Genomic DNA, 57,110 nt, shown 5'->3' on the forward strand with positions numbered 1-57,110 from the left:
CGAAGCCAGGGCCGCCGCCACCGCGCGGGCCAGCTCCTGCGGCCAGGTCGCCCCCGGCAGCGCCGTCCACACCGCCCGCGGTGCGTCCCCCCGCGCCAACGCCTCCAGAAAGCCGGGCCCCGCGCCGTACCGCCCCCAACTCCCGACATCCGGCGGCTGGTTGGGTGGCAAGGGGGCCGGAGACGCCTTCGCCTCGGCGCGCGCCCGGCGCGGCGGCACCGCGAGCTGCACGACGTCGGCGAGCGTCCCGGCGTAGCGGTCGGCGACGGCCCGGCACAGGGCCAGCAGCTCGGGTGTCAGCACCCGCTCGGACGACAGCACCTGCGCGAGCGGCGCCAGCACCCCCCGGAAGTCGCTCTCCGCCGCGCGCTCCACGATGAACCCGCTGACCAGCCTGCCGCCCTCGCGCCTGCCCCCCTTCTCCCCCGCCCCGAACCGCACCCGCACCCGCACCCCGGGCTGCGCCTCGGCGTCCATGGCGGCGGGCACCGCGTAGTCGAAGTACCGGTCGAGGTGCACCAGCCCCTTGTCCACCAGGACCCGCGCCACCGGCAGCTCCGCGGCCAGCTCGGCCCCCCGCCACGTCCGCGGCTTCGCCCGCGACGTCTTGGTCTCCCGCACGCTCTCCCGGATGAGGGCCAACTGCTCACCCGCACCCGCCTCCGCCCCCGGACACCCGTTCTCCCTGCTCACAGCATCCAGTCTTAGCAGACACCACTGACAGCGGCTCATGACGGACGGCCCCGGACCATCAGGTCCGGGGCCGTCCGTCATGCGATGCCAAGCGGCAGCGGGATTACAGCCCCGTCGCCTTCCGCAGTGCGTCCACGCGGTCGGTGCGCTCCCAGGGGAAGTCGTCGAGTTCGCGGCCGAAGTGGCCGTAGGCCGCGGTCTGCGCGTAGATCGGGCGGAGCAGGTCGAGGTCGCGGATGATCGCGGCCGGGCGGAGGTCGAAGACCTGGCCGATGGCCTGCTCGATCCTGTCGGTGTCGACCGTGGCCGTACCGAACGTCTCCACGAACAGGCCGACCGGCTCGGCCTTGCCGATCGCGTAGGCGACCTGGACCTCGCAGCGGGCCGCGAGCCCGGCCGCCACCACGTTCTTCGCCACCCACCGCATCGCGTACGCCGCCGAGCGGTCGACCTTGGACGGGTCCTTGCCGGAGAACGCGCCACCGCCGTGCCGGGCCATGCCCCCGTACGTGTCGATGATGATCTTGCGGCCGGTCAGCCCGGCATCGCCCATCGGGCCGCCGATCTCGAACCGCCCGGTGGGATTGACCAGGAGACGGTAGCCGTCGGTGTCCAGCTTGATGCCGTCCTCGACCAGCTCCTTGAGGACGTGCTCGACCACGAACTCCCGGATGTCCGGCGCCAGCAGCGAATCCAGATCGATATCACTCGCGTGCTGCGAGGACACCACGACCGTGTCCAGACGGACGGCCTTGTGACCGTCGTACTCGATCGTCACCTGCGTCTTGCCATCAGGGCGCAGGTAGGGGATGGTCCCGTTCTTGCGGACCTCGGACAGACGCCGCGACAGACGGTGCGCGAGATTGATCGGCAGCGGCATCAGCTCCGGCGTCTCATCGCACGCATAGCCGAACATCAGGCCCTGATCGCCGGCCCCCTGCTTGTCCAGCTCGTCCTCATCGCCTTCGACCCGCTGCTCGTACGCGGTGTCGACGCCCTGCGCGATGTCCGGGGACTGCGCACCGATGGACACCGAAACGCCGCACGAAGCGCCGTCGAAGCCCTTCTTGGAGGAGTCGTAGCCGATGTCGAGGATCTTGTTGCGCACCAGGCTGGGGATGTCGGCGTACGCCTTCGTCGTCACCTCGCCGGCCACGTGCACCAGGCCGGTGGTGATCAACGTCTCGACGGCGACCCGGGACGACGGGTCCTCCTTCAGGAGCGCGTCGAGAATCGTGTCGCTGATCTGGTCAGCGATCTTGTCGGGGTGGCCCTCGGTTACGGACTCCGAGGTGAACAGGCGGCGGGACACATCGCTCCCTGGGGTTGCAGCGGCTGCTGGCTGATCATTGGCGGACGGGCTCGAGAGCTGCGCTCGGCCCGATCCACTGCCAGTTTATCGGTCGTATGCGTTGTTCGGACACGCAGTCTCGATTTATGGACCCTCCGTGACCTGGGACACCACGGCCCACGGAAGGACGATCATCCGTATGGACCCGCCGGGTCAAGAGGGCACACCGGTAAACGCCGGACTGGTGGGGCAATCGAACCGTCAGCCACGCGGCCCGGTGAGCCGCGCCGCGACGAGGTCCCACACCGTGTCGGCCAGGGCTTCCTTGGGGCCGTGAGGCACCGGCGTCTCGGTTCCGTCCGTGGCGAGGATCACCGCTTCGTTCTCGGCCGATCCGAAGGTCTTGTGCTCGCCGACCTCGTTGACAACCAGCAGGTCACAGCCCTTGCGCGCCAGCTTCGCGCGCCCGTTGGCGAGCACCTCGTCGGTCTCGGCAGCGAAGCCGACCACCAGCTGCCCGGGACGGGCCCGGTCGGCGGAGAGCTCGGCGAGGATGTCTGGATTCCGGACCAGCGTGACCGGTTCCGGCTCCTGCCCGTCCTTCTTCTTGATTTTGCCGGAGGCGTAGCGGGTCGGACGGAAATCGGCCACCGCCGCCGCCATGACCACCGCGTCGGCGTCGGCCGCCGCCTTGAGCACCGCCTCGCGCAGCTGGACCGCGGTGCCGATGTGCACCACGTCCACACCCGCGGGATCGGGCAGCCCGGTGTTGCCGGCGACGAGGGTGACCCTGGCGCCCCGCGCCGCGGCCGTACGGGCCAGGGCGTAGCCCTGCCTGCCCGACGAGCGGTTGCCCAGGTAGCGCACCGGATCCAGCGGCTCGCGGGTGCCGCCGGCGCTGACCACGACATGGCGGCCGGCCAGGTCGGCCTGGAGCGCCTGCGGGCCCCGGGCCAGCACCCGGCGGCAGAGCTCGAAGATCTCGCCGGGGTCGGGGAAGCGGCCCTTGCCGGTGTCAACGCCGGTGAGCCGGCCGACCGCGGGCTCGATCACGATCGCCCCGCGGCGGCGCAGGGTGGCGACGTTCTCCTGGGTGGCCGGGTTCTCCCACATCTCGGTGTGCATCGCGGGGGCGAAGACCACCGGACAGCGGGCGGTCAGGAGGGTGTTGGTCAGCAGGTCGTCGGCGAGGCCGTGGGCGGCCTTGGCCAGCAGGTCGGCGGTGGCGGGGGCGACCACGACGAGGTCGGCGGCCTGACCGATGCGGACGTGCGGGACTTCGTGGACGGATTCCCAGACCTCGGTGGAGGCGGGGTTGCCGGACAGGGCAGACCAGGTGGCCTCGCCGATGAAGTGCAGCGATGCGGCGGTCGGCACCACGCGGACGTCGTGACCCGACTCCGTCAGCCGCCGCAGCAGCTCACACGCCTTGTACGCGGCGATGCCACCGCTGACCCCCAGGACGACCTTGGGCGTGTCCCGCTCCCGCTTGTCCATCGCTTCGCTGCTCCCCGAGCCTCGGTCCGAACGTGTGCCCCTATGGAAACACTCCCGGACACACCGAGGGCCCGGCAGGTTCCCCGGATTCCGCCGGGAGACGCCCTGCCGGGCCCTCGGTGAAGGTGCTGTGCCGCTTACTGAGCCGGGCCCTCGATGGCCTCGGAGGTCAGCAGACCCGCGTTGATCTCGCGGAGCGCGATCGACAGGGGCTTCTCGTGGACGTGGGTGTCGACGAGCGGGCCGACGTACTCAAGCAGGCCCTCGCCGAGCTGCGAGTAGTACGCGTTGATCTGACGCGCACGCTTCGCTGCGTAGATCACGAGGCTGTACTTCGAGTCGGTGGCCTCGAGAAGCTCATCAATCGGCGGGTTGATGATGCCCTCGGGCGCGGTGATGGAAGAGGACACTCTCTGCCTTCCGAAGGGGTGTGAAGCCGGTGTGAAGCAAAAAATCTGGCGGAGTCCGGGAACTCGCGGTGTCAGCCGCTGATCTTTCCGTTCCCATTACGCCGCAGCATCAAGGCTAGCAGCTCACGGCTGACGTCCTCGACGGAGGTATTGACGAGCGTCACGTCGAATTCCGCCTCGGCGGCCAGCTCGGTCTTCGCGGCCTCCAGGCGCCGTTCGATGACCTCGGGGGCCTCCGTGCCGCGGCCGGTGAGCCTGCGGACCAGTTCGTCCCAGCTCGGCGGTGCCAGGAAGACCAGGTGCGCCTCCCTCATGGACTCGCGGACCTGACGGGCGCCCTGGAGGTCGATCTCCAGCAGAACGGGCTCCCCGGACTCCAGGCGGTCGAGGACCGCCTGGCGGGGGGTGCCGTAACGATTGCCGGCGAACTCCGCCCACTCCAGCAGTTCGCCGTTGGCGACGAGCTTGTCGAACTCCTCGTCCTCGACGAAGAAGTACTGGACACCGTGCTTCTCGCCGGGGCGCGGCTTGCGGGTGGTGGCCGAGACCGAGAGCCAGACCTCGGGGTGAACTTTGCGCATATGAGCGACGACCGTGCTCTTGCCGACCCCCGAGGGGCCGGAGAGCACGGTCAGTCGCGGACGAGCGTCCGGGGGCGCGGGGGTCGTCCCCCGGGATGTTGCAGCCATGCAGCGATTATTCCAGCTTCCCGGCTGTGCCGGAAAACTCAGGTCGTCGCGCCCCCGAACTCGCGCTCCAGGGAGGCGATCTGGTTGGAGCCGAGGCCCCGTACACGGCGGCTCTCGGAGATCCCGAGCCGCTCCATGATCTGCTTCGCGCGGACCTTGCCCACGCCGGGCAGGGACTCAAGGAGGGCGGAGACCTTCATCTTGCCGATGACGTCGTTCTCCTGGCCCTGCTTGATGACCTCATGGAGGGTGGCACCGGAGTGCTTGAGCCGATTCTTGACCTCGGCGCGCTCCCGGCGAGCCGCGGCGGCCTTCTCGAGCGCGGCTGCGCGCTGTTCAGGGGTAAGGGGCGGAAGAGCCACGCCTACGTCACCTCGGATGTCGAACTGTCGGATACGGACCGGTGTGGAACCTAGTCGCCCCGCAACTGCGGAGCAACGAGCAACGCTCTTACGTGCGGTGCTCTCGACGGAGACTAGCGGCCAAGGGCGCCGGAGTCAGCGAGAACAGACGAAAAGTCCTGGTCAGACTCTGCTGACCAGGACAATTCGGGACCAAAGTCCCGGCTATCCGACCACCTTTTGCACTTCGTCGGCACATCGGGCCGCGGCATCGCGCAGCGCGGCGGTGTCCGGACCGTGCCGCAGCACCCCCCGGCTGACGCTCGGCACGACGTTGCGGACCGCGTCCCCGAAGACCCGGGGGAGGTCGGCGGGGGTGGCGCCCTGGGCGCCGATGCCGGGGGCGAGCAGCGGGCCGTTGATCGCCAGGTCGAACGCGGAGAGATCGCCGAGCGTGGCACCGACGACCGCGCCGAAGGAACCGAGCGGGTCCGCGCCCGCGTTCTCCCGCGCGAGGTGGCCGAGCACGGTGGCCGCCACGCTGCGGCCGTCCGCGCGCACCGCCCGCTGGATCTCCTCGCCCTCCGGGTTGGAGGTGAGGGCGAGCGCGAAGACGCCGCAGCCGTTCCCCGCGGCCAGGTCCAGGGCCGGGCGCAGGGAGCCGTAGCCGAGGAACGGGCTGACCGTGACGGCGTCCGAGAACAGCGGGGAGGCCGGGTCGAGGTACGTCGCGGCGTAGGCGGACATGGTGGAACCGATGTCGCCGCGCTTGGCGTCCATCAGGACGAGGGCGCCGCGCTCGCGTGCCTCGACGACGGCGGTCTCCAGGACGGCGACACCGCGCGAGCCGAAGCGTTCGAAGAAGGCGGACTGCGGCTTCAGCACGGCGACGCGGTCGGCGAGCGCCTCCACGACGGTGCGGGTGAAGCGCGCCAGGCCGGCGACGTCGTCGTTCAGGCCCCAGTCGGCCAGCAGCGAGGCGTGCGGGTCGATGCCCACGCACAGCGGGCCGCGCTCGTCCATGGCGTGCCGCAGACGGGTGCCGAAGGGCGGAAGAGAGGGCAGCCGCCCGGCGGGCGTCGTTGCGGGGCGGTGGTCGGGCGAGGGGGCGGCCGTCATGCGGTCACCTTCTTGTGTTCGGCGCCGACCGCGTCGGCGAGCGTGGCGTACGGGCTGTTGCGCAGGCGGGCGGCGAGTCCCTTGTGGAGGGCGCGGCACCAGAACGGGCCTTCGTAGATGAAGGCGCTGTAGCCCTGGACGAGGGTGGCGCCGGCCAGGATGCGCTGCCAGGCGTCCTCGGCGGTGGTGATGCCGCCGACGCCGATGAGGGTGATCCGGCCGCCGACGCGGGCGTACAGGCGGCGCAGCACCTCCAGGGAGCGTTCCTTGACGGGTGCGCCGGACAGGCCGCCGGTCTCGGCGGTCAGGGCCGGGTCGGAGGTCAGGCCGAGACCTTCGCGGGCGATGGTGGTGTTGGTGGCGATGATGCCGTCCAGGCCGAGTTCGACGGCGAGGTCGGCGACCGCGTCGATGTCCGCGTCGGCGAGGTCCGGGGCGATCTTGACCAGGAGCGGCACCCGGCGGCCCGTGACCGTACGGTCGGCGGCCTCGCGGACGGCGGTCAGCAGCGGCCGGAGGTGCGCGGTGGCCTGGAGGTTGCGCAGTCCTGGGGTGTTCGGGGACGAGACGTTGACGACCAGGTAGTCGGCGTGCGCGGCCAGCCGCTCGGTGGAGGTGACGTAATCGCCGACCGCTTCCTCCTCCGGGACGGCCTTGGTCTTGCCGATGTTGACGCCGAGTGTGGTCGGGAAGACCGGGCGGCGGGCGGCCAGGCGGGCGGCCACGGCGGCGGAACCGTCGTTGTTGAACCCCATGCGGTTGATCAGCGCGCGGTCCGCCACGAGCCGGAAGAGGCGCTTCTTGGGGTTGCCGGGCTGCGGCTGGGCGGTGACGGTGCCGATCTCGACGTGGTCGAAGCCGAGCATCGTCATGCCGTCGATGGCGGTGGCGTTCTTGTCGAAGCCGGCGGCCAGGCCGAAGGGTCCGTGCATCCGGCGGCCGAGCGCCTCGGTGCGCAGCTCCTTGAAGCGGGGCGCGAGGGCGGCTGCGACGAAGGTGCGCAGCACCGGGATGCGGGCGGCACGGCGGATCCAGCCGAAGGCCAGGTGGTGGGCCTGCTCGGGATCCATCCGCTTGAAGATCAGGTGGAAGAAGAGGCGGTACATCGTCGGGGGCGGGCCTTTCGCGGAAGGAGGTCGGCGGCTCATGAAGAGGGGGACACCGCCCGGTGTCCCCCTCGGTGGCCCTACTCCTCGCGGGCTGCGGTGAGATGGCGCGCGTGTTCCTGGAGGGAACGTACGCCGACGTCTCCGCGGGACATCGCCTCGATGCCCTGCACCGCTGCGGCCAGCGCCTGGACCGTGGTCAGGCAGGGGATGCCGCGGGCGACGGATGCGGTGCGGATGTCGTAGCCGTCGAGGCGGCCGCCGGTGCCGTAGGGGGTGTTGACGATGAGGTCGACCTCGCCGGCGTGGATGAGCTGGACGATGGTCCGCTCGCCGTTGGGGCCCTCGCCTTCGGACTGCTTGCGGACGACGGTGGCCTTGATGCCGTTGCGGCGCAGTACCTCGGCGGTGCCGGAGGTGGCGAGCAACTCGAAGCCGTGCGCGACCAGTTCGCGGGCCGGGAAGATCATCGAGCGCTTGTCGCGGTTGGCCACCGAGACGAAGGCGCGGCCCTTGGTGGGCAGCGCTCCGTAGGCGCCGGACTGGGACTTGGCGTACGCGGTACCGAAGACCGAGTCGATGCCCATGACCTCGCCGGTGGAGCGCATCTCCGGGCCGAGGACGGTGTCCACGCCGCGGCCCGACGCGTCGCGGAACCGTGACCAGGGCATGACGGCTTCCTTGACGGAGATCGGCGCGTCCAGCGGCAGCGTGCCGCCGTCGCCGGTCTTCGGGAGCATGCCCTCGGCGCGCAGTTCGGCAACGGTGGCGCCGAGCGAGATGCGGGCGGCGGCCTTGGCGAGCGGCACCGCGGTGGCCTTCGAGGTGAAGGGGACGGTGCGGGAGGCGCGCGGGTTGGCCTCCAGGACGTAGAGGATGTCGCCGGCCATCGCGAACTGGATGTTGATCAGTCCGCGGACGCCGACTCCCTTGGCGATGGCCTCCGTTGAGGCCCGCAGCCGCTTGATGTCGAAGCCGCCGAGGGTGATCGGGGGCAGCGCGCAGGCGGAGTCGCCGGAGTGGATGCCGGCTTCCTCGATGTGCTCCATGACGCCGCCGAGGTACAGCTCGGTGCCGTCGTAGAGGGCGTCGACGTCGATCTCGATGGCGTCGTCGAGGAACCGGTCGATGAGGACCGGGTGCTGGTCGATGAGGCCGGCGTGGCGGGTGAGGTACTCGCCCAGCGACGGCTCGTCGTAGACGATCTCCATGCCGCGTCCGCCGAGCACGTACGACGGGCGGACCATGACCGGGTAGCCGATCTCGGTGGCGATGGCCTTGGCCTCGCCGAAGGAGAACGCGGTGCCGTACTTGGGGGCCGGCAGTCCGGCCTCGGTCAGCACCCGGCCGAAGGCGCCGCGCTCCTCGGCGAGGTCGATGGCCTCGGGCGAGGTGCCGACGATCGGCACGCCGTTGTCCTTGAGCGCCTGGGCGAGGCCCAGCGGGGTCTGGCCGCCGAGCTGGACGATGACGCCGGCGACCGGCCCCGCCTGGGTCTCGGCGTGCACGATCTCCAGGACGTCTTCGAGCGTCAGCGGCTCGAAGTACAGGCGGTCGGAGGTGTCGTAGTCCGTCGAGACGGTCTCCGGGTTGCAGTTGACCATGACGGTCTCGTAGCCGGCGTCGCTGAGCGCGAAGGAGGCGTGCACGCAGGAGTAGTCGAACTCGATGCCCTGGCCGATGCGGTTGGGGCCGGATCCGAGGATGATCACGGCGGGCTTTTCGCGCGGGGCGACCTCGGACTCCTCGTCGTAGGACGAGTAGAAGTACGGGGTGTTGGCGGCGAATTCGGCGGCGCAGGTGTCGACGGTCTTGTAGACGGGGCGGACGCCGACGGCGTGCCGGACCTCGCGGACGACGTCCTCACGCAGCCCGCGGATCGCGGCGATCTGCGCGTCCGAAAAACCATAGCGCTTTGCTTCCGCAAGAATTTCGGGCCCGAGCTGGCCGACGGCCGCGATCTCGTCGGCGGTCTCCTTGATCAGGAAGAGCTGGTCGACGAACCACGGGTCGATCTTCGTCGCGTCGAAGACCTCCTGCGGGGTGGCGCCCGCGCGGATCGCCTGCATCACCGTGTTGATCCGGCCGTCGGTCGGAACCTGGGCGGTGACCAGCAGTTCGGCCTTGTCGCCCGGCGCGCCGACGAAGTCGAACTGGCTGCCCTTCTTCTCCAGCGAACGCAGCGCCTTGTTGAGCGCCTCGGGGAAGTTACGGCCGATGGCCATGGCCTCGCCGACCGACTTCATGGTGGTGGTCAGCGTGGCGTCGGCGGCGGGGAACTTCTCGAATGCGAAGCGCGGGACCTTGACGACGACGTAGTCGAGGGTCGGCTCGAAGGAAGCCGGGGTCTTCTCGGTGATGTCGTTCGGGATCTCGTCGAGGGTGTAGCCCACCGCGAGCCGGGCGGCGATCTTGGCGATCGGGAAGCCGGTGGCCTTCGACGCGAGCGCGGAGGAGCGCGAGACGCGCGGGTTCATCTCGATGACGATGACCCGGCCGTCCTCGGGGTTGACCGCGAACTGGATGTTGCAGCCGCCGGTGTCGACGCCGACCTCGCGGATCACGGCGATGCCGACGTCGCGCAGGATCTGGTACTCGCGGTCGGTGAGCGTCATCGCCGGGGCGACGGTGATCGAGTCGCCGGTGTGCACGCCCATCGGGTCGAAGTTCTCGATGGAGCAGACGACCACGACATTGTCGTTCTTGTCGCGCATCAGCTCCAGCTCGTACTCCTTCCAGCCGAGGATGGACTCCTCCAGGAGCACCTCGGTGGTCGGCGAGAGCGTCAGGCCCTGGCCCGCGATGCGGCGCAGCTCCTCCTCGTTGTGCGCGAAGCCGGAGCCCGCGCCGCCCATGGTGAAGGAGGGGCGGACGACGACGGGGTAGCCGCCGAGCGCGTCGACGCCCTGGAGGACGTCGTCCATGGAGTGGCAGATGTACGAGCGCGCGGACTCGCCATGGCCGATCTTGCGGTTGACCGCCGCGACGACATCCTTGAACAGGTCGCGGTCCTCGCCCTTGTTGATCGCCTCGACGTTGGCGCCGATCAGCTCGACGTCGTACGCGTCGAGGGTGCCGGACTCGTGCAGCGAGATGGCGGTGTTCAGGGCCGTCTGGCCGCCGAGGGTCGGCAGCAGCGCGTCGGGCCGCTCCTTGGCGATGATCTTCTCGACGAACTCGGGGGTGATCGGCTCGACGTAGGTGGCGTCGGCGATCTCCGGGTCGGTCATGATCGTGGCCGGGTTGGAGTTGACCAGGATGACGCGCAGGCCCTCGGACTTGAGGACCCGGCATGCCTGGGTGCCGGAGTAGTCGAACTCGGCGGCCTGGCCGATCACGATCGGGCCGGAGCCGATGACCAGGACGGACTGGATATCGGTGCGCTTAGGCACGCTGGCCCTCCATGAGCTGGACGAAGCGGTCGAACAGGTACGCAGCGTCGTGCGGGCCCGCGGCGGCTTCGGGGTGGTACTGGACGCTGAAGGCCGGCTGGTCGAGGAGGTGCAGGCCCTCCACCACGTCGTCGTTCAGGCAGACGTGCGAGACCTCGGCGCGGCCGTACGGGGTGTCGGAAACCCTGTCGAGCGGGGCGTCGACGGCGAACCCGTGGTTGTGGGCGGTCACTTCGACCTTGCCGGTCGTACGGTCCTGCACCGGCTGATTGATGCCACGGTGGCCGTACTTGAGCTTGAAGGTGCCGAAGCCCAGCGCGCGGCCCAGGATCTGGTTGCCGAAGCAGATGCCGAACAGCGGCGTCTTCCGCTCCAGCACGCCCTGCATGACGGAGACCGGGTGGTCGGCGGTGGCCGGGTCGCCGGGCCCGTTGGAGAAGAACACGCCGTCGGGTGCGACCGCGTAGACGTCCTCGATGGTGGCGGTGGCGGGCAGGACGTGCACCTCGATGCCGCGCTCGGCCATCCGCTGCGGGGTCATGCCCTTGATGCCGAGGTCGATGGCGGCGACGGTGAACTTCTTCGTGCCGACGGCGGGGACGACGTACGCCTCCTTGGTCGCGACCTGCTCGCTGAGGTTCGCGCCCTGCATCTCGGGGGCCTGGCGCACCCTGGCGAGCATGGTGCCCTCGTCGGGCAGCGCGTCACCGGAGAAGATGCCGACCCGCATGGCACCGCGCTCGCGCAGGTGGCGGGTGAGCGCGCGGGTGTCGATGCCGCTGATGCCGACGACGCCCTGGGCGACGAGCTGCTCGTCCAGGGAGCGCACCGAGCGCCAGTTGGACGGTATGCGGGCGGGGTCGCGGACGACGTAGCCGGACACCCAGATCCGCTGCGATTCGTCGTCCTCGTCGTTCACCCCGGTGTTGCCGATGTGCGGGGCGGTCATGACGACGACCTGGCGGTGGTACGACGGGTCGGTCAGGGTCTCCTGGTAGCCGGTCATGCCGGTGGAGAACACCGCCTCGCCGAAGGTCTCCCCCACGGCCCCGTAGGCGCGGCCGCGGAAGCTGCGGCCGTCCTCCAGGACGAGTACGGCGGGGATTTTGGCGGTCCCCCTGGTGGAGGTCGTCATCGTGCGCCTTCCGTTTCGGTGTGCTCGGTGGTGCTGGTGGTGTGCCGGGGGCTGAGCGCGTTCACGGCTTCGACCCAGGCCGGGTGATCGGCCGCGCGGTCGGAGCGGAACCCGGAGTCGATCTCCGTGCCGCCGTGCTCCCAGGTGATGATCAGCAGGCCGCCCTCGGGGAGGACCTTGCCTGCGATGCCCTTGTCGAGGCGGGCGCCGCGCAGCGCTGCGGCCGGCACGAAGAAGTCCTGCGCGCCCGGCCGTACGACGAACAGGCCCTGGTCGGTCAGGGTCAGCTCGGCGCGGCTGCGGGTGCCCAGGCCCTGGGCGACGATCCGGTCGAGCCACTGCCCTGCGGTGGTGGAGGCGTGGTAGCGGCCGCTCATCGTCAGCGTGGGCTCGGCCGCCGGGGCCGGGGCGACGGGCAGCTCGGGCAGGCCGCCCTGGAGCGTGCGGCGCCATTTCCAGCCCTGGCGCATCAGCCAGTAGACGAAGACGATGAACAGCAGCAGGCCGACGACCCAGCCGATGCGGGCCGCCCAGTCGGTGACCTCGGCGGACTTCTGTGCTGCGGCCAGTGTGGTGAGGTGAGGAGTCACGCGAGCTTCCCGTCGACGACCGTTGCGCGGCCCCGGAGGAAGGTGTGGGTGACGCGTCCCGGCAGCTCACGGCCCTCGTAGGGGGTGTTGCGGCTGCGGGAGGCGAAGCCCGCGGGGTCCACCACTCCACGGTAAGCGGAATCGTGCAGCGTCAGGTTGGCGGGCTCGCCGGGCGAGATGGCGCGGCCGTGGCCGGTGAGGCGGCCGATGTGCGCCGGGCGGAAGGACATCCGGTCGGCGACGCCGGCCCAGTCCAGCAGCCCGCTGTCGACCATCGTGTGCTGGACGACGGAGAGCGCGGTCTCCAGGCCGACCATGCCCATGGCGGCCGCGCCCCACTCGCAGTCCTTGTCCTCGTGCGGGTGCGGGGCGTGGTCGGTGGCGACGCAGTCGATGGTGCCGTCGGCGAGCGCCTCGCGCAGCGCCATGACGTCGGCCTCGGTGCGCAGCGGCGGGTTGACCTTGTAGACCGGGTTGTAGGAGCGGACCAGCTCGTCGGTCAGCAGGAGGTGGTGCGGGGTGACCTCGGCGGTCACGTTCCAGCCCTTGGACTTGGCCCAGCGCACGATCTCCACGGAGCCGGCGGTCGACAGGTGGCAGATGTGCACGCGGGAGCCGACGTGCGCGGCGAGCAGCACATCGCGGGCGATGATCGACTCCTCGGCGACGGCCGGCCAGCCGCTGAGCCCCAGCTCGGCGGAGACGATGCCCTCGTTCATCTGGGCGCCTTCGGTCAGCCGGGGCTCCTGGGCGTGCTGGGCGACGACGCCGTCGAACGCCTTCACGTACTCCAGGGCGCGCCGCATGATGACGGCGTCGTCGACGCACTTGCCGTCGTCGGAGAAGACCCGCACGCCGGCCGCGGAGTCGTGCATCGCGCCCAGCTCGGCGAGCTGCCTGCCCTCCAGGCCGACGGTCACGGCGCCGATGGGCTGCACGTCGCAGTAGCCGGACTCCTTGCCCAGCCGCCAGACCTGCTCGACGACGCCTGCGGTGTCGGCGACGGGGAAGGTGTTGGCCATGGCGTGCACGGCGGTGAAGCCGCCGACGGCTGCTGCCTTGGTGCCGGTCAGGACGGTCTCGGAGTCCTCGCGGCCCGGTTCGCGCAGGTGGGTGTGGAGGTCGACGAGGCCGGGGAGCAGGATCTGCCCGGCCGCTTCGACGACCCGGGCGCCCTCGGCGCCGAGGTCCGTGCCGACCTCGGCGATGGTCTCGCCGTCGATCAGCACGTCCTGCGGCTCGCCACCGAGGATCTTCGCCCCGCGGATAAGGATCTTGCTCATGGTTACTTGCTCTCCTCGGTGCGGGTGCTGGTGCCGGTGGCGGTGAGGGCGGGCTCGTTGCCGCCCAGAAGCAGGTAGAGGACCGCCATCCGGATGCTGACACCGTTGGTGACCTGTTCGACGGCGGTGCAGCGCGGCGAGTCGGCGACCTCGGCGGTGATCTCCATGCCGCGATTCATCGGCCCTGGGTGCATCACGATGGCGTGCTCGGGCATCTTGGCCATCCGCTCGCCGTCCAGGCCGTAGCGGCGCGCGTACTCGCGCTCGGTGGGGAAGAACGCGGCGTTCATCCGCTCACGCTGGACGCGCAGCATCATCACGGCGTCCGACGTTCCGACGACCGAGTCCAGGTCGTAGGAGACCTCGCAGGGCCAGTTCTCGACGCCGATCGGCACCAGGGTGGGCGGCGCGACGAGGGTGACATCGGCGCCGAGCGTGGTGAGCAGATGGACGTTGGAGCGGGCGACGCGGCTGTGCAGGATGTCGCCGACGACGGTGATCCGGCGGCCGGCCAGATCCTGTCCCGTGCTTGCGTCCGCGCCGACCAGGCGGCGGCGCATCGTGAAGGCGTCGAGCAGGGCCTGGGTGGGGTGCTCGTGGGTGCCGTCGCCCGCGTTGACGACAGAGCCGCCGATCCAGCCGGAGGTGGCCAGGCGGTGCGGGGCGCCGGAGTCGCCGTGCCGGATGACGACGGCGTCCGCGCCCATCGCCTCCAGCGTCAGCGCGGTGTCCTTGAGCGACTCGCCCTTGGAGACCGACGAGCCCTTGGCGGAGAAGTTGATGACGTCCGCCGAGAGCCGCTTGGCGGCGGCCTCGAAGGAGATGCGGGTGCGGGTCGAGTCCTCGAAGAAGAGGTTGACGACGGTGCGGCCGCGCAGGGTGGGAAGTTTCTTGATCGGCCGGTCGGCGACCCGTGCCATCTCCTCGGCGGTGTCGAGGATCAGAACGGCGTCGTCGCGCGAAAGGTCGGCGGCCGAGATGAGGTGACGCTTCATCCGGTTTTCTCCGTGGGTGAAGGAGGCGTACGGGAATGTCCGTCGAGCAGGCAGGAGTACGGGCCCGGGGTCACCGGGTCCGTACGCGGCTGATTTCAGCGCTCGCCGGCCGGGGTGGTCGGCTCGGCCACCGGGGACTCGTCGGGCGCGCCGGGGCGGGACGCGGCGGAGCGCACGCCGAGCAGCACGGCGTCCCGGCCGTCCTCCTCGGTGAGGTGGACCTTGACCGTCTCGCGCAGCGACGTGGGGAGGTTCTTGCCCACGTAGTCGGCGCGGATCGGCAGCTCGCGGTGGCCGCGGTCGACGAGAACGGCGAGCTGGACGGCGCGCGGCCGGCCGATGTCGCCCAGCGCGTCCAGGGCGGCGCGGATCGTGCGCCCGGAAAAGAGGACGTCGTCGACCAGGAGGACGACGCGGCCTTCGATGCCGTCGGCGGGGATCTCCGTGCGGGCGAGCGTGCGGGCGGGGCCCAGCCGCAGGTCATCGCGGTACATCGTGATGTCGAGCGAGCCGACCGGGATGGCGCGGCCGGTGATCTCCTCCAGCTTGGCGGCGAGCCGCCGGGCGAGGAAGACACCGCGGGTCGGGATTCCCAGGAGGACCACGTCGTCGGCGCCCTTGGCGCGCTCGACGATTTCGTGGGCGATGCGGGTGAGCATCCGCGCGATGTCCGGGCCTTCGAGCACCGGGCGCGCGGGGCGCTGGGCACGTGCGTCGGATGCACGTACGTCGGAACTGTTTGCGTCCATACGAAACGGACCCCCTTCTCCGCCTCACGGGACGGACCTTAAAGGACGTCGGATTTACCTCTTCAAGGTACCAGGGGCCGTCCAGAGGCCCGGCGGCACCCCTGACGGGTGGGGTGCTGACCCATCCGGCTTGACGAAGTGAGATTACGCTGCGTAACCTCACAGTGAGTTACCAGCCGGGCGGCGGAGCCGCATATCGATCAGGTGTCTGGGGAGCTTTATGTCCAGCGAATACGCCAAACAGCTCGGGGCCAAGCTCCGCGCCATCCGCACCCAGCAGGGCCTCTCACTCCACGGTGTCGAGGAGAAGTCCCAGGGCCGCTGGAAGGCCGTGGTGGTGGGCTCGTACGAGCGCGGCGACCGTGCCGTGACCGTGCAGCGCCTCGCCGAACTGGCGGACTTCTACGGCGTGCCGGTGCAGGAGCTGCTGCCGGGCACGACACCGGGCGGAGCCGCCGAGCCGCCGCCGAAGCTCGTGCTGGACCTGGAGCGGCTCGCCCATGTCCCGCAGGAGAAGGCCGGCCCGCTGCAGCGCTACGCCGCCACGATCCAGAGCCAGCGCGGTGACTACAACGGCAAGGTGCTCTCGATCCGCCAGGACGATCTGCGCACCCTCGCGGTCATCTACGACCAGTCGCCTTCGGTGCTGACCGAACAGCTGATCAGCTGGGGCGTGCTGGACTCCGACGCTCGCCGCGCGGTCGCCCACGACGACCTCTGACCGGTCCTCACCTGCAAAAAACGTGCCGCTGCTCCGGACAAACGGAGCGGCGGCACGTTTTTGCGTTCGACCGCGGGCGCGAAAACGGGCGGCTGAGCGCGTACCAGGTCAACCACCCTGCACGGGCCCGTCTCCGCACCTCACGGCCGCTCAGCGGGCACTCAGCGGCCCGTACGCCCCCGTCTGCGTCCGCACCCGGCGGGGACGGCGACGGGCCCGGAGCATCCTGCGCGCTCCGGGCCCGTTCACGGGTACTGCTGGTGTGCCTCGTTACCGCGTCTCGCGCCGCAGGGTCGGCTTCAGGTCCTTCAGCCGGCCGAGCAGACCGTTGACGAAGGCCGGGGAGTCGTCCGTGGAGAACTCCTTGGCCAGCTGTACGGCCTCGTCGATCGCCACCGCGTCCGGGGTGGCGTCCACCCAGATCAGCTCGTACGCGCCGAGCCGCAGGATGTTGCGGTCGACGACCGGCATGCGGTCCAGCGGCCAGTCGACGGAGTAGGTGTCGAGCAGTTCGTCGATACGGTCGATGTGGTCCGCGTACCCCTCGACGAGCTCAAGGGTGTACTCGTTGACCGGCGGCTGCCGCGGGTCGGTCCGGGCGTGCCGCATCCAGTCCGCGAGCACGGACTGCACGTCGGCTCCGCGCTGGTCGGCCTCGAAGAGGATCTGGAAGGCGCGCTTACGGGCCTTGTTACGGGCGGCCACGGTTAGCTGTTCACCCGACCGAGGTACTCACCGGAGCGGGTGTCGACCTTGATCTTCTCGCCCTCGGTGATGAAGAGCGGGACCTGGATCTCGTAGTCGGTCTCCAGGGTGGCGGGCTTGGAGCCGCCGGTGGAGCGGTCGCCCTGGACGCCGGGCTCGGTGTGCTTGATGACGAGCTCGACGGCGGCCGGCAGCTCGACGTAGAGCACCTCGCCCTCGTGCTGCGCCACGACGGCCTCGAAGCCTTCCAGCAGGAAGTTCGCGGCGTCGCCGACAGCCTTGCGGTCGACCATGAGCTGGTCGTAGGTGTCCATGTCCATGAAGACGAAGTACTCGCCGTCCATGTACGAGAACTGCATCCCGCGCTTATCGACAGTGGCCGTCTCGACCTTCACGCCGGCGTTGAAGGTCTTGTCGACCACCTTGCCGGAAAGCACATTCTTCAGCTTGGTGCGGACGAAGGCCGGGCCCTTACCGGGCTTGACGTGCTGGAACTCGACGACGGACCAGAGCTGGCCCCCTTCGAGCTTGAGCACCAGGCCGTTCTTGAGGTCGTTCGTGGAAGCCACGGTTGCGGAATCTCCTGGACTGCAGGTGGTGGGTACCCCGAAGCCGCTCGCAGCAAGCCTTGCGGCTCACAGCGCGAGCAGCTCCTTGGTCGTGATCGTGAGTAGCTCTGGCCCGCCGTCCGCCTCGGGGCGGACGACGAGTGTGTCGTCGATCCGGACGCCCCCGCGGCCGGGGAGGTGAACCCCCGGTTCGACGGTGACCGGCACGCAAGCGTCCAGTTTACCCATGGCCGCAGGCGACAATTGAGGGTCCTCATCGATTTCGAGCCCCACGCCGTGTCCGGTCCACGGTCCCAGCCGCTCTCCGTGCCCCGCAGACTCCAGCACATGACGGGCCACGCGGTCCACCTCGCGGCACTCCACACCCGGCGCCAACGCCTCCCGACCGGCCCGCTGGGCTGCGAAAACGAGATCGTAGAGCTCGATCTGCCAGTCCGCGGGCGCCGTCCCGATGACGAAGGTGCGGCCGATCTCGCAGCGGTAGCCGCGGTAGTTCGCGCCCAGCCCGACGGTCAGGAAGTCGCCCTCCTCGACCCGGCGGTCGGTCGGCAGATGTCCCGGGCGCCCGGAATGCGGACCGGCCGCCACAGAGGTGGGGAAGGCAGGGCCCTCCGCGCCGTGGTCGACGAGCCTGCGCTCCAGTTCCAGGGCGAGGTGGCGTTCGGTGCGGCCGACGAGGATCGATTCGAGCAGTTCGCCGAGCGCCTGGTCGGTGATCTCCGCGGCGATCCGCAGGCAGGCGATCTCGTCGTCATCCTTCACCAGCCGCTGCGCCTCGACGGCACAGGCCAGGTCCGCGAGCAGCAGCCGGGGGGCGACCTGGGACAGCGCCCGGTGCCGGGAGACGGTCAGATGGTGTTCCTCGACCGCGAGGGTGACGGCCCCGGCCTTCTCCGCCAGGTCCGCGCCGGCCACCACCGGATCGCCGTCCCGCGTCGGCAGTACGGAGACCCGTACATCGTCGGAGGGCCGGCCCTCCGAGGGATCGCCGCTGAGCGGGCGGCCGCAGAGCAGGACGTCATCGGCAGGCCCCATCAGGAGCGCGGCGCCGGATGGCGCGCAGCCGGTGAGATAGCGGACGTTGGCGGGACGCGAGATCAGTGCCGCGGTGCTTCCGGTTGCCGCGCAGCGGTCCCGCAGCCGCGTGCGTCGGGCCGCATACAGCTCGGACATATCCCGAGCTTACGGGCGGACGGCGGGCCCGGCCCTTCGGGAGCGGCCGGGCGGGGGCGGACGGCCTCCGGGGCGGCGGGGCTACCAGTTGGGCGGGCTGGCGAGGCTGCGGGCGACGACGTCGTCGAGCACTCTGACGGTCGTGGCGACGTCGTGCTGGGAGTTGTCGATGATCGGCAGGCCCGAGCCGTACCAGCCGGCCATCCGGCCGTGGATCCGGGCCACTTCCTCGTCGGACAGGCGGCGGTTGCCGCTGCGCCGTGCGTTGCGCTCCAGGACTATCTCCAGGCCGGGCAGCAGCACGATCGGCAGCAGCCCCGGGCCCACGTGGCGCTTCCAGCCGCCGAGGCCGACGACCGGGCGGTCGGGGAAAACGGCGTCGTCGAGGATGCAGGAGATGCCGTTGGCGAGGAAGTTGCGGGCGGCGAAGCCGCAGGTGCGGCGGGCGAGGCGGTACTGCGCCTCGGAGTGGTCGTTCCAGCCCTGCTGCGGGTCGGCGAAGCCGGAGCGCACCCATTCACGGACGTCGTCGAGGCTGATGTGCGCGGTGGGGACGCGACGGCTGTCGGCCCAGTGGCGGGCCACGCTGGTCTTGCCCGCGCCTGCCGGGCCGATGAGCAGCACGGCGACCGCGGCGTGCGCGGCGTCCGGTGCCGCGGCGCCCGACTGCGGGCTGGGCAGCGCGACCGGGGCGCCGGGAGGCAGCTGGATGTGCCCGGTGCTGCCCGTGCCGCCGGCGGCGTCCGCCGCGGGCTGCGTCCGCTGGGGCACGGGGCCGCTCCAGCCCGGATTCGCGGTGCCCGGCGCCGGGGCGGGCTGCACGGGCGGCGGGGCCGACGGCGCGGGCGGCGGGCCGGGCGGGAGGGAATGACCGGGGTGGGGCGTCCAGTTCATGGTGGCCCCCTGTTCCTGCGCCTGGTGGCGGGGCGGTGGCAGCGGAGCCCCCACTGCGTGCGGCATCCGGTGGCTCTCCGTCTCGTGCGGTCGACTGGGTGCGGTGCGCGGGTGCCGGGCGGGCCGTCCGGCACGTCATGGCCCGGCGGGCGGGCCGGGCGGATGCGGGCCGTGCCGCCCGGCGTCGGGGGGCGTGCGCGGTACCGCGGACGAACGGTACCGCCCCCGGCGCTCGCTGCGTGAACGGCCGGGGGCGGAAGGGAGTGCCCAGGAGACCGCGTCAGCCGCCGAGTTCGTCGGCGAGTGCGCGCAGGGCGAGGCGGTAGGAGCCGATGCCGAATCCGGCGACCGTTCCGCTGGCGACGGCCGCAATGACCGAATTGTGGCGGAATTCCTCGCGGGCGTACGGGTTCGAGATGTGCACCTCGATGAGCGGGGCGGTGCGCTGGGCCGCCGCGTCCCGCATGCCGTACGAGTAATGCGTGAAGGCGCCGGGGTTGATGACGACCGGAATCGATCCGTCGGCGGCTTCGTGCAGCCAACGGATCATCTCGCCCTCGTCGTTGGTTTCCCGGACCTCGGCGTCGAAGCCCAGTTCCTTGCCGAGCCTGGCGCACTCCGCCACCAGGCCCGCGTAGGAGGTGGCGCCGTAGACGTCCGGTTCGCGGGAGCCGAGACGGCCGAGATTGGGGCCGTTCAGCACCAGGACCCGGCGGACCGTACGGGGTTCCTTCGGCTCCTCGCTCATGCCGCGATCTCCGCGTGCGCGGCGAGCAGCATGGCCGGGTCCGGGCCCTCCAGGACCGTGGGCTTGGCCAGCCCGTCCAGGACGATGAAGCGCAGCCGGTCGCCGCGGGACTTCTTGTCGACCTTCATGGTCTCCAGCAGCTTGGGCCACTGGTCGCCGCGGTAGGTCAGCGGCAGGCCGACCGACTCCAGGACGGTGCGGTGCCGGTCGGCGGTCGCATCGTCCAACCGGCCCGCGATCCGGCCCAGTTCGGCGGCGAAGACCATACCGACGGAAACGGCCGCGCCGTGCCGCCAGTTGTAGCGCTCGTTCTTCTCGATGGCGTGCGCCAGGGTGTGGCCGTAGTTGAGGATCTCGCGCAGCCCGGACTCCTTGAGGTCCGCGGAGACCACCTCGGCCTTGACCCGGATCGCCCGCTCGATCAGCTCCTGCGTGTGCGGCCCGTCGGGGCGCTTGGCCGCCTCCGGGTCGGACTCGATCAGGCCGAGGATCGCCGGGTCGGCGATGAAGCCGGCCTTGATGACCTCGGCGAGACCGGAGACGTAGTCGTGGACGGGGAGCGAGTCGAGCGCCGCGAGGTCGCAGAGCACACCGGCCGGGGGGTGGAAGGCGCCGACGAGGTTCTTGCCCTCGGCGGTGTTGATGCCGGTCTTGCCGCCGACCGCCGCGTCGACCATGCCCAGGACCGTCGTCGGCACCGCGATCCAGCGCACGCCGCGCAGCCAGGTGGCCGCGACGAAGCCCGCCAGGTCGGTGGTGGCGCCGCCGCCGACGCCGACGATCACGTCGCTGCGGGTGAACCCGGTCTGCCCGAGCGCCTTCCAGCAGTACGCCGCGACCTCGACGGTCTTGGACTCCTCGGCGTTCGGCAGCTGGATCGCAATCGCCTCGAAGCCCTGGGACGCCAGGTCCTCGCGCAGCGCCTCACCGGTGGCGGCGAGCGCCTCGGGATGCAGCACGGCGACCCGAGTGTCACGGCGGCGCGAAGCGCCTCCACTCGGGGCGGTGGCGGGCGACGGGTGGGCACCCCCGCCGATCAGACCGGGCAGCTCCCCGAGCAGCTGCCGCCCGACGAGCACCTCGTACGGATCGGTGCCCGCCGTACCGCCGACCTGGATACGGGTGGCCTGCTCCGTCATGCCTGTTCCTCCCTGTTGGCGGCCTGCGGGGCCCCGCCCGCCGCCGGTAGCTCCAAAGCGTCCAGGACCGCGTCGACGACGTCCTGGGGGGTGCGGCCGCCGGTGGTGATCACGGCGCGCGCGACCTCGGTGTACAACGGGCGGCGCACGTCCATCAGTTCGCGCCAGCGCTGCCGCGGGTTGACCGCGAGCAGCGGGCGCGGTGCATCCAGGCCGACCCGCTTGACCGCGTCGGCGAGGGCGACGTCGAGGAAGACGACCGGCAGTCCGGCCAGCAGCTTCCTGGTCCCGTCGTCCATGATCGCGCCGCCGCCCAGGGACAGCACACCGTCGTGGCCGGCCAGCGCGGCGCGCACCGCTTCCCTCTCCAACTGGCGGAAATGCGGCTCGCCTTCGTCGATGAAGATCTCCGAGATCGGCTTGCCCGCCGTGTCGACGATGTCCGCGTCGGTGTCGCGGTAGACCACGCCCAGCCGCTCCGCGAGCAGTGCGCCCACGGTCGACTTGCCCGCTCCGGGCGGGCCGACCAGCACGACGACCGGCGACGTCACTTGATCGCCAGATTGTCGAGGAAGGACCGGACGTTACGGCGGGTCTCCGGCACGCTGTCCCCGCCGAACTTCTCGACCACCGCGTCCGCGAGCACCAGCGCCACCATCGCCTCGGCGACGATGCCCGAGGCCGGCACGGCACAGACGTCCGACCGCTGGTGATGCGCCTTGGTGGCCTCGCCCGTGCTGACGTCGACCGTCGCCAGCGCCCGCGGCACCGTCGCGATCGGCTTCATCGCGGCCCGCACCCGCAGCAGCTCACCCGTGGTCAGGCCGCCCTCGGTGCCGCCGGAACGGCCCGAGCTGCGCCGGATGCCGTCGTCCGTCGCCACGATCTCGTCGTGCGCCTGCGAACCGGGCACCCGCGCCAGGTCGAAGCCGTCGCCGACCTCGACGCCCTTGATCGCCTGGATCCCCATCAGCGCGCCCGCCAGGCGGGCGTCGAGACGCCGGTCCCAGTGCACGTGCGAGCCCAGGCCCACCGGCACGCCGTACGCCAGCACCTCGACCACACCGCCGAGGGTGTCGCCGTCCTTGTGCGCCTGGTCGATCTCCGCGACCATCGCCGCGCTCGCCTCCGCGTCCAGGCAGCGCACCGGATCCGCGTCCAGCTTCTCGACGTCGGAGGGCTTCGGGAGGACGCCGTACGGAGCCTTCGCCGCGGCCAGCTCCACCACGTGCGAGACGATCTCGATGCCGGCGGTCTCCTTGAGGAAGGAGCGGGCCACCGCCCCCAGGGCGACCCGGGCCGCGGTCTCGCGCGCCGAGGCGCGCTCCAGGATCGGGCGGGCCTCGTCGAAGCCGTACTTCTGCATGCCGGCCAGGTCGGCGTGGCCGGGGCGGGGGCGGGTCAGCGGCGCGTTACGCGCCAGCTCCGCCAGCACCGTCTCGTCCACCGGGTCGGCGGCCATGACCTGTTCCCACTTGGGCCACTCGGTGTTGCCCACCATGACCGCGACCGGCGAGCCCAGCGACAGGCCGTGCCGCACCCCGCCCAGGAACGTGACCTCGTCCCGCTCGAACTTCATCCGGGCACCGCGGCCATAGCCGAGCCGCCGCCTGGCCAGTGCGTCCGCCACCAGTTCGGTGGTAATCGGGACGCCGGCCGGAAGGCCCTCCAGCGTCGCCACCAGTGCGGGGCCGTGCGACTCCCCCGCCGTCAGCCAGCGCAACCTGCTCAACGGTGCTCCTCTGTACTGCTACTCCGCGTACGGTCTTCCCCCGATCCTCCCACGCCGGGCCGGACGGCCGATGCCCTGTCCGGAGAACGGACCCGGCGGGCGGAGTCCGGGACGCGGAGAGCGGCCGCGGCTCAGCGGGCGGCGAGGGCGGCCTCGCCCGCCGCGCGCATCGCGGCCAGCGGGGCGGGCGAGCGGCCGGTCATCTGCTCGACCTGGAGCACCGCCTGGTGCACCAGCAGGTCGAGGCCGCCGACGACCGCGCCGCCGCGCCCGGACCAGGCGGCGGCGAGCGCCGTGGGCCAGGGCTCGTAGAGCACGTCGAAGAGGGTGCCCGGCGCATCGGGGACGGCGCCGGCCAGGGCGTCGGTGGTGCCGGCCGGGGTGGTCGCGACGACCAGCGGCGCCTCGAAGGCGCGGGCCGCCTCGTCCCAGGGCTCGGTGCGCACCGCGACGCCGAGGCGCTTGCCCCAGCCGCGCATCTCGTCGGCGCGGGCCGCGCTGCGGACGTACGCGGTGACCTCGCCGGTGCAGACGCGGGAGAGCGCGGCGAGCGCCGACGACGCGGTGGCGCCTGCGCCGAGGACGGCGGCCCGCTCGATCTGTGTCACTCCGCGCTCGCGCAGGGCGGCCTGCATACCGGGAATGTCGGTGTTGTCGCCCACCCGCCGCCCGTCGTCGGTGACGACGACGGTGTTGACCGCCTCGACGGAGGCCGCCGTGTCACTGATCGCGTCGAGCAGCGGGATGACCGCGCGCTTGAGCGGCATGGTCAGCGAGAGGCCGGCCCAGCTGCCGTCCAGCTTGTCCATGAAGGCGGGCAGCCGGGCCTCGTCGACGTCGAAGAGGCCGTACTCCCAGCCGTCCAGGCCGAGTTCGCGGTAGGCCGTGCGGTGCAGGACCGGCGAGAGGGAGTGCGCGATCGGTGATCCGAGTACCGCGGCTTGCTTGGTGTCCGACACTGCCCGCTTCAGCCTTCCTGTCTTTTCTGCTGCTGACGCTCATTGAATTTCTTCACGAGCTTGTTGTGGTCGGTGAGATTGGTGGTGAATTCGGTCTTCTTCCCGTCGACCGAGATGAAGAAGAGCCACTTCTGCGACGTGTCCGGCTTGACGGTCGCCTTCAGCGCGTCGGCCCCGGGGTTACCGATCGGCCCCGGCGGCAGCCCACGGTAGAAATACGTGTTGTACGGGTCGTCGTAATGCCGGATCTCGTCCGTACTGATGTTGATCTTGCTCTGCTTCTTCAGATAGTTGAACGACGAGTCGAATTCGATCTTCTGGTTCGTCGCCACGTTGGTCGGCGAGAGCCGGTTGTAGATGACCGCGGCCATCTTCCGGAAATCGTCGTGCGTGATGCCCTCGGCCTGGGTGAGACTGGCCACGGTGAGAACCTCAAGCGGCGACTTCAGGTGAAGCTTCTCGGCATTCGCCTCCAGGTCGTACTTCTGGTACACCTGCTTGGCACGCGCGATCATCATCTTGAGTACGTCCGCCGGTTTCGCATGCCCGCCCACGCTGTACGTCGACGGGTAGAGGAAGCCTTCCAGCGGGTCCTTGACCTGCGAGGATTGGCTCGCCCAGGACGGCAGCCCGAGGCTCTTGACGTCCTTCTTGGCCACTTCCTTGGTGCTGCCGGACTTGATGTCGAGTTTTTCGTCGATGAGCGAGTAGACCGCTTCGGCCCGCAGCCCCTCGCGGACCGTGAGGCCGTTACGGCTCTTGGGGTCCAGCATCAATGCGACAACGGCTGCCGCGGACATTTTCTTGTGCAGCGCGTAGGAGCCCGCCTGGAGACCGGAGCCGTCCTTGTTCTCGTTCGCCGCCCGCGTGAAGGCGTCGACGCTCTTGACGACACCTTCCCGCTTGAGTATCTGCCCCATCTGCTGGATGGGGGCACCGTCCGGGATTTCGACCTGGATGTCGCCCGCCCCTTCGCCCTCGAAATCCGGGGGGCTGGCGAAATGGCTCTGATAGAAGCCGTAGCCGAAATAGCCGACCGTTCCCACGACTCCGGCGAGCACCGCGCTGACCATCAGACAGGCACAGCCGCTGTGCCGCTTGTTCTTCTTTCCGCGGCGCTCGCGGGTGGCCCGCCGGCTCTCCCGCGGATCCTCCGCGATCTCGTCCTCGTCCTCGCCTGCCGGATCATCCGCGAAGAACGCGTGCTCCGGGTCCGGCTCCCGCTGCGGCTCGCCCCGCCAGTCCTCGCCCCCGCCGTCGATGTGCTGCGGCGGCTCGGGGTGCTGCGGCTCCTGGACGTGCTGCGGGTACGGATCCTGCGGGTACTGCTGCTCCTGCGGGTACTGCTGCTGTCCGTACGGATCGTGCGGATCGTGCTGCGGGTACTGGCCCTGCTGCGCGTACGGACCCTGCTGCTGGTACTGCCCGGGGTGCGGATACTGCTGCGGGTACTGCTGCGGATCCTGCGGGCGCAGATGCTGCGGCTGCGGCGGCGGGTAGGCATCCGGGGTGCCGTAAGGGTCCTGCCCGGATATGCCGTAAGGGTCGTGCTGCTGGGCGTACGGGTCATAAGGGTCGTACGGCACCTGTCCCACCTGGGCAGTGCCCCAGCCCCCGTGGTACTGCTGCTCGGGGTAGGGGACGGACTCCGGCCCGTCCCACTGGGGCTGCTGCCCCTGGCGTCCCTGAGAACCCTGATCTCCGTAGAGCGGGTCCTCGGGGTACCACGGTTCGGAGCCGTAGCCCCGGCCATACTCGGTCATCGATCCCCTAGGGCCGAGAGGCGGTGCGCTCCTGTCCGGCAGCGCTACCTGTACCGTCCCGCCTCTTCCTGCACACGCGGCTTCCGAACCGCGGGCCGCATCGCGCGGAACGTTACCGCACTGCGATCAGATGACCACTTCGACGCATTCCCCTGGAGGCCGCCCCGAGGCCCGTTCCGTCTCCAGCGCGCTCTGCAGGATGACCACCGCAGCAGCCTGGTCGATGACCGAACGACCCTTCTTGCTCCGCACTCCGGAGGCCCGCAGGCCCTGTGCGGCAGTGACCGTCGACATCCGCTCGTCGACGAGCCGGACCCCGACGGGTGTGATGTTCTTCGCCATCTCTTGGGCGAATGTACGAATCTTGGCCGCGGCCGGGCCCTCTCCCCCATTCAGGGAGCGGGGCAGGCCGACAACGACCTCCAGCGGCTCGTACTCGTCGACGATCGCCTTCAGGCGGCGGTGGGCCGCGGGGATGTCACGTCCCGGCACCGTCTCGACGGGGGTGGCGAGGACCCCGTCGGGGTCGCACGAGGCGACCCCGATACGGGCGTCCCCGACATCCACGGCGATGCGCCGGCCGCGTCGCATCTCACTCACGCGGTCAGGCCGCCTCGGCGACGAGCCGCTCGACGGCCTCGATGGCCTCGGGCACGGCCGCGGCGTTCTGGCCGCCGCCCTGGGCGACGTCCGGCTTGCCGCCGCCGCCTCCGCCGAGCGTCTTGGCGGCCGCACGGACCAGGTCGCCGGCCTTGATACCGCGCTCGCGGGCGGCCTCGTTGGTGGCGATGACCGTGACCGGGCGGCCGTTGGCCACCGTGAAAAGGGCCACGACGGCGGCACGGCCGCCCTGGATACGGCCGCGGACGTCAAGCACCAGCTTGCGCAGGTCGTCGGCGGAGGTGCCGTCCGGGACCTGCCCCGCAACCAGGGCCACACCGCGGACGTCCTTGGCGCCGTCGGCGAGACCGGCGGCCGCCTGGAGCACCTTCTCGGCGCGGTACTTCTCGATCTCCTTCTCGGCGTCCTTCAGCTTGGCCAGGACACCGGAGATCTTCTCGGGCAGCTCGTCCGGGCGGCCCTTGACCAGCTCGGTCAGCTGCGAGACGACGGTGTGCTCGCGGGCGAGGAACTTGTAGGCGTCCACACCGACCAGCGCCTCGACGCGGCGGACGCCGGAGCCGATGGACGATTCGCCGAGCAGCTTCACCAGGCCGAGCTGGGCGGTGTTGTGGACGTGGGTGCCGCCGCACAGCTCCTTGGAGAAGTCGCCGATGGTGACCACGCGCACCCGGTCGCCGTACTTCTCGCCGAACTCGGCGATGGCGCCCTGCTTCTTGGCGTCGTCCATGCTCATCACCTCGGCGTGCACGTCGAGTTCGCGGGAGAGCACTTCGTTGATCTTCTGCTCGACGTCGGTGAGGACGGCGCCCGGCACCGCGGCCGGCGAGCCGAAGTCGAAGCGGAAGCGGCCCGGGGAGTTCTCCGAACCGGCCTGCGCGGCGGTCGGTCCGAGGGCGTCACGCAGCGCCTGGTGGGTGAGGTGGGTGGCGCTGTGGGCACGGGCGATGGCGCGCCTGCGGGTCACGTCGATGGTGGCGTACGCGGCCGAGCCCAGCACCACCTCGCCGACCTGGACGACACCCTTGTGCACCGTGACGCCGGGAACCGGCTTCTGCACATCGCGGATCTGGACGACGGCGCCGGATTCGAGCTTGATCCGGCCGGTGTCGGCGAGCTGGCCGCCGCCCTCGGCGTAGAACGGGGTGCGGTCCAGCACGACCTCGACCTCGTCGCCCTCGTGGGCGGCGGGGGCCGGGGCACCGTTGACCAGCAGGCCGACGACGGTGGACTCGCCCTCGGTGTCGCGGTATCCGGTGAACTCCGTGGCACCGGACGCGTCGGCGACCTCGCGGTAGGCGGACAGGTCGGCGTGGCCGTGCTTCTTGGACTGGGCGTCGGCCTTGGCGCGCTCCCGCTGCTCCTTCATCAGCCGGCGGAAGCCGTTCTCATCCACCGAAAGGCCCTGTTCGGCGGCCATTTCGAGGGTGAGGTCGATGGGGAAGCCCCAGGTGTCGTGGAGCAGGAACGCCTTGTCGCCGGCCAGGACCTTGCCGCCGGCGGCCTTGGTCTCCGTGACGGCGGTGTCGAGGATGTTGGTGCCGGCCTTCAGCGTCTTGACGAAGGCGGCCTCCTCGGCGAGGGCGACCGTCTCGATGCGGCGGCGGTCCTCCAGCAGCTCCGGGTACTGCTGGCCCATCGTCTTGATGACGACGTCCAGCAGTTCGCCGACGACCAGGCCGTCGGCGCCGAGCAGCCGCATGTTGCGGATGGCGCGGCGCATGATGCGGCGCAGGACGTAACCGCGGCCTTCGTTGCCGGGGGTGACGCCGTCGCCGATGAGCATCGTGGAGGTGCGCATGTGGTCGGCGACCACGCGCAGCGAGACGTCGGATTCCTCCGATGCGCCGTAGCGCACGCCCGACAGTTCGGTGGCCTTGTCGATGACCACGCGCAGGGTGTCGGTCTCGTACATGTTGCGGACGTCCTGCAGGATCATCGCCAGGCGCTCGAGTCCGAGGCCGGTGTCGATGTTCTGGCTGGGCAGATCGCCGAGGATCTCGAAGTCCTCCTTGCCGATGCCCGCGCCCCGCTCGTACTGCATGAAGACGAGGTTCCAGATTTCCACGTACCGCTCGTCGTTGACGGCCGGGCCGCCCTCGACGCCGAATTCCGGGCCGCGGTCGTAGTTGATCTCGGAGCACGGTCCGCAGGGGCCGGGGACGCCCATGGACCAGTAGTTCTCCTTCTTGCCGAGGCGCTGGATGCGCTCGGCCGGCACGCCGACGACCTCGCGCCAGATGCGCTCGGCCTCGTCGTCGTCGAGGTAGACCGTGATCCAGAGCTTCTCCGGGTCCAGGCCGTAACCACCGTCGGCCTGCGAGCCGGTCAGCAGCTCCCAGGCGAACTTGATGGCGCCTTCCTTGAAGTAGTCGCCGAAGGAGAAGTTGCCGCACATCTGGAAGAAGGTGCCGTGCCGGGTGGTCTTGCCGACCTCTTCGATGTCCGGCGTCCGCACGCACTTCTGGACGCTGGTGGCCCGGTCGAAGGGCGGCTTGACCTCGCCGAGGAAGTACGGCTTGAACGGCACCATGCCCGCGGGGACCAGCAGCAGCGTCGGGTCGTCCGCGATCAGCGACGCCGACGGCACGACGGTGTGCCCGCGCTCCTCGAAGAAGCGCAGCCAGCGGCGGCGGATTTCAGCCGACTCCATCAGTGGTCCTCATTTCCAGTCGGTCCGGCAATCCCGGACGGTCCGGTTGCTCTCGTGGTTCGGTGGGGAGTTTCGAGCACCGCGCGGTAGTGCGATGCGGGGAGTTCACGTGGCTCGCCGGACCCGGTCAGACCCAGCGCCTCGTGCAACTGCTCTTCACGGTCCGCCATTCCCGCGCGTACGTCCACTGCAAATTGACGCAGCCGGTGGCCGGTTTCGACGGCCTTGTCCGCGGCCTGCGCCGCGAGGCTGTCGGGCTGGAGCCTGCGCAGCTTGCGGTGAACTTTGTTGGTGGCCCACACGCCGGCTGCGGCGCCGGTGGTGAACCAGAATGCGCGGCGGAACATCGCGGTGATCAGTCCTTGGAGCGACGGTTGCGGCGCCCGCCGCGGCGGGCGCCGGGCAGGGTACGGCCGACGACGACGGTGCGCTTCGGCTCCGGCTCGCCCTTCTTGCCGATCGCACGGCGCACGCCGTAGCCGAAGGCCGCGACCTTGACCAGCGGTCCGCCGAACGCGGATGAGACGGTCGAGGAGAGCGCGGAGGCGTTGGCCGTGACCTCTTGGACATCGGCGGCGATGGCGTCGACGCGGGCGAGTTGGGTGTGCGCCGAGCGGACCGTGGCCGACGCGTCGGCGAGGAGCGGGACGGCCTGGTCGGACACCTCGGCCACCATCTTGGTCGTCGCCTTGAGCGTCTGCGCGAGCCTCACCAGCACCAGGGCGAGGAACGACACGAGGATCGCCCAGAAGACGGCGACCAGGATCCCTGCCACCTCTCCACCGGACACGTTGGCACCACTCTCCGACTGGTCTGGTCTCGTCCTGCTCGAACGGCAGCCTCGACCTTATCGCGCCGTGACTGTGCGTCCGTACCCCGATTCCGGTGCGCCGAGCGGGCCGCCGGTACCCGACCGGGAGATCGCACGGTACGCATGCACCCGAGTACGCTCCGTTCCGTTCGGCACCTCCCGCGCCCTGACCCACAGTCAGGACCGCCTTCCGTGCCGCCTTCCGCACGCCGTACGGGCCAAGCCCCGGCACGCAGCAGCCCGCCGCCTCCCCCTCCGCGAACGGCGGGGAGACGGCGGGCCGAAGCTGCCGGGTGGCTACGCCTGCATCAGCGGGCGTAGTACTCGACGACGAGCTGCTCGTCGCAGATCACCGGGATCTCCTTGCGGTTGGGATCCCGGTCCAGGCGGAACGCCAGCGCCTGGAGGTTGACCTCCAGGTAGCGCGGGGTCTCGCCGTCGGGGGCGTAGCCGCCCTCGCGCGCAACCTGGAAGGGGTGCTTCTCGCGGCTGCGCTCGCGGACCATCACGACGTCGCCGGGACGGACGCGGAAGGACGGCTTGTCGACCTTGCGGTCATTGACCGAGATGTGGCCGTGCACGACCATCTGGCGGGCCTGGTAGATGGTGCGGGCGATGCCCGACCGCAGGACGAGCGCGTCCAGACGGCGCTCAAGCTCGATGATGAGGGCTTCGCCCGTCTTGCCTTCGACCTTCCGAGCGCGGTCGTAGGCACGCGCCATCTGGCGCTCGCTGATGTCGTACTGCGCACGCAGACGCTGCTTTTCGAGCAGCCGGACCTTGTAGTCACTGCTCTGCTTGCGGCCACGGCCGTGCTCGCCGGGCGGGTAGGGACGGGCCTCGAAGTACTTGACGGCCTTCGGCGTCAGGGCGATGCCGAGCGCGCGGGACTTCTTGACCTTGGGACGCGACTGGTTCACGTGGAACGGACCTCCGTGTAAGTTAGGTGAGGCTTACCTTAGCGCGAGGAGAACGCATGTTTCGACCTGGGATCCCCCTGCCGAGTGCCGGTCACAGCACCGAGGCGGGTCAGCCGCGTCCCGTGGAAGACGCCCAGCGGCCCACTGCCGCCGAGCGCGTACGAACCCTCGTCGAATCCAATGGTATGGCTTCTCTCAGCATCCCCGGAGTCGAGGACCCCGACGAGAGCGGACTGTCCGCGCCCGTCTGCCGCACCGTGACACCCGGAGGTGACGTGCTATTGCTGGCTCCTGGCGACTCTGCGGCGGCACGAGCGGCCGCGCACGCGCAGGACGACGACCTGGCAGTCGTGATGGAGATCACGGATGTTGCACCCGTTTCGGTGCCTCATCGCATCCGTGGACGAGCCTGGGTGGCCGGCTGGCTCACCCCCGTACGCAACGACCAGCGGGCCCGCTGCGCGATGCTGCTCGCCGAGCGCCACCCCGTGGGCGAGCTGCTCGGCGTCGGCGAGGCCCTCCAGCCGGAGCCCGCACCGGGCCGCTACGGGCAGGCCGCCTGGATGATGCTGCGCCTGGAGGTCGGCGAGTGCGCGGTGGACGATCTGTGGGGCGCGGAATCCGTCGAGCCCGACGAGTTCGCCGACGCCTCCCCCGACCCGCTGGTGGCCCACGAGGCGGAGCTGCTCCAGCATCTGGACGCCTCGCACGGCGAGCAGGTGCGGGCGCTGTGCAGCCTGCTCGGCGAGCGGGCCGCGGACCTCTGCGGGGTGCGGGACCACGCCGTGCCGGTGGCCCTGGACCGCTTCGGGCTGCGGGTCCGCTTCACCGGCGCCGCCGACCAGCGGTCGTTCGACGCGCGGTTCGACTTCCCCGAACCCGTGCGGGACGTGGCCGAACTGCGCCGCGCGATGCACGCGCTCTTCGACGCCGCCACGGAATGAGCCGGGCCCTCGTGGCAGCGGCACCCGACCGGTCGGAGACGGCCCCTCAGTCGCCCGTCTCGCCGCGCAGCCGGGCACGGACGCGGTCGGCGACGTCGGCATAGCGGGCCTCGGCGCCGTGCCGGGTCGGGGTGTAGTACCGCTTGCCGTGCACCTCGTCCGGCGCGTACTGCTGTGCCGCGATGCCGCCCGGCAGGTCGTGCGGGTACTGGTAGCCCTGGCCGTGGCCGAGCTTCTGGGCGCCCTTGTAGTGGCTGTCGCGCAGATGGCCTGGGACCGCGCCCGCCTGGCCCGCGCGGACGTCCGCGAGCGCGGCGTCTATCGCGGTGTAGGCGGCGTTCGACTTCGGGGCCAGGGCGAGGGCGATGGTGGCCTGGCTGAGGGTGATCCGGGCCTCCGGGAAGCCGATCATCGCGACCGCCTGGGCCGCGGCCACCGCGGTCTGCAGCGCGGAGGGATCGGCCAGGCCGATGTCCTCGCTGGCCGAGATCATCAGCCGGCGGGCGATGAAGCGGGGGTCCTCGCCCGCCTCGATCATGCGCGCGAGGTAGTGCAACGCCGCGTCGACGTCCGAACCGCGGATGGACTTGATCAGTGCGCTGGCGACGTCGTAGTGCTGGTCGCCGTCCCGGTCGTACTTCACGGCGGCGCGGTCGACGGACTCCTCCAAAGTCTGGAGGGTGATCTCCTTCTCGCCCTTGGACAGCGCGGAGCCCGCCCCGGCCTCCAGGGCGGTCAGCGCCCGCCGGGCGTCGCCGCCGGCGATCCGCAGCAGATGCGCCTCGGTGTCGTCGGGCAGCGTCACCGCACCGGCCAGGCCGCGCTCCGCGGTCAGCGCACGCGCCAGCAGGCCGCGCAGGTCGTCGTCGGTGAGCGGTTCGAGGGTCAGCAGCAGGGAGCGGGAGAGCAGCGGGGAGATCACCGAGAAGTACGGGTTCTCGGTCGTCGCGGCGATAAGGGTGACCCAGCGGTTCTCCACGGCGGGCAGCAGGGAGTCCTGCTGGGCCTTGCTGAAGCGGTGGATCTCGTCGAGGAAGAGGACGGTCTCCTTGCCGTAACCGCCCGAGGCGCGCCGGGCGCCGTCGATGACGGCCCGCACCTCCTTGACGCCCGCGGTGATCGCGGACAGCTCCACGAAGCGCTTGTTCGTCGCCTGACTGACGACGTAGGCCAGGGTGGTCTTGCCGATACCGGGCGGGCCCCACAGGAAGACGGACGACGGTCCGGCAGGACCGCCGCCCGCCCGTCGCCCACCACCGCCCTTGTCCGAGGGCCCTTCGGGCCCGCCCCCGCTGTCGTCGCCGACCAGGCGGCGCAGCGGTGACCCCGGTTTGAGCAGATGCTGCTGCCCCGCGACCTCGTCGAGGGTGCGCGGACGCATCCGCACAGCGAGGGGAGACCCCGCGGGGTCCTTCTCTTGACGGTCTTCGGCGGCGGCGGTGAACAGGTCGGGCTCCACGCTCAAGAGCCTATGCCACCGCACTGACAACGCTGCCCGGCCGCACGTGCGGCCGGGCAGCGGTCGGATCGTGGCCGGGTAGCCGTCAGATCAGCGAGCTCCAGTACGACCACCACTTGGTGAGGATCAGCAGCGCGATCACGCCGTACCAGAGCACCGGCACGACCCAGTGGAATTCCAGCACCGCGTTCCGCAGCCCCGCGGGGGCCGGGATGATGCCGTGCTTGATGTTGTGCACCGTGGTGTACCAGAACATCAGGAGGGTGACGCACCAGGTCAGCGTGCACCACACGCACAGCGAGTTGATCTCGTACAGCGACTGGGACATCAGCCACATGCAGAAGACCGTGCCGAGCAGGGTGCCGATGTTGAGGCCGATCCAGTACCAGCGGCGGTAGCGGGCGCCGGCCAGCAGGCCCACGCCGATCGCGACGACCACGGAGAACCCGATCAGTCCGGCCATCGGATTCGGGAATCCGAAGACCTCCGCCTGCGCGCTCTGCATGACGTTGCCGCAGGAGATGATCGGGTTCAGGCTGCACGCCGGCTTGAAGTTCGGGTCCTTCAGCAGCTCGAACTTGTCGATGGTGATGATCCAGGACGCCAGGATGCCCAGCGCGCCGGTGATCATCAGGAGCCAGGCGAGACCACGACCCGACCCGATGGTGCCCTCGCCGCTGTCGCGGCCGTCGTCGGTGGACACGTCGTCGTCCAGCGCTGTCGTCGTCATATCGCGGTTCCGTCGATCCCTTGGGAGATGGGGGTGGACAAGCGGGCCCGCGGGCAGCGGCCGCGCCCCACATTCTGCCCCAACAGCGACCCGCATACCCGTTCGATGGACATAAAGGCAACCGTTCGACGTCGGCAGGCGGCGCCCGCGCAGGCCATCGCTCACCGGCTGACCGGCCCCGTTGCCAGGCCCCGTGCGGCATCTTCCGCGGCCCCGGCACGCCCCGCTCCCCCGCCCTGCGCAGGCCGGAACCATCCCCGCGGATGAACGGCGCGTGCACCGCCTTGACGCGGACCACGCCCCGCGGGCGCCGCGGCAGCACGTGAGGGCCCGGACGGTGGGTGACACCGTCCGGGCCCTCACGTCCGTTACATCCGCCGGGCCTCAGCCCAGCGCGCGCCGGATCTCCTCGACGACGGCGTCCAGCGCGACCGGCGTCTGCTCACCGCTCCGCAGGTCCTTGAGCTGCACGACGCCCTCCGCCAGATCCCGCTCGCCGGCCACCAGCGCCAGCCGGGCGCCAGAGCGGTTGGCCGACTTCATGGCGTTCTTCAGCCCCTTGCCGCCGAACGCGAAGTCCGTCGCGATGCCGGCCCGGCGCAGCTCGGTGACCGCCCCGAAGAGCACCCGGCGGGCCTCATCGCCCAGCGGCACGGCGTAGACGGCGGTAGCGGCCGGAATGTCGAGCGTGACCCCCTCCGCCTCCAGCGCCAGCACCGTACGGTCCACGCCCAGCGCCCAGCCGACGGACGGCAGCGCGGGGCCGCCGATCATCTCGGACAGGCCGTCGTACCGGCCACCGCCGCCCACCGCGGACTGCGAGCCGAGGCCGTCGTGGACGAACTCGAAGGTGGTGCGGGTGTAGTAGTCCAGGCCGCGGACCAGCTTCACGTCGTCCTCGAACGCGACACCCGCCGCGGTCAGCAGCTCGCGCACCTGCTCGTGGTACGCCTTGCACGCCTCGCACAGGTAGTCGCGGAGCATCGGTGCCCCGACGAGCCGTTCCTGGACGTACTCGCGCTTGTCGTCCAGCACCCGCAGCGGGTTGATGTCGATCCGGCGCCGGGTGTCCTCGTCCAGGTCGAGGCCGCGCAGGAAGTCCTGGAGCGCGGTCCGGTAAACAGGGCGGCACTCCTTGTCACCCAGCGAGTTGAGCAGGATGCGGAAGTCGCGCAGCCCGAGCGCGCGGTACGCCTGGTCGGCCAGGATGATCAACTCGGCGTCCAGCGCCGGGTCCTCGGCGCCGATCGCCTCGGCACCGACCTGCGAGAAGTGGCGGTAACGGCCCTTCTGCGGACGCTCGTAGCGGTAGTACGAGCCGGAGTACCAGAGCTTGACGGGGAGGTTGCCGCCCTTGTGGAGGTTGGCCTCCAGCGCGGCGCGCAGCACGGATGCGGTGCCCTCCGGGCGCAGCGCGAGCTGGTCGCCGCCCTTGGTCTCGAAGGCGTACATCTCCTTGGTCACGATGTCGGTGGACCCACCGACGCCGCGGGCGAACAGCTCGACGTTCTCGAAGCCGGGTGTCTCGATGTAGCCGTACCCGGAGTTCTTCAGTGGGGCGGAGATCGCCTCACGCACCGCGAGGTAGGTCGCGGAATTCGGCGGGAGCAGGTCGTACGTGCCCTTGGGTGCCTGAAAGGTGCTCACGGAAAGTCTCGTCACATTCCTCGTCGCGGAGGGGCAGTTGTGCCGTCTCCGAGGCCGGCGGCCAGCTCCCGCAGGTAGGGGTTGCCGGCGCGCTCGCGGCCGATGGTGGTCTGGGGGCCGTGCCCGGACAGGACGACGGTCGAATCCTCCAGCGGCAGGCACACGCGCGCCAGCGACTGCAGAATCTCGGTGTGGTCGCCGCCCGGCAGGTCGGTACGTCCGATGGAGCCGGCGAACAGCAGGTCGCCCGAGAAGAAGACCGGCGGAATGTCCTCCTGTTCGGGCATCCTGAACGTCACCGACCCCTTGGTATGGCCCGGGGCATGCGCGACGGAGAACTCCATTCCGGCCAGCTGCAGGGCGCTGCCGTCGGTGAGTTCCTTCACGTCGTCCGGTTCACCGATGGTCAGTTCGCCCATGAGCTGCGCGCCGATGGAGCGGCCGATGGCCTTCTCCGGGTCGCTCATCATGTAGCGGTCCTCGGGGTGGATCCAGGCGGGGACGTCGTGCGCCCCGCACACCGGGACGACCGAGGCGACGTGGTCGATGTGGCCATGGGTCAGGACGACCGCGACGGGCTTGAGCCGATGCTTCTTCACCGCGTCCTCGACTCCTTGGGCGGCTTGGTGGCCCGGGTCGATGATCACGCACTCCTCGCCCGCGGCGGGGGCGACCAAGTAGCAGTTGGTCCCCCAGGCCCCGGCGGGGAACCCGGCAATCAGCACGTTCGTCCTTAAAGGTCGGTGGGGTGGCGGCCCGTGCACTCGGCCGCTCCCGGAACAATTCGGCAGTTCCAGAGCCTACCGGCGCGACTCCCGCGGTTGCGAACCCGTATACGGTACGGCCACGGCAGACCAGAGCGACCCACGCGCGGCAGGACCGGAGCGCAGGACAAGGAGACGACCGGTGGTCAGCAGCGATCAGCGGCGGCGGCAGCTCGCCAGGGAGAAGTTCGCGCGCCAGCAGCAGCGGCGGGCCGCGGCCCGGCGCCAGGCCAAACGCCGCAACGTGATCATCGCGTCCGCGCTGGCCGTGGTGCTGGCCGCGGGCGCAGCGGCGTACGCGACCGCCGGTCTTGGCGACGGCCGGTCGTCCGACGAGGCGGCCGCGGGCCCCACCAAGCCGGCCGACCCGTGCGCCCGCCCCGCGAAGGGCACGCCGTCGAAGAAGAAGTGGAAGAAGGAGCCGGCGATGTCCCTGGACACCTCGGCCGCCTACTCCGCGAAGCTGCGGACCACCTGCGGTGAGATCGACCTGAAGCTGGATGCGGGCACGGCACCGCACACCGTCAACTCCTTCGCGTTCCTCGCCAAGCAGGGGTATTTCGACCACAGCAAGTGCCACCGCCTGGTGGACCAGGGCATCCACGTCCTCCAGTGCGGCGATCCGACCGCCACCGGCGCCGGCACCCCCGGCTACACCCTCCCGGACGAGAACCTCAAGGACCCGCGCCTCAAGGGCGGCGTCTACCCCGCGGGCACGGTCGCGATGGCCAATCAGTACGACGGCAAGAGCGCCAAGACCCGCAATTCCGGGGGCAGTCAGTTCTTCCTCGTCTACCAGGACAGCAAGCTGCCGCCTGACTACACGCCGTTCGGGACGATCACCGGCGGCATGGACGTCCTGAAGAAGATTGCCGCGGCGGGTTCGACGCCCGAGCCGCAGAGCGGCAACACCGCGCCGAACGCCACGGTCGTCATCAACCGCGCCACGGTCACCGCGTCCTGACGGTGACCGGGGGCGATCCGCCGTCGTCCCGGTGTACCCGCCGCGTAATTTCGGTCGTGCTGGATGCGGACAGCCGACCGCCCTTCGCCTAGATTGGCGTTGTGTAGGGTGCCTGCGCCGACGGCTGCCACCCGCACCCGCAAGACAGCCCGTCGGACCGGCCAGGGCGCAGCTCTGCCGGACAGAAACTGTGGACGATGCCGGGGGGCCGCACGCCCTCGTCGGCATCATGTGGAGGAGGCGCTGTGAGCAGCGACCCATGGGGCCGCGTCGATGAGACGGGGACCGTGTACGTGCGTACCGCCGACGGCGAGCAGGTCGTCGGATCGTGGCAGGCGGGATCCCCCGAGGAGGCCCTCGCCTACTTCGAGCGCAAGTATGAGGGCCTGGTCGTCGAGATCGGCCTCCTCGAGCGCCGGGTCAAGACCACCGACCTGTCGGCGAAGGACGCGACGGCCGCGATCGACCATCTGCGCCAGCAGGTCGACGAGCATCACGCGGTCGGCGACCTGGACGCGCTGAGGAAGCAGCTCGACGCCCTGGTCGGCACGGTCGACGCGCGGCGCGAGGAGCGCAAGGCGCAGAAGGCCAAGCAGAGCGACGAGGCCCGGCAGGCCAAGGAGAAGCTGGTCGCCGAGGCCGAGGAGCTGGCGGCCAGTGAGCAGTGGCGGGCGGCCGGCGAGCGGCTGCGGGCGCTGGTCGACACCTGGAAGGGGCTGCCGCGCCTCGACCGCAAGGCGGACGACGAGCTGTGGCACCGCTTCTCGCACGCCCGCTCCGCGTTCTCCAAGCGGCGCAAGGCGCACTTCGCCTCGCTCGACGCGCAGCGCGAGGAGGCCAGGCAGGCCAAGGAGAAGCTGGTCGCCGAGGCGCAGGCGCTGTCGAACTCGACGGACTGGGGTGCCACCGCGGCCCGTTACCGCGAGTTGATGACCGAATGGAAGGCCGCGGGCCGCGCCCAGCGCGAGCACGAGGACGACCTGTGGAACCGCTTCCGCGGCGCCCAGGACGTCTTCTTCCAGGCGCGCGGCGAGGTCTTCGCGGAACGGGACACCGAGCAGCGGGAGAACCTGACCCGCAAGGAGGAGCTGGTCACCGAGGCCGAGAAGCTGCTCCCGGTCACCGACCTCAAGGCGGCGCGGGCCGCGTTCCGTTCGGTCAACGAGCGGTGGGAGGCCATCGGCCACGTGCCGCGGGACGCCCGCCCGAAGATCGAGGGGCGGATCCACGCCGTCGAGCGCGCCATCCAGGAGGCCGAGGAGGCCGACTGGCGGCGTACGAACCCGGAGGCACGGGCGCGCGCTGCGGGCCTGACCGGCCAGCTCCAGGACGCCGTCGACAAGCTGCAGAAGCAGATCGACACGGCGCGGGCGGCCGGCAACAACGCCAAGGCCGACAAGCTCGGCCGGGAGCTGGAGGGCCGCAAGGCGCTGCTGGACCAGGCCCTGAAGGGCCTTGAGGAGTTCGGCGGCTGAGCGAGCTGCTGATCAACGGAGAGGGCCCCGGTACGTATCCCGTACCGGGGCCCTCCTCGTCTGTGTGCGGCCTATGGCCTGCGCGCCGACGTCACGCGGTAGACGTCGTACACGCCCTCCACGCCCCGTACCGCCTTGAGGACATGGCCGAGGTGCTTGGGGTCGCCCATCTCGAACGTGAAGCGCGAGGTGGCGACCCGGTCGCGGGAGGTCTGGACGGCCGCGGACAGGATGTTGACGTGCTGGTCGGACAGGACGCGGGTGACGTCCGACAGCAGCCGCGAGCGGTCCAGCGCCTCGACCTGGATGGCGACCAGGAAGACCGAGGACTGGGTGGGCGCCCACTCGACCTCCAGGATCCGCTCCGGCTGCTTGGACAGCGAGTCGACGTTGACGCAGTCGGCACGGTGCACCGAGACGCCGCTGCCGCGGGTGACGAAGCCGATGATCGGGTCGCCCGGCACCGGGGTGCAGCAGCGGGCCAGCTTGACCCAGACGTCGTCGACGCCCTTGACGACCACACCGGGGTCGGCGCTGGAGCGGCGCTTGGAGCGTCGGATCGGGGTGGACTCGGCGATGTCCTCGGTGGCCTCGTCCTGTCCGCCGAGCGCCTGCACCAGCTTCTGGACGACGCCCTGGGCCGCGACATGGCCCTCACCGATCGCGGCGTACAGCGAGGAGATGTCGGGGTAGCGCATCTCGTGCGCGAGGGTGACCAGGGAGTCGCCGGTGAGGATCCGCTGGATCGGCAGGTTCTGCTTGCGCATGGCGCGCGCGATGGCGTCCTTGCCCTGCTCGATCGCTTCGTCGCGGCGCTCCTTGGAGAACCAGGCGCGGATCTTGTTGCGGGCGCGCGGGGACTTGACGAAGCCCAGCCAGTCGCGGGACGGTCCGGCCCCGGGCGCCTTGGAGGTGAAGACCTCCACCAAGTCGCCGTTGTCCAGGGTCGATTCGAGCGGCACGAGCCGACCGTTGACCCGCGCTCCTATCGTGCGGTGGCCGACCTCGGTGTGCACCGCGTACGCGAAGTCGACGGGGGTGGCGCCGGCCGGCAGCGCTATGACGTCGCCCTTCGGCGTGAAGACGAAGACTTCGTTGCGGGAGAGGTCGAAGCGCAGCGATTCGAGGAACTCGCCCGGGTCCTCGGTCTCCTTCTGCCAGTCCAGGAGCTGCCGCAGCCAGGCCATGTCGTTGACGGTGTCCTGGCCCGCGCCCTTGCCCGCGCCCTTGGGGATGTCGGTACGCACCTTGGAGGCGCCGGCGACGGCCTCCTGCTTGTACTTCCAGTGCGCGGCGATGCCGTATTCGGCACGGCGGTGCATGTCGAAGGTGCGGATCTGGAGCTCGACGGGCTTGCCGGCCGGCCCGATGACCGTCGTGTGCAGCGACTGGTACATGTTGAACTTCGGCATCGCGATGTAGTCCTTGAACCGGCCGGGTACCGGATTCCATCGCGCGTGGACGGTGCCGAGCGCCGCGTAACAGTCACGGACGGTGTCGACGAGGACGCGGATGCCCACCAGGTCGTAGATCTCCGCGAAGTCACGGCCGCGGACGATCATTTTCTGGTAAACGCTGTAGTAGTGCTTGGGCCGTCCGGTGACGGTGGCCTTGATGCGGGCGGAGCGCAGGTCGGCCTGGACCTCGTCGGTCACTATGGCCAGATACTCGTCCCGCTTGGGCGCCCGCTCGGCGACCAGCCGCACGATCTCGTCGTACATCTTGGGGTAGAGGATCGCGAAGGCGAGGTCCTCCAGCTCCCACTTGATGGTGTTCATGCCCAGCCGGTGAGCCAGGGGCGCGTAGATCTCAAGCGTCTCGCGGGCCTTCTTCTCCTGCTTCTCCCGCTTGAGGTAACGCATGGTGCGCATGTTGTGCAGCCGGTCGGCGAGCTTGATGACCAGGACGCGCGGGTCCTTGGCCATCGCGACGACCATCTTGCGGACCGTCTCGGCCTGCGCGGCCTCGCCGAACTTGACCCGGTCGAGCTTGGTGACGCCGTCGACGAGCAGCGCCACCTGGTCGCCGAAGTCACGGCGCAGGGTGTCCAGGCCGTACTCGGTGTCCTCGACGGTGTCGTGCAGCAGGCCCGCCATGAGCGTGGCCGGATCCATGCCCAGCTCGGCGAGGATCGTCGTCACGGCGAGCGGGTGGGTGATGTACGGGTCGCCGCTCTTGCGCTTCTGGCCGCGGTGCCAGCGCTCGGCGACCTGGTAGGCCCGCTCGACCTGGCGCAGCGTCGCCGCCTCGATCTTGGGGTCGTTGCTGCGGACGACCCGCAGCAGCGGCTCCAGGACCGGGTTGTACGGACTGGAGCGCTGTACGCCCAGTCGGGCGAGGCGGGCGCGTACGCGGTTGGAGGATCCGGTACGGCCGGGCGGGGCGGGCGGCACCGGCTTGGACACGGATGTCGGGTTCGTGGTCGGGCGGTCGGCCCGGCCTGCGGGCGGCGTGGCCTGCGGCCGGGCGGCCGGCTCGGGCCCTGGGCCCGGCTTCGGCGCCGGGTCCTGCTGCTGCTCCGGCTCCGCGGGAGCGGTGGCGGGCCCCGGCTTCGGTGCCGGGTCCGTACCCGGCCCGGCCTCGGGAGGACCTGCGGTGCCGGACGGCGTGGCACTGCCGTCGGACGCGCCCGGCTGCTCGGGCTGCGGCGCGTCCGCGGGAGCCGCGTCCTGCGGCTTCTGCTCGTCCGGACGCGTGGCGGGGGATCCCGCCGGACGCACTCCGGGGGAGAGCGGCTGGGCCTCGTCTGGCAAGAGCACTCCTCAAGCGATTCCGGACCACAAGACCACGATCGGGTCGGGGTGCCATCGTATCGACCTCACCGCCCGGCCTCTCCTGCGGCCACGGGGTCCGTACATGACACAGCGCCGGGGCCCCCCGGAAACCGGGGGGCCCCCGGCGCCGCTGTGGTGCAGGGACCGGCTCAGACCGTGATCAGGGCCTCCAGCGGGGCGCCCTTCAGGCCGGGCTCCACCCGCTGCCTTCCGTCCAGGAAGCCCAGCTCCATCAGGACGGCCAGGCCCGCGACGTCGGCGCCCGCGCGGCGGATGAGCTGCAGCGAGGCGTCGGCGGTGCCGCCGGTGGCCAGCACGTCGTCGATCACCAGCACCCGGTCCCCCGGGGCCAGTGCGTCGGCGTGGATCTCGATCTCGGCCGTGCCGTATTCGAGGTCGTACGTCTGCCCCAGCGTCGCGCCGGGCAGCTTTCCGGCCTTGCGGACCGGGACGAAACCGATGCCGGCCCGGACCGCCACCGGAGCGGCGAGGATGAATCCGCGCGCCTCCAGGCCGACGACCTTGTCCGCGCGGTGGCGGACGCAGAGGTCGACGAAGGCGTCGGTCAGCGCGCCGAACGCGGTGGCGTCCGCCAGCAGCGGGGTGATGTCCTTGAACATCACGCCGGGCTTGGGATAGTCCGGCACGTCCGTGATCTTGCTCAGCAGCAGCTCGTGCAGCGGGGCGGAGGCGCTCATCGGCGCTTGCCCGACGGCCGGCCGCGCCCGCGGTTGCGGGCGGCGGGCTGGTTGCGCTGGCCGCCGACACCACTCGCCGCGGCAGCGGCATCCTCGTCGGCCGCGTCCTGACCGCCCTCGCCCGCCGACGAGCCGCCCGGCGACTCCTCCGGGCTCGCGTCCTTGGCCGCGGCCGCAGCGCGCTTCGCCTTGACCCGCTTGGCCAGCGCCTTCATCTGCGGCTCGCTGTTCTTCAGGTCGGCGACCAGCGGGGTCGCGATGAAGATCGACGAGTACGCGCCGGCGGCGAGGCCGACGAACAGGGCCAGCGAGATGTCGTTGAGCATGCCCGCGCCCAGCACGCCACCGCCGACGAACAGCAGGCCGGCGACCGGCAGCAGCGCGACGACCGTGGTGTTGATGGACCGCACCAGCGTGCCGTTGATGCTGCGGTTGGCGACCTCGCTGTACGTGAAGCGGGTCTGCTTGGTGATGTCCTTGGAGGCTTCCTTGAGGCTGTCGAAGACGACGACCGTGTCGTACAAGGAGTAACCGAGGATGGTCAGCAGACCGATGACGGTGCCCGGCGTGACCTCGAAGCCGACCAGCGCATAGACGCCGACCGTGATCGTGAGGTCGTGGATCAGCGCGATCAGCGCGGCGAGCGCCATCCGCCACTCGAAGGCGATGGCCAGATAGATCACCACGAGGACCATGAAGATCCCCAGGCCCAACCACGCCTTGTTGGCGATCTCCTCACCCCAACTCGGGCCGACGAGCTGGGTGTTGATGTCCTTCACCGGGACCTTCAGGTCCTGGGCGAGCTTCTCCTGGACCGGCACGGCCTGCTTGGTGTCCAGGCCGCTGATCTGGATGCGCATGGCGCCGCCGCCGAGCTTCTGCACCACGGCCTGGTGGCCGCCGGATGCCGACTCGGCCTTGTGCTGCACCTCGGAGGAGGAGACGGAGGTCTTCGGGGTGGTCAGGACCGCGCCACCGGAGAACTCGATGCCCATGTTCAGGCCGCGCACCGCCAGGCCGACGAGGGCCGTGATGGTGATGAGGATCGAGATGCCGTACCAGATCTTCCGCTTGCCGATGAAGTCGTAGCCGACCTCACCGCGGTAGAGCCTGGCGCCGAGGTTTCCGAGCTTGGACATCTCACGCCTCCTTCGTCTGGGTGGGGGCGCTGCCGCGGCGGCGGCGCAGCGGTGGCCTGGCTCCCAGACGCTGCGGGTCCAGGCCGGACCAGGAGTGGCCGTCGGAGAAGAACTTGCGCCGGGCCAGCAGCGTCATCAGCGGCTTGGTGAAGAAGAAGACCACGACGACGTCGAGGACGGTGGTCAGGCCGAGCGTGAACGCGAAGCCCTGGACCTTGCCGACGGTGACGATGAACAGCACCGCGGCGGCCAGGAACGACACGAAGTCGGAGACCAGGATCGTACGGCGGGCGCGCGGCCAGCCGCGTTCGACGGACGGGCGCAGGGTGCGGCCTTCGCGGATCTCGTCACGGATGCGTTCGAAGTAGACGATGAACGAGTCCGCGGTGATACCGATCGCCACGATGGCGCCGCAGACCGCTGGAAGGTTCAGCGCGAATCCGATGGCGGGACCGAGCAAGGTCATGATCGCGTAGGTCAGGACCGCCGAGACGCAGAGGCTCGCCAGCGCGACGAGCGCCAGGCCGCGGTAGTACGCGACGAGGTAGATCACGACCAGGGCAAGGCCGATGGCACCGGCGATCAGACCGGCGTGCAGCTGCTCGCCGCCGAGCGCCGCGGTGACCGTAGTTTCGTCGACGATCTTGAAGGAGAGCGGCAGGGCGCCGTACGACAGCATGTTGCCCAGGTCCTCGGCGGACTGCTGGGTGAAACCGCCGGAGATGGTGGCGTTGCCGCCGTTGAGCCGCTGGCTCACCCGCGGGTCGGAGACGACGGCGCCGTCCAGGACGATCGCGAACTGGTTCTGCGGCTGCGCCTTGGCGGCGAGGTCACCGGTGATGTCGGCGAACTTCTTGCCACCGTTGGCGGTGAAGTCCATCTGGACGATCCAGCCCTGGCCCGACTGGCTGTCGAAGATCGCCTTGGCGTCCTTGACGTCGGTGCCCTCGACACCGACCGGGCCGAGCACGTACTTCTGCGTGCCGTCGTCCTTGCAGGCCACGACCGGGTCGGACGGCTTGGTGGCGGCCGCCTTCTCACCGGCGTTCGCGCGGTCCTGCTTGGTGGAGCAGTCCAGGGCGGCGAGCTGCTTCTGCAGGGCGGCCGGGATGTCCGCGGCACCGGGGGCCGGCGGGGTCGCGGGCGGCGTGGCCGGGGTGGAGCCGGTCGGCTTGGGCGTCTCGGACGGGGCCTTCTTCAGGGCGTCCGTCACGGCGCGGCCCTGCGTCGTGGAGCTCGCGGACGGCGACGGTGTGCCGTCGGCGTGCTGCTTGCCGTCCGCGGCCTTGTCGCCCTTGCCCGCCTTCGCGTCCTTGCCGTTCTGGGCGCCCTTCGAGGGGCTCTCCGAGGGCGAGGGGGTCTTGGCGCCCGCCGTGGTGGTCAGCACCGGGCGGAAGGCGAGCTGGGCGGTGGTACCGACCTGCTGGCGGGACTGCTTCGCGTCCGTCCCCTTGGGGATGTTCACGATGATGTGGTTCTTGCCCTGGGTCTGGACCTCGGACTCGGTCACGCCCAGACCGTTGACACGCCGCTCCATGATGCCCGCGGCGGTCTTCATGTTGGTCTCGTTGATCGCGTTGGGCTTGCCCGGCTGGTTCTGGGCCTGGAGCGTGAAGCTGGTACCACCCGCCAGATCGATGCCCAATCGGGGCGTCAGAGTGCCGGAGTAGAACATTCCTCCGACCAGCGCCACCATGGCGATCAGGATGAGAACCAGGGTGCGCCCCGGCTTCCCCTGGCCCGTGGGCGCCCTGCGGCCCTTCTTCGGTGCTGCCACCTTCTCGTATCTCCCTGTCCAACCACTCGGCTTCGGGTGTCTGCCGAGCGGCCACGAAGTGTTGTGGGGACGTGCCCCTGCCGGAGCCTAGACCGTCCCGGAACCGCGGTGCACCGCCCAGGAGGCGCTCCGCGGTTCCGTCCGGGCAGGACTACTTCGCGTCGGCGCCGCCGGACTTCTTCTCCTCGGCGGGCGCGCCCTTGTCGGCGTTGGCGGCCGGGGCCTCGTCGGCAGCGGGCTCGTCGGCAGCGGCGGCCGGGGCCTCGTCCTTGCCCAGGTCGATCTTGTCCGCCTTCTCACTCTTTTCGGTGGCGTCGGCAGCGGCGTCACCGGTCAGCGAGGAGGCGTCGTCGGGCACGACCGTGCCGTCGGCGCCGTCGATGATGCGGTTGTACTCCTCGTCGGGGAGGACCGCGCCGATGGAGTTCTTGGCGTAGATGGCGTGCACGCCGGGGGCGACCTCAAGGAGAACCGACTCCTCGTGGATCTCCTTGACGGTGGCGTACATGCCCCCGATCGTCCGGACGCCGGTGCCGGGCTGCATCTCATTGCGCATCTGCGCGGCCGCCTGCTGCTTCTTCTTGGCGGACCGGGTCATCAGGAACATGGCCCCGATGAGGACGATGAAGGGGAGGAGAGTCACGGGATTCACGGGACGGAAATTCCTTCGCACGACCGCTGGTCGGCGGCCTGATATTCGGGGGTGGGTATGCCGAACCATACGGACGGCATCGGCGGAGTCTAAGTCAGTCCGCACCAGTGGAACAACGCCCAGCATCGCACCGCAGTTCCTGACCCTGCGAGTCTCCGCGCCGTCACGCCCTGAACAGGCCCTGCTGCCCGCTTCCACCCGATTGCGGCTGTGGTGGTACGAGCCCGAGATGCGCCCAGGCCGCGGGGGTCGCGATCCGGCCACGGGGCGTACGCGCCAGGAGTCCTTCGCGGACCAGAAACGGTTCGGCGACCTCCTCGACGGTCTCCCGCTCCTCCCCCACCGCGACGGCGAGGGTGGAGAGTCCCACCGGGCCGCCGCCGAACAGCTTCAGCAGCGCGGTGAGCACCGCGCGGTCGAGGCGGTCCAGGCCCCGGGCGTCGACCTCGTAGACGTCCAGGGCCCGGGACGCGGTGCCGCGGGAGATCACGCCGTCGGCCTTGACCTGGGCGTAGTCGCGGACCCTGCGCAGCAGGCGGTTGGCGATGCGCGGGGTACCGCGGGAGCGGCCGGCGATCTCCGCGGCGCCGCCGGAGTCGATCTCGACGTCCAGCAGGCCGGCCGAGCGGTGGATGACGCGCTCCAGCTCCGGCGGGGCGTAGAACTCCATGTGGCCGGTGAAGCCGAAGCGGTCGCGCAGCGGGGGTGGCAGCAGGCCGGCCCTGGTGGTGGCGCCGACCAGGGTGAAGGGCGGGAGTTCGAGGGGGATGGCGGTGGCGCCAGGACCCTTGCCGACGATGACGTCGACGCGGAAGTCCTCCATGGCCATGTAGAGCATTTCCTCGGCCGGGCGGGACATCCGGTGGATCTCGTCGAGGAAGAGCACCTCGCCCTCCTGGAGGGAGGAGAGGATCGCGGCGAGGTCGCCCGCGTGCTGGATGGCGGGGCCCGAGGTGATGCGGATCGGGGCGCCCATCTCGGCGGCGATGATCATCGACAGGGTGGTCTTGCCGAGGCCGGGGGCCCCGGAGAGCAGGACGTGGTCGGCGGTGGCGCCGCGGGCGCGGGCGGCGCGCAGCACCAGGTCGAGCTGTTCGCGCACCCGCTCCTGGCCGACGAATTCTTCGAGGTCCTTGGGGCGCAGGGCCGCTTCGACCGCGGTGTCCTCGCCGTCGGCGTCGGCCCCGACCAGCCGGTCGGTGCCGTCGGCCTCGTCTGCGGTGGACGGTGCGGTGTCGTCCCAGTTCACTGCGGATTGCCTCGCGGGGTCGGGGCGGCCTGGCCGCCTGCGTGGTCGTACGGTCGGGAGCCCGCGGGCGGCGGGACGGCGCGCGGCCGTGCCGATCGGGCCGGATCTCGCCGGGGGAAGCGGCTCATCGTGCGCGGTTCAGGGTCTGCAGCGCCGCCTTGAGCAGCTGCGGGATCTGCGGCTTGCCGCCCTCGGCGACGGCGGCGTCGGCCTGCGGGGTGACGGCGGCGACCGCTTCGTCCGCCTCGCGGGTGGCGTACCCGAGGCCGATCAGGGCGGCGTGCAGCTGGTCGCTCCAGCCGGCGGTGACGGGGCTGCCGATGCCGGCGCGGGCGATGCCGAGCGGTGCACCGAGCCGGTCCTTCAGCTCCAGCAGCAGCTTCTGGGCGCCCTTCTTGCCGATGCCGGGCACGGCGGTGAGGCTCTTCTCGTCGCCGGTGGAGACGGCCAGGCGCAGGGCGTCCGGGGAGTGCACCGCGAGCATGGCCTGGGCCAGCCGCGGGCCGACGCCGCTGGCGGTCTGCAGGAGTTCGAAGGTGTTCCGCTCGTCGTCGTCGGCGAAGCCGTAGAGGGTGAGCGATTCCTCGCGGACGACGAGAGAGGTGGCGAGCTTGGCCGGCCGGCCGATGCGCAGCCCGGAAAGGGTGTCCGGCGTGCACTGGACGGCCATGCCGATGCCGCCGACCTCGATGACGGCGGTGTCCGGTGCGAGGGCCGCGACCGGGCCGGAGACGAAGGCGATCATCGGGTGGTGCCCTTCTGGGGAGCCGCCCGGCGGATACCGGGGGCGCGGACGGGAGCGGCACGGCGGGCCGCGGCCTGCGCCTGCTGGAGGCGGTTGACCGCGGGCGCGCGCCATATGTGGCAGATGGCCAGCGCCAGGGCGTCGGCCGCGTCGGCCGGTTTGGGCGGTGCGTCGAGCCGCAGCAGGCGGGTCACCATGGCGCCGACCTGCTCCTTGCCCGCCCGGCCCGAGCCCGTCACGGCGGCCTTGACCTCGCTGGGGGTGTGCAGCGCCACCGGCAGTCCGCGGCGGGCCGCACACAGCATGGCGACCGCGCTGGCCTGGGCGGTGCCCATGACCGTACGGACGTTGTGCTGGCTGAACACCCGCTCCACAGCGACGCATTCGGGGCGGTGTTCGTCGAGCCAGGCGTCGATGCCGCGCTCGATGAGGACCAGGCGCTGGGCGATGTCGGCGTCCGCCGGGGTGCGGACGACACCGACGCCGGCCATCGTCAGCGGCCGGCCGGCCACGCCGTCCACCACGCCGACGCCGCAGCGGGTCAGCCCCGGGTCCACGCCCAGTACGCGCACGATGCCCCTCTCCGTGATCAACCGGCAGTCTGTTCGTGCAGGCTATCGGCTGCCACTGACATTGCGGCGCGGGCGGGGCGCCCCACCGGCCGGATCAGGCGAAACGGCCCGCCGGTTCGCACCGGCGGGCCGCTGTCGTCGTGCGGGGCGGACGCCCGTCAGGCGTCGACCTTGGCCATCGTCTCGTCCGAGACGTCGAAGTTGGCGAAGACGTTCTGCACGTCGTCGCTGTCCTCCAGCGCATCGATCAGCTTGAAGATCTTGCGCGCGCCCTCTTCCTCCAGTTCGACCTGCATGGTCGGGACGAAGCTGGCGTCGGCCGAGTCGTAGTCGATGCCGGCTTCCTGGAGCGCGGTGCGGACCACGACCAGGTCGGTGGCCTCGCTGAGCACCTCGAAGGTGTCACCGAGGTCGTTGACCTCCTCGGCACCGGCGTCCAGGACGGCGGTGAGCACGTCGTCCTCGGACAGCTCGCCCTTGGGGACGATGATGACGCCCTTGCGGTTGAACAGGTAGGACACCGAGCCCGGGTCGGCCATCGAGCCGCCGTTGCGGGTCATCGCGACGCGGACGTCCGATGCGGCGCGGTTGCGGTTGTCGGTGAGGCACTCGATGAGCACCGCGACACCGTTGGGGCCGTACCCCTCGTACATGATGGTTTCGTAGTCGGCGCCGCCCGCTTCAAGACCCGCACCGCGCTTGAGCGCGGAGTCGATGTTCTTGTTGGGCACCGAGCTCTTCTTGGCCTTCTGGATGGCGTCGAAGAGGGTCGGGTTGCCCTCGGGGTCGGCGCCGCCGGTGCGGGCCGCAACCTCGATGTTCTTGATCAGCTTCGCGAAGAGCTTGCCGCGCTTGGCATCGATCACGGCCTTCTTGTGCTTCGTCGTAGCCCATTTAGAGTGGCCGGACATCCGCCTGTCTCCTTCGCGTAACCAATTGAGAAACGAACGCCTGAGATCCTACCGGGAATGGCTCGGGCCGCCGTACGTACCGCCGGTCCCTCGCCCGCGGACGCCCAGGTACGCGCGTTATGCGGCCTTCACCATAGCGACAAAGAACGCGTGCACCCGGTGGTCGCCGGTCAGCTCCGGGTGGAAAGACGTGGCGAGGACGTTACCTTGCCGGACGGCCACCGTGTGCCCGCCGTACGTCGCCAGTACGTCTGCCGCGGCGCCGACCGACTCCACCCAGGGCGCCCGGATGAAGACGCCCTGCACCGGGCCGCCCGGGATGCCGGCCATCTCGATGGCGGCCTCGAAGGACTCGTTCTGCCGTCCGAAGGCGTTCCGGCGCACGATCATGTCGACGCCGCCGAGCGTCTCCTGGTCCTCGCGGGCGTCCAGCAGCTTGTCCGCGACCATGATCATGCCGGCGCAGGTGCCGTAGACCGGCTTGCCGGCCCGTACGAACGCGCGCAGCGGCTCCAGCATCCCGAAGCTGACCGCGAGCTTGGACATGGTGGTGGACTCGCCGCCGGGGACGACCAGGCCGTCGAGCCCGGCCAGCTCCTCGGGACGGCGTACCGGCCTGGCCAGGGCGTCCGCATCGGCGAGCGCCACGAGGTGCTCACGGACGTCGCCCTGGAGGGCCAGCACGCCGATGGTGGGGGTGCTCATCTCCTGCCTTACCAGCCGCGGTTGGCGTAGCGCTCGGACTCGGGGAGGGTGTCGCAGTTGATGCCGACCATGGCCTCGCCGAGGTTGCGGGAGACGTCCGCGATGACCTTCGGGTCGTCGTAGAAGGTGGTGGCCTTCACGATCGCGGCAGCACGCTTGGCCGGGTCGCCCGACTTGAAGATGCCGGAGCCGACGAAGACGCCCTCGGCGCCGAGCTGGCGCATCAGGGCCGCGTCGGCCGGGGTCGCCACGCCGCCGGCGGAGAACAGCACGACCGGCAGCTTGCCCAGCTCGGCGACCTCCTTGACCAGCTCGTACGGGGCGCGCAGCTCCTTGGCCGCGGCGAACAGCTCGTTGTTGTCGTAGCCGCGCAGCCGGGCGATCTCGCCCTTGATCTGCCGCATGTGGCGGACCGCCTCGACGACGTTGCCGGTGCCGGCCTCGCCCTTGGAGCGGATCATGGCCGCGCCCTCGGCGATCCGGCGCAGCGCCTCGCCCAGGTTGGTGGCACCGCACACGAAGGGGGTGGTGAAGGCCCACTTGTCGGAGTGGTTGACCTCGTCGGCCGGGGTGAGGACCTCGGACTCGTCGATGTAGTCGACGCCGAGCGACTGGAGCACCTGGGCCTCGACGATGTGGCCGATGCGGGACTTGGCCATGACCGGGATGGAGACCGCGTTGATGATGCCGTCGATCATGTCGGGGTCGGACATCCGGGCCACGCCGCCGTCCTTGCGGATGTCGGCGGGCACCCGCTCCAGGGCCATGACGGCGACCGCGCCGGCGTCCTCGGCGATCTTCGCCTCTTCCGGCGTGACGACGTCCATGATCACGCCGCCCTTGAGCTGCTCGGCCATGCCGCGCTTGACGCGTGCGGTTCCGGTCTCGGGGTGCTGGGGCGTGGTGGGCGTGCTGGACACTGTTGACCTCACTCAGTGCGGGTGTGTGGGCTTCTCCACCCACACAACCGTTTGTGAGGGGCCCGCGGAAAGGGCCAATTAGCGGCCGGTGGCTCGTCGCTCCCCAAGTCAGGAGCCTGCGGGCCGGTCGCCGATGGCGGCCGGTGGCTCGTCGTCCATCTCGAAGGCGAGCGGGAACGGGGCGTGCCCGGCGAGCCGGAAGTAGCGGACGACCCGGTGGCGGCGGACGGCGCGGGCGGCCCGTACGGCGTCGTTGTGGAAGCGGCGCGCCATGGGGACGCGGCGGATCGCGGCGGTGAGTTCGGTGAGCGTCTGCGCGCCGCCCGGTGCCTCGCGGACCGCCGCCAGCTGCGCCTCCTCACCGAGGGTGGCGCGCAATGCCTGGGTCAGCTCGCTCTCGGCGACCTCACGGTGGTCCTCCTCGGCCTGCCGGGCCTCGTGTGCCGCCTGGTAGAGGACGATCGAGGCCGCGGGGTCGAGGACGCCCGATGTGCCGATCTCCTGGGCGACCGAAGCGCGCCGCAGCAGTTGCGCGTCGAGCGCCGCCCTGGCCGCGTCGATGCGGGCGTGCAGGCGGTCGAGGCGGCCGGCCGTCCAGCTCAGGTAGATGCCGACGAGGACGACGACGGCCGCGATCCAGATGAAAGTGGTCACGCCGGGTCACGTTACCGGGCCGTCGCGCCCGGCCGGTCCGCCCGCGTACGCCGCCGGGCGCGGGCCCTTCGCTCCGCTCCCGGGAGGTCAGTCCTTGGCCAGGCCCCAGCGGGCGCGCAGCCCGGCGCGTTCGTCGGCGGCCACGGACGCGGCACCGTCGGTGACCGTCTCGTAGACGGCGAGGATGTCGGCGCCGACCGTCGACCAGTCGAAGCGGCGTACGTGCCGGGATCCGTGCGCGCGCAGTTCGGCCCGCCGTGCGGGGTCGCCCAGCAGCCGTACCGCGGCCGCCGCCAGCGCGTCGGCGTCCTCGTTCGCGAACAGCTCGCCCGCCGCGCCCTGGTCGAGTACCTGGGCGAAGGCGTCGAGATCGCTGGCGAGGACGGGTGCGCCCGCCGACATCGCCTCGACGAGGATGATGCCGAACGATTCGCCGCCGGTGTTCGGGGCGACGTAGAGGTCGACGCTGCGCAGCAGCCGCGCCTTGTCCTCGTCGCTGACCATGCCGAGGAATTCGACCCGGGAGCGCAGCGCGGCGGGCAGCCCGGCGACCGCCTCTTCCTCGTCGCCGCGGCCGGCCACCAGCAGCCGGGCGTGCGGGATCTCGGCGAGGATCGCGGGCAGCGCCTTCATCAGGACCGGCAGGCCCTTGCGGGGTTCGTCGATCCGCCCGATGAAGCCGATCGTGCCCGCCCGCGGCCCGCCGCCCTCGTCCTGGCCGCGCGCCGCCGCCGACTGCCACTCGGGCTTCGGCTCGGCGTCGGCGAAGAAGTCGACGTCCACGCCGTTGGGGATGACCACCGCGTCCCCGCCGAGGTGTTCGACCAGCGTGCGCCTGGCGTACTCGCTGACCGCGATCCGCGCGCTGATCTTCTCCAGCGCGGGCTGCAGGATCGGGTACGCGGCGATCATCGCCCGGGAGCGCGGATTGGAGGTGTGGAAGGTCGCCACGATCGGGCCCTGCGCGGCCCAGCAGGCGAGCAGGCCGAGCGAGGGGGATGCCGGTTCGTGGATGTGGATGACGTCGAAGGCGCCGCTCTGGAGCCAGCGGCGGACCCGGGCGGCGGACAGGAAGCCGAAGTTCAGCCGGGCGACCGAGCCGTTGTACGGGACGGGCACGGCGCGTCCCGCGGAGACGACGTAGGGCGGCAGCGGCGTCTCGTCGTCCGCGGGGGCCAGGACGGAGACCTCGTGGCCGAGCCGGATGAGGTGTTCGGCGAGGTCGCGGATGTGGAACTGGACGCCGCCCGGGACGTCCCAGGCGTAGGGGCAGACGATGCCGATTCTCACGGCGTCTCCGTTCCGCGGGCCGCGTCGCGCGGCTCCAGGTCGGCGAGCCACAGGCGTTGCAGCATGTGCCAGTCCTCGGGGTGGCCGGCGATGCCGGAGGCGAAGGCGTCGGCGAGCGACTGGGTCATCGCCGCGGCCTTCTCGGCGCGGGTTCCGGTCTCCGGGACGCCGATCTCGGGGTGGACCCGGCCGCGCATGATCGGGGTGTCGTCGTACCAGAGGGTGACCGGCAGCAGCATGGCGCCGGTCTGTACGGCGAGCATCGCGGGCCCGGCCGGCATCTTCGCGGCGCCGCCGAAGAACGTGACCTCGATGCCGGAGCTGGACAGGTCGCGGTCGGCGACCAGGCAGACCAGGCCGCCGGACCGCAGCCGCCGGGCGAGGGTGCCGAAGGCGGCGCCCCCGGTGTGCGGCAGCACCTCCATGCCCAGGCCCTCGCGGTAGGCGACGAACCGGTCGTAGAGGCTTTCCGGCTTGAGGCGTTCGGCGACGGTGGTGAAGGGGACGCCGAGCTTGGTGGTGACCCAGACACCCGCGAGGTCGTAGTTGCCCATGTGGGGCAGGGCGAGGATGACACCGCGGTCGCTCTTGAGGCCCTCTTCCAGGTGGTGCACGTCCTGCGGGGTGAAACCCGCCCTTATCCGGTCCTTGCTCCAGGCAGGCAGCCGGAAGGACTCCATCCAGTAGCGCATGTAGGAGCGCATGCCGGCCCGGGACAGCTGGGCGAGGCGCTGCGGCGAGGCATCCGGGACGACCCGGGCGAGGTTGGCCTCCAGGCGCAGGACGCCCTTGCCGCGGCGCTTCCAGGCCGTGTCGGCGATGCGCCGGCCCAGGCGTACCGCGACGCCTTCGGGCAGCTTCTTGACGGTGCTCCAGCCCAGTCCGTACAGGCTGTCGGTGAGCTTCTCGGTGTCGATGAGCGGTCGGCCGGTGCGGCTCATGCGCCGTTCCCCCCTTGTGCGACGGCGTCGGCCTCGGCCGATTCACGGCGTACGGTCACCACGCGCTGGGCGAGCGTGACGGCGCTGCCGATGGCGACGACCCACAGGGCGAGCGGCAGCAGGATCTGGACGCCCGGCACCCCGAAGGCGTGCAGCCCGGACAGACCGCAGGCCACCAGCGAGATGACCAGCCGCTCGGCGCGCTCCACCAGGCCGTTGACGTTCACCGGCAGCCCGATGGCCTCGCCGCGCGCCTTGGTGTACGAGACCACCTGGCCGCTGGCGAGGCAGAAGATCGCCATCGCGCAGAGCATCTGGCTGTCGCCGCCCCCGGCGTACCAGAGGGCGAGGCCGCCGAAGATCGCGGAGTCGGCGACCCGGTCGAGGGTGGAGTCGAGGAAGGCGCCCCAGCGGCTGGACCGGCCCAGTTGCCGTGCCATGTTGCCGTCGACCAGGTCGGAGAAGACGAACAGGGTGATGACGACCGTGCCCCAGAAGAATTCACCGCGGGGGTAGAAGACCAGGGCACCGGCCACCACGCCTCCGGTCCCGACGAGGGTGACCGCGTCCGGGCTGACCCCGAGACGGATGAGCAGGGCGGCGAACGGCGTGAGAACACGCGTGAAGAACGCACGCGCGTACTTGTTCAGCATGGCCTTCCCGGAGGGTTGAAACGGGCCGCGCGGTCGATGGGCCACCGGCTGGCCCATCGTAGCCAGGCGCCCGCGGACCGCTGCGGACGCATCGCGGCACGGGGTGCAACGGGCGGGGCACGGGGCTGCGGGCCCCGCGGAGCCCAGGTGCGCGGCCGCCGGGCGGGCCCCGGCCGTGCCGCCCCCGTGTGCCACGTATGGACGCGGCATGACGGCGGTGGAAAGCTCGAATCACCGCAAAGTGTCGACCTGGAGGCGAGACACATGAGCGAGAAGACGGGTACACGTCCGGGAGCCGCCGGAAGGGCACCGGCGGCCGGCCACCCCACAGCCCTGCGGAACGTGGTGCTGGTCGGCCACAGTGGATCGGGCAAGACCACCCTGGTGGAGGCGCTGGCACTGGCCTCGGGCGCGGTCAACCGCGCGGGCCGGGTCGAGGACGGCGGCTCGCTGTCGGACTACGACGAGATCGAGCACCGCAGGCAGCGCTCCGTCCAGCTGTCCCTGGTGCCTGTGGAGTGGGAGGGCGCCAAGATCAATGTGCTGGACACCCCCGGATACGCCGATTTCGTCGGGGAGTTGAGGGCCGGTCTGCGAGCGGCGGACGCGGCCCTCTTCGTGGTCTCGGCGGCGGACGGCGTGGCCGGGGCCACCCGTACGATCTGGGACGAATGCGCGGCGGTCGGCATGCCGCGGGCACTGGTCATCACCCACCTCGAAGCGGCCCGTGCCGACTTCGACGGGATGACCGAACTGTGCCGCGACGCCTTCGGCGGCGAGGATCCGGACGCCGTCCTCCCCCTTTATCTCCCCCTGTACGGCACTCCGGGCGCCGACGGCCACGCCCCCGTGCACGGCCTGATCGGCCTGCTCACCCAGCGCGTCTTCGACTACTCGTCGGGCGAGCGCACCGAGCGCGAACCGACCGCGGACGAGCTGCCGGTGATCGCCGAGGCCCGCGGCCGGCTCATCGAGGGGATCATCGCCGAGAGCGAGGACGAGACCCTGATGGACCGCTACCTGGGCGGTGAGGAGATCGACGTCAAGACCCTCATCGGGGATCTGGAAACGGCGGTCGCCCGCGGGACGTTCCATCCGGTGCTCGCCGCGGCCCCGGCACCCGAGGGCGCCCGGCAGGGCCTGGGCACCGTCGAACTGCTCGACCTGATCACCCGCGGCTTCCCGACGCCCGCCGAACGCGAGGCGCCGGGGGTCACCGGCACCGACGGATCCCCGCGGCCCCCGCTGACCTGCGACCCGGCCGGGCCGCTCGCCGCCGAGGTGGTCAAGACCTCGTCCGATCCGTATGTCGGCAGGATCTCGCTGGTCCGGGTCTTCTCCGGCACCCTGCGTCCGGACGAGACCGTGCACGTCTCGGGGCACGGTCTGGAGGACCGCGGCCATGAGGACCACGACGTCGACGAGCGGGTGGGCGCGCTGTCCACGCCGTTCGGGAAGCAGCAACGGCCGCTGTCGCAGGCCGTCGCCGGCGATCTGGCGTGCGTGGCGAAATTGACCCGCGCCGAGACCGGCGACACCCTCTCGGCCAAGGACGCCCCGCTGCTGATGGCACCGTGGGCGATGCCCGACCCGCAGCTGCCGGTCGCGATCCAGGCGCACAGCAAGGCCGACGAGGACAAGCTCTCGCACGGCCTGGCGCGGCTGGTGGCGGAGGATCCGACGATGCGTCTGGAGCACCATCCGCACACCCGTCAAGTGGTGCTGTGGTGCCTGGGCGAGGCGCATGCCGATGTGGCGCTGGAGAGGCTGCGCGCCCGCTACGGCGTGCAGGTGGACACCGTCACGCACATGGTGTCGCTGCGGGAGACCTTCGCCGGCATGGCACCGGGTCGCGGCCGGCATGTGAAACAGTCCGGCGGCCACGGCCAGTTCGCGATCTGCGAGATCGAGGTGGAGCCGCTGCCGGGCGGCGCCGGCATCGAGTTCGCCGACAAGGTCGTGGGCGGCGCGGTGCCGCGGCAGTTCATCCCGTCCGTGGAGAAGGGCATCCGCGCCCAGGCGGCGCTCGGGGTGGCCGCCGGTTATCCGCTCACCGACGTCCGCGTCACGCTGCTGGACGGCAAGGCGCACTCGGTGGATTCGTCGGACGCCGCGTTCCAGACGGCGGGGGCGCTGGCGCTGCGCGACGCGGCGGCGCAGGCCCGGATCGATCTCCTCGAACCGGTCGCCGAGGTCGCGGTGTTGATTCCGGACGAATTCGTCGGGCCGGTGATGAGCGACCTGTCGGGTCGGCGCGGCCGGGTGGTGGGCACCGAGCAGTCGGGGGCGGACCGTACGCTGGTGCGCGCGGAGGTCCCGGAGACGGAGATCGGCAGGTACGCGGTCGATCTGCGGTCGCTCTCGCACGGCACAGGACAGTTCTCCCGCACCTATCTGCGGCACGAGCCGATGCCGCCGCAGCTCTCCGGCAAGCTGCGGGAGCAGGCGGAAAACGGCGCATAGTCAACGGTTCGTCAGCCGCTGTCCGACTCAACTCCCTTGAGCGGGACGGCGGCTGTACGCTGAGGTCACAGGCTCGGCAGGTGTGCCGTGGGCGGTAGTCGGGAATGAGCCGCAGCAGCAGATGTGGGCGGCGATGGGGGCGGGCAGTGGCAGCAGACGGCTTCGACTTCAGTCCTGGGGCGCAGGTACCGCTCTCGGGCGGCGCCGGGCAGACCGCAGCGACGCAGGCGCTGGCCTCGGCCGCGTACCGGGACAGCCCGCTCGACGACATCTCGAAGGCGGACTC

At 70.9% G+C, this 57,110-nt stretch carries 53 protein-coding genes and 1 pseudogene (2 of these 54 cut by a window edge); 6 read left to right on the forward strand and 48 right to left on the reverse strand.

Annotation, left to right across the window (positions count from 1 at the left end; all coding sequences use genetic code 11):
- From LIU39_RS13945 to pyrR, 14 genes and pseudogenes are all read right to left on the reverse strand, one after another.
- Positions 1-693, reverse strand: a pseudogene (locus tag LIU39_RS13945) (primosomal protein N') (it extends 1,445 nt beyond the left edge of the window).
- A gap of 103 nt (positions 694-796) precedes the next feature.
- Positions 797-2,005, reverse strand: coding sequence for a methionine adenosyltransferase (gene metK / locus LIU39_RS13950; RefSeq protein WP_227047014.1), 1,209 nt, complete (start codon positions 2,003-2,005; stop codon positions 797-799).
- Positions 2,006-2,245: 240 nt separating this feature from the next.
- Positions 2,246-3,481 carry a bifunctional phosphopantothenoylcysteine decarboxylase/phosphopantothenate--cysteine ligase CoaBC gene (coaBC, locus tag LIU39_RS13955; RefSeq protein ID WP_227047015.1) on the reverse strand — a complete coding sequence of 412 codons (1,236 nt, stop codon included), beginning with the start codon at positions 3,479-3,481 and terminating at the stop codon, positions 2,246-2,248.
- A 137-nt stretch (positions 3,482-3,618) separates the two neighbouring features.
- Positions 3,619-3,891, reverse strand: a complete 273-nt coding sequence (gene rpoZ, locus LIU39_RS13960) for a DNA-directed RNA polymerase subunit omega (RefSeq protein WP_005319902.1) — start codon at positions 3,889-3,891, stop codon at positions 3,619-3,621.
- 71 nt (positions 3,892-3,962) lie between these two features.
- Positions 3,963-4,580: a guanylate kinase gene (gene gmk / locus LIU39_RS13965; RefSeq protein WP_227047016.1), complete on the reverse strand. Its 618-nt coding sequence runs from the start codon at positions 4,578-4,580 to the stop codon at positions 3,963-3,965.
- Positions 4,581-4,618: 38 nt separating this feature from the next.
- Positions 4,619-4,942 carry an integration host factor, actinobacterial type gene (locus LIU39_RS13970; RefSeq protein ID WP_227047017.1) on the reverse strand — a complete coding sequence of 108 codons (324 nt, stop codon included), beginning with the start codon at positions 4,940-4,942 and terminating at the stop codon, positions 4,619-4,621.
- A gap of 204 nt (positions 4,943-5,146) precedes the next feature.
- Positions 5,147-6,040, reverse strand: coding sequence for an orotidine-5'-phosphate decarboxylase (gene pyrF, locus LIU39_RS13975; RefSeq protein ID WP_372463854.1), 894 nt, complete (start codon positions 6,038-6,040; stop codon positions 5,147-5,149).
- Positions 6,037-7,146: a quinone-dependent dihydroorotate dehydrogenase gene (locus LIU39_RS13980; protein WP_227047084.1), complete on the reverse strand. Its 1,110-nt coding sequence runs from the start codon at positions 7,144-7,146 to the stop codon at positions 6,037-6,039. The genes pyrF and LIU39_RS13980 overlap by 4 nt, the downstream gene beginning before the upstream one ends.
- Before the next feature lie 80 nt (positions 7,147-7,226).
- Entirely contained in the window at positions 7,227-10,538 is a 3,312-nt protein-coding gene (carB, locus tag LIU39_RS13985; protein ID WP_227047018.1) for a carbamoyl-phosphate synthase large subunit, read from the reverse strand.
- Positions 10,531-11,673, reverse strand: a complete 1,143-nt coding sequence (gene carA, locus LIU39_RS13990) for a glutamine-hydrolyzing carbamoyl-phosphate synthase small subunit (protein WP_227047019.1) — start codon at positions 11,671-11,673, stop codon at positions 10,531-10,533. The genes carB and carA overlap by 8 nt, the downstream gene beginning before the upstream one ends.
- Positions 11,670-12,263 (reverse strand): PH-like domain-containing protein, encoded by a 594-nt coding sequence (locus LIU39_RS13995; RefSeq protein WP_227047020.1) that lies wholly within the window; start codon positions 12,261-12,263, stop codon positions 11,670-11,672. Before LIU39_RS13995 ends, carA begins: the two co-directional genes overlap by 4 nt.
- Positions 12,260-13,546, reverse strand: a complete 1,287-nt coding sequence (locus LIU39_RS14000; protein WP_227047021.1) for a dihydroorotase — start codon at positions 13,544-13,546, stop codon at positions 12,260-12,262. Before LIU39_RS14000 ends, LIU39_RS13995 begins: the two co-directional genes overlap by 4 nt.
- Positions 13,547-13,548: 2 nt before the next feature.
- On the reverse strand, positions 13,549-14,541 hold the full coding sequence (locus tag LIU39_RS14005; RefSeq protein ID WP_227047022.1) for an aspartate carbamoyltransferase catalytic subunit: 993 nt from the start codon (positions 14,539-14,541) through the stop codon (positions 13,549-13,551).
- A gap of 95 nt (positions 14,542-14,636) precedes the next feature.
- Positions 14,637-15,290, reverse strand: a complete 654-nt coding sequence (gene pyrR / locus LIU39_RS14010; RefSeq protein WP_227047023.1) for a bifunctional pyr operon transcriptional regulator/uracil phosphoribosyltransferase PyrR — start codon at positions 15,288-15,290, stop codon at positions 14,637-14,639.
- A 220-nt stretch (positions 15,291-15,510) separates the two neighbouring features.
- On the opposite strand from pyrR, the gene bldD reads away from it, so the two are divergent.
- Positions 15,511-16,011: a transcriptional regulator BldD gene (bldD, locus tag LIU39_RS14015; RefSeq protein ID WP_227047024.1), complete on the forward strand. Its 501-nt coding sequence runs from the start codon at positions 15,511-15,513 to the stop codon at positions 16,009-16,011.
- 270 nt (positions 16,012-16,281) lie between these two features.
- On the opposite strand, the gene nusB is transcribed toward bldD, so the two are convergent.
- The 15 genes from nusB to rpsD all read right to left on the reverse strand — a co-directional run bounded on the left by nusB (position 16,282) and on the right by rpsD (position 30,698).
- Positions 16,282-16,716 (reverse strand): transcription antitermination factor NusB, encoded by a 435-nt coding sequence (nusB, locus tag LIU39_RS14020; protein WP_227047025.1) that lies wholly within the window; start codon positions 16,714-16,716, stop codon positions 16,282-16,284.
- Between the two features lie 2 nt (positions 16,717-16,718).
- Positions 16,719-17,285, reverse strand: a complete 567-nt coding sequence (gene efp, locus LIU39_RS14025; RefSeq protein ID WP_227047026.1) for an elongation factor P — start codon at positions 17,283-17,285, stop codon at positions 16,719-16,721.
- A gap of 66 nt (positions 17,286-17,351) precedes the next feature.
- Complete coding sequence (locus LIU39_RS14030) at positions 17,352-18,458, reverse strand: aminopeptidase P family protein (protein ID WP_227047027.1); 1,107 nt, start codon at positions 18,456-18,458, stop codon at positions 17,352-17,354.
- An 81-nt stretch (positions 18,459-18,539) separates the two neighbouring features.
- On the reverse strand, positions 18,540-19,418 hold the full coding sequence (locus LIU39_RS14035; RefSeq protein WP_227047028.1) for a Pro-rich N-terminal domain-containing protein: 879 nt from the start codon (positions 19,416-19,418) through the stop codon (positions 18,540-18,542).
- A 214-nt stretch (positions 19,419-19,632) separates the two neighbouring features.
- The gene (gene aroQ, locus LIU39_RS14040; protein ID WP_227047029.1) at positions 19,633-20,100 is read right to left on the reverse strand and encodes a type II 3-dehydroquinate dehydratase; all 468 of its coding nucleotides are present in this window, start codon (positions 20,098-20,100) and stop codon (positions 19,633-19,635) included.
- Positions 20,097-21,239 (reverse strand): 3-dehydroquinate synthase, encoded by a 1,143-nt coding sequence (gene aroB / locus LIU39_RS14045; protein ID WP_227047030.1) that lies wholly within the window; start codon positions 21,237-21,239, stop codon positions 20,097-20,099. The genes aroQ and aroB overlap by 4 nt, the downstream gene beginning before the upstream one ends.
- Positions 21,236-21,790, reverse strand: a complete 555-nt coding sequence (locus tag LIU39_RS14050) for a shikimate kinase (RefSeq protein WP_227047031.1) — start codon at positions 21,788-21,790, stop codon at positions 21,236-21,238. Before LIU39_RS14050 ends, aroB begins: the two co-directional genes overlap by 4 nt.
- Complete coding sequence (gene aroC / locus LIU39_RS14055) at positions 21,787-22,971, reverse strand: chorismate synthase (RefSeq protein ID WP_227047032.1); 1,185 nt, start codon at positions 22,969-22,971, stop codon at positions 21,787-21,789. Before aroC ends, LIU39_RS14050 begins: the two co-directional genes overlap by 4 nt.
- A 131-nt stretch (positions 22,972-23,102) precedes the next feature.
- Positions 23,103-23,930 carry a shikimate dehydrogenase gene (locus tag LIU39_RS14060; RefSeq protein WP_227047033.1) on the reverse strand — a complete coding sequence of 276 codons (828 nt, stop codon included), beginning with the start codon at positions 23,928-23,930 and terminating at the stop codon, positions 23,103-23,105.
- Between the two features lie 8 nt (positions 23,931-23,938).
- Positions 23,939-25,693: an endolytic transglycosylase MltG gene (gene mltG, locus LIU39_RS14065; protein ID WP_227047034.1), complete on the reverse strand. Its 1,755-nt coding sequence runs from the start codon at positions 25,691-25,693 to the stop codon at positions 23,939-23,941.
- Between the two features lie 126 nt (positions 25,694-25,819).
- Positions 25,820-26,284: a Holliday junction resolvase RuvX gene (ruvX, locus tag LIU39_RS14070; protein WP_227047085.1), complete on the reverse strand. Its 465-nt coding sequence runs from the start codon at positions 26,282-26,284 to the stop codon at positions 25,820-25,822.
- 13 nt (positions 26,285-26,297) lie between these two features.
- Entirely contained in the window at positions 26,298-28,967 is a 2,670-nt protein-coding gene (gene alaS / locus LIU39_RS14075; RefSeq protein WP_227047035.1) for an alanine--tRNA ligase, read from the reverse strand.
- Complete coding sequence (locus LIU39_RS14080) at positions 28,967-29,314, reverse strand: DUF6167 family protein (RefSeq protein WP_227047036.1); 348 nt, start codon at positions 29,312-29,314, stop codon at positions 28,967-28,969. The genes alaS and LIU39_RS14080 overlap by 1 nt, the downstream gene beginning before the upstream one ends.
- Positions 29,315-29,322: 8 nt before the next feature.
- Positions 29,323-29,742, reverse strand: coding sequence for a DUF948 domain-containing protein (locus tag LIU39_RS14085; RefSeq protein WP_227047037.1), 420 nt, complete (start codon positions 29,740-29,742; stop codon positions 29,323-29,325).
- Between the two features lie 344 nt (positions 29,743-30,086).
- Complete coding sequence (gene rpsD, locus LIU39_RS14090) at positions 30,087-30,698, reverse strand: 30S ribosomal protein S4 (RefSeq protein ID WP_086718482.1); 612 nt, start codon at positions 30,696-30,698, stop codon at positions 30,087-30,089.
- A gap of 185 nt (positions 30,699-30,883) precedes the next feature.
- Here rpsD and LIU39_RS14095 point away from each other — a divergent pair, with 185 nt between their 5' ends.
- Complete coding sequence (locus tag LIU39_RS14095; protein WP_227047038.1) at positions 30,884-31,642, forward strand: DUF2470 domain-containing protein; 759 nt, start codon at positions 30,884-30,886, stop codon at positions 31,640-31,642.
- 46 nt (positions 31,643-31,688) lie between these two features.
- Here the strand turns inward: LIU39_RS14095 and LIU39_RS14100 are convergent, their stop codons facing one another.
- From LIU39_RS14100 to LIU39_RS14115, 4 genes are all read right to left on the reverse strand, one after another.
- Positions 31,689-33,101 (reverse strand): replication-associated recombination protein A, encoded by a 1,413-nt coding sequence (locus tag LIU39_RS14100; protein WP_227047039.1) that lies wholly within the window; start codon positions 33,099-33,101, stop codon positions 31,689-31,691.
- 85 nt (positions 33,102-33,186) lie between these two features.
- Positions 33,187-33,831 carry a vitamin K epoxide reductase family protein gene (locus tag LIU39_RS14105; RefSeq protein WP_227047040.1) on the reverse strand — a complete coding sequence of 215 codons (645 nt, stop codon included), beginning with the start codon at positions 33,829-33,831 and terminating at the stop codon, positions 33,187-33,189.
- A gap of 384 nt (positions 33,832-34,215) precedes the next feature.
- Positions 34,216-35,478: a histidine--tRNA ligase gene (hisS, locus tag LIU39_RS14110; protein ID WP_227047041.1), complete on the reverse strand. Its 1,263-nt coding sequence runs from the start codon at positions 35,476-35,478 to the stop codon at positions 34,216-34,218.
- Between the two features lie 11 nt (positions 35,479-35,489).
- On the reverse strand, positions 35,490-36,203 hold the full coding sequence (locus LIU39_RS14115) for an MBL fold metallo-hydrolase (protein WP_227047042.1): 714 nt from the start codon (positions 36,201-36,203) through the stop codon (positions 35,490-35,492).
- Between the two features lie 181 nt (positions 36,204-36,384).
- Here LIU39_RS14115 and LIU39_RS14120 point away from each other — a divergent pair, with 181 nt between their 5' ends.
- Positions 36,385-37,206, forward strand: a complete 822-nt coding sequence (locus tag LIU39_RS14120) for a peptidylprolyl isomerase (RefSeq protein ID WP_227047043.1) — start codon at positions 36,385-36,387, stop codon at positions 37,204-37,206.
- 245 nt (positions 37,207-37,451) lie between these two features.
- Positions 37,452-38,681 (forward strand): DUF349 domain-containing protein, encoded by a 1,230-nt coding sequence (locus LIU39_RS14125; RefSeq protein ID WP_227047044.1) that lies wholly within the window; start codon positions 37,452-37,454, stop codon positions 38,679-38,681.
- 71 nt (positions 38,682-38,752) lie between these two features.
- Here the strand turns inward: LIU39_RS14125 and LIU39_RS14130 are convergent, their stop codons facing one another.
- The 15 genes from LIU39_RS14130 to pgsA all read right to left on the reverse strand — a co-directional run bounded on the left by LIU39_RS14130 (position 38,753) and on the right by pgsA (position 54,361).
- Positions 38,753-41,401, reverse strand: coding sequence for a RelA/SpoT family protein (locus tag LIU39_RS14130; RefSeq protein WP_372463865.1), 2,649 nt, complete (start codon positions 41,399-41,401; stop codon positions 38,753-38,755).
- Between the two features lie 203 nt (positions 41,402-41,604).
- Positions 41,605-42,153, reverse strand: coding sequence for an adenine phosphoribosyltransferase (locus LIU39_RS14135; protein ID WP_227047046.1), 549 nt, complete (start codon positions 42,151-42,153; stop codon positions 41,605-41,607).
- Positions 42,150-43,292, reverse strand: a complete 1,143-nt coding sequence (secF, locus tag LIU39_RS14140) for a protein translocase subunit SecF (protein ID WP_227047047.1) — start codon at positions 43,290-43,292, stop codon at positions 42,150-42,152. The genes LIU39_RS14135 and secF overlap by 4 nt, the downstream gene beginning before the upstream one ends.
- Before the next feature lies 1 nt (position 43,293).
- The gene (secD, locus tag LIU39_RS14145) at positions 43,294-45,069 is read right to left on the reverse strand and encodes a protein translocase subunit SecD (protein ID WP_227047048.1); all 1,776 of its coding nucleotides are present in this window, start codon (positions 45,067-45,069) and stop codon (positions 43,294-43,296) included.
- Positions 45,070-45,220: 151 nt separating this feature from the next.
- Complete coding sequence (yajC, locus tag LIU39_RS14150) at positions 45,221-45,721, reverse strand: preprotein translocase subunit YajC (RefSeq protein ID WP_227047049.1); 501 nt, start codon at positions 45,719-45,721, stop codon at positions 45,221-45,223.
- A 163-nt stretch (positions 45,722-45,884) separates the two neighbouring features.
- Positions 45,885-46,970, reverse strand: a complete 1,086-nt coding sequence (gene ruvB, locus LIU39_RS14155; protein ID WP_227047050.1) for a Holliday junction branch migration DNA helicase RuvB — start codon at positions 46,968-46,970, stop codon at positions 45,885-45,887.
- A gap of 124 nt (positions 46,971-47,094) precedes the next feature.
- Positions 47,095-47,715 (reverse strand): Holliday junction branch migration protein RuvA, encoded by a 621-nt coding sequence (gene ruvA, locus LIU39_RS14160; protein WP_227047051.1) that lies wholly within the window; start codon positions 47,713-47,715, stop codon positions 47,095-47,097.
- A complete protein-coding gene (ruvC, locus tag LIU39_RS14165; RefSeq protein WP_227047052.1) occupies positions 47,712-48,287 on the reverse strand; it encodes a crossover junction endodeoxyribonuclease RuvC in 576 nt (191 codons plus the stop codon). Before ruvC ends, ruvA begins: the two co-directional genes overlap by 4 nt.
- A gap of 158 nt (positions 48,288-48,445) precedes the next feature.
- A complete protein-coding gene (locus LIU39_RS14170; protein WP_227047053.1) occupies positions 48,446-49,198 on the reverse strand; it encodes a YebC/PmpR family DNA-binding transcriptional regulator in 753 nt (250 codons plus the stop codon).
- 117 nt (positions 49,199-49,315) lie between these two features.
- Entirely contained in the window at positions 49,316-49,903 is a 588-nt protein-coding gene (gene pdxT, locus LIU39_RS14175; RefSeq protein ID WP_227047054.1) for a pyridoxal 5'-phosphate synthase glutaminase subunit PdxT, read from the reverse strand.
- A gap of 8 nt (positions 49,904-49,911) precedes the next feature.
- Positions 49,912-50,823, reverse strand: a complete 912-nt coding sequence (gene pdxS, locus LIU39_RS14180) for a pyridoxal 5'-phosphate synthase lyase subunit PdxS (protein ID WP_227047055.1) — start codon at positions 50,821-50,823, stop codon at positions 49,912-49,914.
- A gap of 108 nt (positions 50,824-50,931) precedes the next feature.
- On the reverse strand, positions 50,932-51,477 hold the full coding sequence (locus LIU39_RS14185) for a LemA family protein (RefSeq protein ID WP_227047056.1): 546 nt from the start codon (positions 51,475-51,477) through the stop codon (positions 50,932-50,934).
- Between the two features lie 87 nt (positions 51,478-51,564).
- Positions 51,565-52,767: a glycosyltransferase family 4 protein gene (locus LIU39_RS14190; RefSeq protein ID WP_227047057.1), complete on the reverse strand. Its 1,203-nt coding sequence runs from the start codon at positions 52,765-52,767 to the stop codon at positions 51,565-51,567.
- Entirely contained in the window at positions 52,764-53,708 is a 945-nt protein-coding gene (locus LIU39_RS14195; protein ID WP_227047058.1) for a phosphatidylinositol mannoside acyltransferase, read from the reverse strand. Before LIU39_RS14195 ends, LIU39_RS14190 begins: the two co-directional genes overlap by 4 nt.
- Positions 53,705-54,361 (reverse strand): phosphatidylinositol phosphate synthase, encoded by a 657-nt coding sequence (gene pgsA / locus LIU39_RS14200; protein ID WP_227047059.1) that lies wholly within the window; start codon positions 54,359-54,361, stop codon positions 53,705-53,707. The genes LIU39_RS14195 and pgsA overlap by 4 nt, the downstream gene beginning before the upstream one ends.
- Positions 54,362-54,625: 264 nt before the next feature.
- Between pgsA and LIU39_RS14205 the strand changes: the two genes are divergently transcribed.
- Both LIU39_RS14205 and LIU39_RS14210 read left to right on the forward strand, forming a co-directional pair.
- Positions 54,626-56,824, forward strand: a complete 2,199-nt coding sequence (locus tag LIU39_RS14205; RefSeq protein ID WP_227047060.1) for an elongation factor G-like protein EF-G2 — start codon at positions 54,626-54,628, stop codon at positions 56,822-56,824.
- A gap of 104 nt (positions 56,825-56,928) precedes the next feature.
- A protein-coding gene (locus LIU39_RS14210) for an AbeC-like domain-containing protein (protein WP_227047061.1) crosses the window boundary here: on the forward strand, positions 56,929-57,110 show its start. It continues 1,516 nt past the right edge of the window; 182 of the gene's 1,698 nt are visible here — the first part of the coding sequence; the start codon lies at positions 56,929-56,931; its stop codon lies beyond the right edge, outside the window.

It is taken from the genome of Streptomyces pinistramenti (assembly GCF_020564935.1).
In the GTDB taxonomy this organism is placed as follows: domain Bacteria; phylum Actinomycetota; class Actinomycetes; order Streptomycetales; family Streptomycetaceae; genus Streptomyces; species Streptomyces pinistramenti.

What these genes read in the sequence shown, in the direction of transcription:
- coaBC (WP_227047015.1), bottom strand. Translation starts at nt 3,481, where the DNA reads ATGGACAAGCGGGAGCGGGACACGCCCAAGGTCGTCCTGGGGGTCAGC.
- gmk (WP_227047016.1), bottom strand. Translation starts at nt 4,580, where the DNA reads ATGGCTGCAACATCCCGGGGGACGACCCCCGCGCCCCCGGACGCTCGT.
- pyrF (WP_372463854.1), bottom strand. Translation starts at nt 6,040, where the DNA reads ATGACGGCCGCCCCCTCGCCCGACCACCGCCCCGCAACGACGCCCGCC.
- LIU39_RS13980 (WP_227047084.1), bottom strand. Translation starts at nt 7,146, where the DNA reads ATGTACCGCCTCTTCTTCCACCTGATCTTCAAGCGGATGGATCCCGAG.
- carA (WP_227047019.1), bottom strand. Translation starts at nt 11,673, where the DNA reads ATGACGACCTCCACCAGGGGGACCGCCAAAATCCCCGCCGTACTCGTC.
- LIU39_RS14000 (WP_227047021.1), bottom strand. Translation starts at nt 13,546, where the DNA reads ATGAGCAAGATCCTTATCCGCGGGGCGAAGATCCTCGGTGGCGAGCCG.
- LIU39_RS14005 (WP_227047022.1), bottom strand. Translation starts at nt 14,541, where the DNA reads ATGAAGCGTCACCTCATCTCGGCCGCCGACCTTTCGCGCGACGACGCC.
- pyrR (WP_227047023.1), bottom strand. Translation starts at nt 15,290, where the DNA reads ATGGACGCAAACAGTTCCGACGTACGTGCATCCGACGCACGTGCCCAG.
- bldD (WP_227047024.1), top strand. Translation starts at nt 15,511, where the DNA reads ATGTCCAGCGAATACGCCAAACAGCTCGGGGCCAAGCTCCGCGCCATC.
- LIU39_RS14030 (WP_227047027.1), bottom strand. Translation starts at nt 18,458, where the DNA reads ATGTCCGAGCTGTATGCGGCCCGACGCACGCGGCTGCGGGACCGCTGC.
- LIU39_RS14035 (WP_227047028.1), bottom strand. Translation starts at nt 19,418, where the DNA reads ATGCCGCACGCAGTGGGGGCTCCGCTGCCACCGCCCCGCCACCAGGCG.
- aroQ (WP_227047029.1), bottom strand. Translation starts at nt 20,100, where the DNA reads ATGAGCGAGGAGCCGAAGGAACCCCGTACGGTCCGCCGGGTCCTGGTG.
- aroB (WP_227047030.1), bottom strand. Translation starts at nt 21,239, where the DNA reads ATGACGGAGCAGGCCACCCGTATCCAGGTCGGCGGTACGGCGGGCACC.
- mltG (WP_227047034.1), bottom strand. Translation starts at nt 25,693, where the DNA reads ATGACCGAGTATGGCCGGGGCTACGGCTCCGAACCGTGGTACCCCGAG.
- ruvX (WP_227047085.1), bottom strand. Translation starts at nt 26,284, where the DNA reads ATGCGACGCGGCCGGCGCATCGCCGTGGATGTCGGGGACGCCCGTATC.
- alaS (WP_227047035.1), bottom strand. Translation starts at nt 28,967, where the DNA reads ATGGAGTCGGCTGAAATCCGCCGCCGCTGGCTGCGCTTCTTCGAGGAG.
- LIU39_RS14080 (WP_227047036.1), bottom strand. Translation starts at nt 29,314, where the DNA reads ATGTTCCGCCGCGCATTCTGGTTCACCACCGGCGCCGCAGCCGGCGTG.
- LIU39_RS14095 (WP_227047038.1), top strand. Translation starts at nt 30,884, where the DNA reads ATGGCTTCTCTCAGCATCCCCGGAGTCGAGGACCCCGACGAGAGCGGA.
- LIU39_RS14105 (WP_227047040.1), bottom strand. Translation starts at nt 33,831, where the DNA reads ATGACGACGACAGCGCTGGACGACGACGTGTCCACCGACGACGGCCGC.
- LIU39_RS14135 (WP_227047046.1), bottom strand. Translation starts at nt 42,153, where the DNA reads ATGAGCGCCTCCGCCCCGCTGCACGAGCTGCTGCTGAGCAAGATCACG.
- secF (WP_227047047.1), bottom strand. Translation starts at nt 43,292, where the DNA reads ATGTCCAAGCTCGGAAACCTCGGCGCCAGGCTCTACCGCGGTGAGGTC.
- ruvA (WP_227047051.1), bottom strand. Translation starts at nt 47,715, where the DNA reads ATGATCGCCTTCGTCTCCGGCCCGGTCGCGGCCCTCGCACCGGACACC.
- LIU39_RS14170 (WP_227047053.1), bottom strand. Translation starts at nt 49,198, where the DNA reads ATGTCCGGCCACTCTAAATGGGCTACGACGAAGCACAAGAAGGCCGTG.
- pdxT (WP_227047054.1), bottom strand. Translation starts at nt 49,903, where the DNA reads ATGAGCACCCCCACCATCGGCGTGCTGGCCCTCCAGGGCGACGTCCGT.
- LIU39_RS14195 (WP_227047058.1), bottom strand. Translation starts at nt 53,708, where the DNA reads ATGAGCCGCACCGGCCGACCGCTCATCGACACCGAGAAGCTCACCGAC.
- pgsA (WP_227047059.1), bottom strand. Translation starts at nt 54,361, where the DNA reads ATGCTGAACAAGTACGCGCGTGCGTTCTTCACGCGTGTTCTCACGCCG.
- LIU39_RS14205 (WP_227047060.1), top strand. Translation starts at nt 54,626, where the DNA reads ATGAGCGAGAAGACGGGTACACGTCCGGGAGCCGCCGGAAGGGCACCG.